Source organism: Actinomadura sp. NTSP31, from assembly GCF_041951385.1.
Classification (GTDB): domain Bacteria; phylum Actinomycetota; class Actinomycetes; order Streptosporangiales; family Streptosporangiaceae; genus Spirillospora; species Spirillospora napierensis.
In genome coordinates this window covers 1-57370 of the sequence record NZ_JBGNUT010000024.1, presented here as the reverse complement: position 1 = coordinate 57370, position 57370 = coordinate 1, and the positions used below count along the sequence as shown (strand labels likewise).

Below are 57370 nucleotides of genomic sequence, written 5' to 3'. Positions count from 1 at the left end.
CGGCCTGCAGCCGCCGTCCGCCGGCACCGCGACCGTGCTGGGCATGGACATCGCCCGCGAGGGCGTGCGGATCCGCGAGAGCGTCGGGTTCATGCCCGAGTACGAGTGCCTCCCGCCGGACGTGTCCGCGACGGAGTTCGTCGTGCACATGGCGCGGATGTGCGGCCTGCCGCCGACCGCCGCGCGCGAGCGCGCCGCCGACACCCTGCGCCACGTCGGGCTGTACGAGGAGCGCTACCGCCCCATCGGTGGCTACTCGACCGGTATGCGGCAGCGGGTGAAGCTGGCGCAGGCCCTCGTGCACGACCCGAAGCTCGTCTTCCTGGACGAGCCCACCAACGGCCTCGACCCGGCCGGGCGCGACGAGATGCTCGAGCTGATCCGGCGCATCGGCGCCGAGTTCGGCATCAGCGTGCTGGTCACCTCGCACCTGCTGGGCGAGCTGGAACGCGTCTGCGACCACGTGGTCATCATCGACGGCGGGAAGCTGCTGCGCTCCCAGGCCGTCGAGGCCTACACCGCGGAGAGCGGCGTGCTCACCGTCGAGGTGGACGACGGCCGCGACCGGCTCGGGCGGCACCTGCACGACCAGGGCGTGTCCGTGCACCCCGAGGGCCGGTTCCTGGTCGTCGACATCGCCGGCGAGACGACCTACGACCTCGTCCGGGACGGCGTCGCCGACCTCGGGCTGCGGCTGATCCGGATGGAGCAGCGCCGCCACCACATCGAAGAGGTCTTCCAGACCGCGCCCGCCCAGACCGTGCCGCCGGGCCCGCCCGGGGCCGCCGGCCCGCCCGGCCCGCCGGGGGTGCCGCCGCCCGCGCCGCCGGGCCCGGGGGTCCCGTCCGTCCCGGCGCCGCCCGGCGCTCCGCAGGGAGGCCCGCGATGAGCACCAGCACCATCCACGACATCGGCTACCGCCACTACGAGGGCCGCCGCAGCGGCCGCGCCTACGTGATGCGGTCGCTGTACGTGCACAATCTGCGCGCCGCCTTCGGCCTCGGACGGCCCGCCCGGACCAAGGTGATGCCGTTCCTGCTCGCCGCGATCATGGTGCTGCCGGCCGCCGGGTCGGTCGCGGTGGTCGCGGTCGCCGACCGGCCCGAGGCGCTGATCCGCTACTCCTCCTACGCGGTGACCCTCCAGGTCATCATCGCGATCTTCCTGGCCACGCAGGCGCCGGTGCTGGCGTCCCGGGAGATCCGCTTCCATGTCGTCCCGCTGTACTTCTCCCGGCCGGTCGGCCACCTCGACTTCGTGCTGGCCAAGCTCGGCGCGCTCGCCACCGCGCTGTTCGCGCTGATGGCGGTGCCCGTCACGGTGCTGTACATCGGCGGCCTCGTGACGAAGGTGCCGGACTCCTGGCACCACTTCCTGCACTACCTGGCGGGCCTCGCCGGCTGCGTGGTGTTCGCGCTGGTGCTCGCCGCGATCGGGATGGTCGTCGCCGCGTTCACCCCGCGCCGCGGCCTCGGCGTCGCCGCGGTCATCGCCGTCTACATGATCACCAGCACGTTCACGCTGATCATCCAGGGCATCGCCGAGCACCAGACCAACTTCACCCTGGCCGGCTGGATCGGCCTCCTCGCCCCGTTCAACCTGGTCGACATCGTCCAGGTGCGGCTGCTCGGGCAGCAGCGGTCGGCGGTGGACGTGCCGTCCGGCACGCTCAGCGGCGCGGTCGCGCTCGCGCTGTGCGCCGCCATCGTCGTCGGCTCGGTCGCGGTCCTGTACCGCCGGTTCAGGAAGGCGGGCCTCTCTTGAGCGAGATCAGGCTGGAGAAGGTCTCCCGCTGGTACGGCAACGTCGTCGCCGTCAACGGCGTGTCGATGACGATCGGCCCGGGCGTCACCGGGCTGCTCGGCCCGAACGGCGCCGGCAAGTCCACGCTCATCCACATGATGGGCGGGTTCCTCGCCCCCTCGTCCGGGACGATCACCCTGGACGGCGATCCGATCTGGCAGAACCCCGGCATCTACCGGCGGCTCGGGCTCGTCCCCGAACGCGAGTCGGCCTACGACTTCCTGACCGGCGAGCAGTTCGTGCTGGCGATGGCGAAGCTGCACAAGCTGCCGGACCCGAAGGCCGCCGCGCGCCGGGCCGTCGACCGGGTCGAGATGGCGTACGCGGCGAACCGGACGATCGGCACCTACTCCAAGGGCATGAAGCAGCGGATCAAGATGGCGTCCGCGCTCGTGCACGACCCGCCCGTCCTGCTGCTGGACGAGCCGTTCAACGGCATGGACCCGCGCCAGCGCCTCCAGCTGATGGACCTGATCATCCGGATGGCGGACGAGGGCCGCACGATCCTGTTCTCCTCGCACATCCTGGAGGAGGTCGAGCGCCTCGCCGGGCACATCGAGGTGATCGTCGCGGGCCGGCACGCCGCGTCCGGCGACTTCCGCAAGATCCGCCGGCTGATGACCGACCGGCCGCACATCTTCCTCGTCCGCTCGTCCGACGACCGCGGCCTCGCCGCCGCGGTCATCGCCGACGGGTCGGCGCGCAGCGTCCAGCTCACCGAGAAGGGCCTGCGCGTCGAGGCGGTCGACTTCCAGCGCTTCACCTGGCTGCTCCCGCAGGTCTCCCGGGACGCCGGCGTGCGGCTGTGGGAGGTCTCCCCGGCCGACGAGTCCCTCGAAAGCGTCTTCTCCTACCTGGTGGCCCGGTGATGTTCCGATGAACGGCACGATCGCGATGATCACCTTCCGGGCGATGCTCGGCCGGCGGCGCGCGCTGCTCCTGCTCGCCCTGCCGCTGCTGCTGGTGGTGCTGGCCGTGGTGCTGCGCTGGACCGGCCAGAACGACCTGGACGTCTCGGCGAACGTGCTGCAGAAGTTCGGCCTGGCGACGCTGCTGCCGCTGCTCGCGCTGATCGCCGGCACCGGGGTGATCGGCCCCGAGATCGACGACGGCCAGATCATGTACGTGCTGACCAAGCCGATCCCGCGCCAGGTGATCGTGCTGACGAAGCTGGCGGTCGCGATCGTCCTGGTCGCGGCGTTCTCGGTCGTCCCGACCCTGCTGGCCGGGCTGGTGCTGACCGGGACGACCGCGCAGCTCGCGCCCGCCTTCACCGTGGGCGTGCTGGTCGGCGGCGTCGCCTACAGCGCGGTGTTCGTCGCCCTTGCGGTGATGAGCCGCAACGCGGTGACGATCGGGCTGCTGTACGCGCTGGTCTGGGAGTCGCTGCTGGGCAGCTTCGCGCCCGGTGCCAAGTCGGCGTCCATCCAGCAGTGGGCCCTGTCGGTCACCGACGCCCTGACCCCCGCGTCGCCGGTGACCTCGTCGGTCGACCTCGGTGTCGCGATCCCGCTGCTCGTGATCGTCACGCTCGGCGCCGCGTTCCTGGCGGCCTTCCGCCTCCGCTCCCTGACGATCGCCAGTGCGGAGTAGCGCCCCTTCAGCGGAACGCGGCGGCGTTGCGCTGCGCCCATGCGGTGAACGGGGCGGCGGGACGGCCGAGCAGGGTGCGGACGTCGGGGCTGACGCGCCGTTCGTCGGGAGTGGGGTCGCCGAGGATCGCCAGGGTGCCCTCGACGATGGGCGCCGGCATGAACCGGGACATCTGGGCGTGCGCCTCCTCCCGGGTCTGCTCGACGAACCGGACGGGTTCCCCGATGGCCTCGGCGATGGCGGCCGCCCGCGCGCGCGGGGTGCTCGGCTCGGAGCCGGTGAGGACGTAGGTCCTGCCCTTGTGGGCGTCCTGCCGGAGCACGGCGGCGGCCGCGGCGGCGACGTCGTCGGGGTCCACGAAGGGGAGCCCGACGTCGCCGAACGGCGCGGCGGCGGTCCGGTGCGCGCGGATCGGCTCGGCCCAGGCGAGGGCGTTGGACGCCAGCCCGCCCGAGCGCAGGACCGTCCAGTCGAGCCCGCTGCCGGCGACCGCCTCCTCGAAGCGGGCCGGGTGCCGGTAGGCCTCCGGGCGGGTCCCGACGCCCTGGGAGGACAGCAGGACGACCTTGCGGACCCCGGCGTCGCGCGCCGCGGCCACGATCGCGTCCGGGTCCTCGCCGGCGACCAGCAGGAACAGGGCGTCCGCGGCGGACAGCGCGGGGCGCAGGGTCGCGGGGGCGGCGAGGTCGGCGGGCACCGCCCGCACGCCCGCCGGGACGTCGGCGGCGGTGATCCGGCGGGCCACCGCCGTCACCGGCTCGCCCGTCTCGGTCAGTGCGCGCACCAGGGTCCGTCCGACGTTGCCGGTGGCACCGGTCACCACGATCATGTCCGTCTCCTCAGTTAGTTAGTTGGCTGACTGACTGAGACCGTAGCACGGTCCGGGGTGGTGCCGTCTAGAGTGAGTCGGGTGACTGACTCAAAAGTGTCGCGGGCGCGCGGCGCCGACAAGCGCCGCCGGCTGACCGCCGCCGCCGCGAGGGTCCTGCACGAGCAGGGCGTGGAGCGCACCACGCTGGCCGACATCGCGGGCGCCGCCGACGTGCCCGTCGGGAACGTCTACTACTACTTCAAGACCAAGGACGAGCTGGTCCAGGCCGCCCTGGGCGAGCACGCCGCGCGGCTGGCCGACCTCACCGGCGGACTGGACCGGCTGCCCGACCCGCGCGACCGCCTCAAGGGCCTCGTCGAGGCCTGGATGAGCGGCCGCGACCTCGCCGCCCGCTACGGCTGCCCCACCGGCACCCTGGCGGTCGAAGTGGGCAAGCGCGCCGACGGCACCCTCGACGCGGAGGCCGGCCGGGTGATCCGGCTGCTGCTCGCCTGGGTCGAACGCCAGTTCCGCGAGCTGGACCTGCCCGACCCCGGCGGCCTCGCCGTCACCCTCGTCGCCGCGTACCAGGGCATGTCGCTGCTGGCCAACGCCCTGCGCGACCCCGAGATCATGACCCGCGAGGGCGCCCGCCTCGTCCGCTGGCTCGACTCCCTGGCCCCGGACGCCTCAGCATCCTGAACCCGGCGGCGCGGGACCGCGGCCACGCCCCCTCGTCAGCCCGAGGCCTCGGGCTGCTCGGCGCGACCGAAGGCGCCCGGGCCCGCGTGGAACAGGCCCATCAGCAGCACGCCGACGGCCGCGGACCCGAACGCCCACCCAGGATGCCGCCCAGGATCGGACCAGTGGACGAGCAGCACCGCCACGACGAGACCTGCCCAGCCGCCGACGAGGTTGGGCAGCGGGCCGTTGCCGGTGAGGTTCGGGTAGCGCTCACGCGTGATGCCCCGGACGAAGTGCGGGAGGGCGTTACCGCCCAGCACCCCGCCGAGGCCGCTGAGAAGGATCGTCTGCCACATCGGGTACTCCCTGGTTCTGGCCGGTCCGGTGGTCGAGGAGCGGGAGGAGCACCTCGTCGACCAGGTGGTGGACGAAGGCGTCGTCGAGCGGCTCCCCGGCGACGAAGAGACGGGAGAACAGCATCGACGAGCTGATCTCGGTGAACAGCGCGTCGTCGACTTTCGCCGGGAGATCCCCGCGGTCGGCGGCCCGCGCGATGACCGCGCCGAACATCGCGTGCTTGTCGCGCACGAACCGGGCCCGCACCGCTTCGGCCAGCGCGGGGTCGCGGTGCATGGCGATCATCAGGCCGAGGATGAGCGCGGCGTCCTGCGCGAGCAGGCCGTCGCGCATCAGCCGCAGCACTCCGAGCAGGTCGTCGCGGAAGACGCCGGTGTCCGGCGGCGTCAGCGCGGCGGATCCGGCATGGCCGCGCACCGCCGCCACCACGAGTTCCGCCTTGCCCGGCCAGCGCCGGTAGATGGTCGCCTTGCTGGCCTGGGCGCGCGCGGCGATCGCGTCCATGGTCATCCGGTCGTAGCCGATCTCCGCGACCAGTTCCAGCGTGGCGCGGAGGATCGCCTCCTCGCGCGCCGCGCCCCGTCCGTCCGGCATGAACCGCCCCTTCGGCGAAACGAAACGGTTTCGTACACTAGTCGCGGCGGGGCCGGCCGCGCAACGGGCGCGGGGTGTCATGGTTTTGTGATCTTGGTGGGCTTCCGGGGGCGGTCCCGGCCGGGGAGGATCAGGCGCCCGCTCGGGACGCCGTGGCGTCAGATCCGGCGTAGCCGGACGCGCTGGACGGCGTGGTCGCGGTCCTTGTGCAGGACGAGGGTGGCGCGGGCGCGCGTCGGGAGGATGTTGGAGACGAGGTTGATCTCGTTGACGTCCCGCCAGACGCGCTTGGCGAACGCGGCGGTCTCGTCCTCGTCCAGCTCGTGGGCGTACTTGTGGAAGTAGGAGCGCGGGTCGGTGAACGCGGTGCGGCGGAGCGCGAAGAGGCGCTCGATGTACCACTGCATGATGTCCTCGACCCGCGCGTCCACGTAGATGGAGAAGTCGAAGAAGTCGGACACCGCGAGGGTGCCGGGCGGCGGGGCCTGCAGCACGTTCAGGCCCTCGACGATCAGGATGTCGGGCCGCCGGACGGTCTGCACCGCGTCCGGGACGATGTCGTACTCCAGATGGGAGTAGACCGGGATCGCCGCCTCCGCGGCCCCCGCCTTGATCGACGAGACGAACCGGACCAGCGCGCGGCGGTCGTAGGACTCGGGGAAACCCTTCCTTTCCATGATCCCGCGCTCGTTAAGGATCGCGTTCGGATACAGGAAACTGTCGGTCGTGACGAGTTCCACGCTCGGATGGTCGGGCCAGCGGGCCAGCAGCGTGCGCAGCAGCCGGGACGTGGTGGACTTGCCGACCGCGACGCTCCCGGCGACGCCGATGATGAACGGGGTCGGAGCGACCTCGCCGCCGAGGAAGCCGCTGACGGTGTCGCGCAGCCGCCCGTCGGACTGGATGAACAGGTTGAGCAGCCGGGACAGCGGCAGGTAGACCTCCTCGACCTCGGTGATGTCGATCGGGTCGCGCAGGCCGCGCAGCGCGTCCAGCTCACCGGGGGTGAGGGGCAGCGGGGTGCTCTCGCGCAGCGCCCGCCAGGACGCGCGGGAGAGTTCCACGTAAGGGGTCGGCACGCTGTCCCATCCGCTCGTCATGGCCTGAACGGTAATCGCTGGTTCAGGCGGGTCTCCGGGTTTTCACCGGGCGTCCAACCTAGCGCCACCCCTCTACGTCCCTTGCGGGTAGGTCCGGTGGGGCGCACCGAATAGAGTTGCCGCCATGTGCGGAATCGTGGGGTACGTAGGCGGCCGTCCCGCGCTCGACGTCGTGGTCGACGGGCTGGCCAGGCTGGAGTACCGCGGCTACGACTCGGCCGGGGTGGCCGTGCTGGCCGGCGGACGGCTGGCGACGGCGAAGCGGGCGGGCAAGCTCGTGAACCTGAAGGAGGCGCTGGCGGAGGAGCCGCCGCCCGCCGGGACGCTCGGCATGGGGCACACGCGGTGGGCGACCCACGGGCCGCCGAACGACCGCAACGCGCACCCGCACACCGACTGCACCGGCTCCGTCGCGGTGATCCACAACGGCATCATCGAGAACTTCGCGGCGCTGCGGGCCGAGCTGGAGGACGGCGGGCACAAGCTGAGGTCCGACACCGACACCGAGGCCGTCGCGCACCTGCTGGAGGACGAGCTGGCGGCGGTGGACGGCAACGCCCGGGACGGCCTGGCGGACGCGATGCGCCGGGTGTGCCGCCGGCTGGAGGGCGCGTTCACGCTGGTCGCGGTGCACACCGGCGACGAGGACCTGGTGGTCGGGGCGCGCCGCAACTCGCCGCTGGTGGTCGGCGTCGGCAAGGGCGAGAACTTCCTCGCCAGCGACGTCGCGGCGTTCATCGAGCACACCCGGGACGCGATCGAGCTCGGCCAGGACCAGGTCGTCGAGCTGCGCTCCGGCGGCGTGACGGTCACCGACTTCGACGGCCGGCCCGCCGAGGTGACCGAGTACCACGTCGACTGGGACGTGTCCGCCGCCGAGAAGGGCGGCTACGACTACTTCATGCTCAAGGAGATCGCCGAGCAGCCGCGCGCGGTCGCCGACACGCTGCTCGGCCGGATCGGCGCGGACGGCCGGCTGCACCTGGACGAGATGCGCATCACCGACCGGGAGCTCCGCGAGGTCGACAAGATCATCATCGTGGCGTGCGGCACGTCCTACCACGCCGGGCTGATCGCCAAGTACGCCATCGAGCACTGGGCGGGGCTGCCCTGCGAGGTGGAGCTGGCCAGCGAGTTCCGCTACCGCGACTCGATCCTGTCGCCGACGACGCTGGTCATCGCGATCTCCCAGTCCGGGGAGACGATGGACGCGCTGATGGCCGTCCGGCACGCCCGCGAGCAGAAGGCGAAACTGCTCGGCATCTGCAACGTCAACGGCTCGACGCTGCCGCGCGAGTGCGACGGCGTGCTCTACACCCACGCGGGCCCGGAGATCGCGGTCGCCTCGACCAAGGCGTTCCTGACCCAGCTCGTCGCCGTCTACCTCATCGCGCTCTACATCGCGCAGGTGCGCGGCACCAAGTGGGGCGACGAGGTGTTCGCGATGGTGCAGCTGCTGGAGCGGATGCCGGAGAAGGTCGACAAGGTCCTGGAGACGATGGAGCCGGTCCGCGAGCTGGCCCGGTCCCTGGCCGGCGAGCGGTGCGTGCTGTTCCTCGGCCGGCACGTGGGCTTCCCGGTGGCGCTGGAGGGCGCGCTGAAGCTCAAGGAGCTGGCGTACATGCACGCCGAGGGGTTCGCGGCGGGCGAGCTGAAGCACGGCCCGATCGCGCTGATCGAGCAGGGCCTGCCGGTCGTGGTGATCGTGCCGGCGCGGGCCCGCGACGTCCTGCACGACAAGATCGTCTCCAACATCCAGGAGATCCGCGCGCGGGGCGCCCGCACCATCGTGATCGCCGAGGAGGGCGACACGTCGGTGGAGCCGTACGCGGACACGCTGATCAGTGTCCCGGCCGTCCCGACGCTGCTGCAGCCGCTGGTGACGACCGTCCCGCTGCAGGTGTTCGCCTGCGAGCTGGCGACCGCCAAGGGCCACGACGTGGACCAGCCCCGCAACCTCGCCAAGTCGGTCACCGTCGAGTAGCCGTCGTCCCGGGGCGGAGGAGGCGAACCCCTCCTCCGCCCTTTTCGTGCCCCGCCCGCCCCGGTGGGCGCGGGCGAGCGGAGTGATATTCCCGTTCGATTCTGAGAATCTCAGAAAATGCAAGTTTCAGTGCAAGTCGAAGGCCCCCCGCCGGACGGCCGCGACGAACCGGCACCATTCCCGGGGGGCGAAGTCCAGGCGCGAATCGTCGGCGGCCCCGTCCCGTACGGAGACGATTCCCTCGTCCTGCCCGGCCACTTCGACACAGGTGCCGTTCGCCCCGCACCGGGTGCTCTTCCTCCAGCGGGGGGACGGCGTGGCATGGAAACTCATCCTGGCTCCCGAATCGGAGACGCATTCTGCTCACGGCGGCGCTGCCGGTGCCAAGAACAAGGTAACAAGAGTCGCCGGAAATGCCGATGATCGGCGGATGGTCCGGTGCGGCGCGACCCGGTGCCGCACAGTGACGGCCCGCCCCGGCGTACGCCGACGCGGGCCCTCGATCTTCCTTCCCGGAACCCGGGTCAGCGGGCCAGGTCGAACTCGCCGGCCTTGGCGGCGGCCGTGAACGCCCGCCACTGCGCGGCGGAGAACGCCAGCACGGGGCCGGCGTCGCCGTCGTAGGCGTCCCGTGCGGCGACCGCGCCACCGCGCAGCGTGCCGATCTCGACGCAGGCGCCGTTGCCGGCGCAGCGCGCGCTCTTGCGCCAGCCGGTCGCGCCGGCCGCGGACGGGATGCTTTCGGACGTCATTTCGAACGAGGACACGCGTGGGCCTTCTTTCCTGGTTTATGCACCGCCGCAGTGGGCGGTGTCAACGCCAGACGGCCCGCGCTCGCGCGATGTGTTCCACGGACTCGGCGCTGCCGAGTGCGACCCGTGCCATTCCCTCGAAGGCGAGCCGATACATGTGCGTGATCTTCTCGTCGATGAACTGGCTGACCGTGAGGCTTTCCGTGTGAACGATGTCCGGAAAGACCACGTCGTGCACCGGGTCGAACTCCAGCAACTGGAAGGACGCCTCCATCAGAGGATGGGCGATCCCCAGCCGCATGATGCGCAGAGTCACGTTCGGCAATTCGGCGATCGAGCGCAGATGGTCGAGCTGCGCTCGCATGACCGCGGGATCGCCGACGAGGCGCTGCAGCACGGACTCGTCCAGCAGGACGGTGTATTCGACAGGTTCTGCTCTGTGCAGGATCCCCTGGCGGCGCATCCGCACCTCGACCCTGCGGTCGATCTCCCGCGGCGGAACGGTGTCGAAAAGATGCAGCCCGGAGATCGTCGCCCGTGCGTACGCCTCGGTTTGCAGGAGGCCGGGAACGATGTAGGTCTCCCATTGCGTGATCTTGTTCGCTTCGTCTTCCAGTGCGATCAGTGCGGAGTAGCCGCCGGGAAGCTCCCGATAACTCTCCCACCAGCCCTTCTCGGAAGCATCGTGTGCGAGGGCGATCAGCTCGGTGCGGTGGGATTCGGCGATGTCGTAAAGGTCGATGAGCGCGAGGATGTCGTCGATCTTCGCGCCGGTACGCGCGTTCTCCAGCCGGCTCACCTTGGCGGTCGACCAGGCCAGCCGCGCGGCGACATCGTCTCCGGTGAGTCCCTTCTGTTCCCTGAGCCGCCGGAGTTCGGCGGCGAGCCTGCGCTGCCGGACGGTGGGACCCCGGAACGGGCTCATGTCACCGGAGGCACCCCGCGACGCGATCACCGTTCCGACCCCCTTCCGTGCGGGGAGCGGCCCCGTCGCAGTGTGCCGCACCGGGGCCGCCCGGCGCTGCGTGTTGGCTGATCATTTTACGGGTTTTTCCGAACCCGCGCCGCACTGCAACTTCCGGGAAATCACACGCTAACTCACCTTTCGGCCAGCGCACCATGAACCGGACCCGGCGAACGCGCGCCATTGCCGGGCCGATTGCTGCGAGCCCGCCCGTTCGCGTCCGTTCGCGTCCGCCCGTTCACGTCCGCCCGGTTACGGGACGGGGCGGCGTGGCAGGGTAAGTGTGTGATCGTCGGGACGGCGCGGGTGGGGAGCAGCGGATGAGGTACGCGCACGAGGTCGGCAAGGTGCGGGCGGCGGAACGCGCGCTGATGGCGCGGCTCCCCGAAGGCGCGCTGATGCAGCGCGCCGCCGCCGGGCTGGCGGCCGTCTGCGCCCGCGTCCTGCCCACCGTCTACGGGTCCCGCGTGGTGCTGCTGGTCGGCGGCGGCGACAACGGCGGCGACGCCCTCTACGCGGGCGCGCGGCTGGCCCGGCGCGGCGCCCGCGTGGACGCCGTCCAGGCCGGCTCCAAGATCCACGAGGGCGGTCTCGCCGCGCTCCGCACCGCCGGCGGCCGCCTCCTCGGCGGCGACCCCGCGGCCGCGATCGCCGGCGCCGACCTCATCGTCGACGGCCTGACCGGCATCGGCGGCACCGGCGCCCTCCGCGACCCGCACGCCCGCCTCGCCGCGCTGGCGGCCGAGGCGACCGGCCTCGTCGTCGCCTGCGACGTCCCGAGCGGCGTCGACGCCGGCACCGGCCAGGTCGCGGGCGACGCCGTGCACGCCGACGTCACCGTCACCTTCGGCACCCACAAGCCCGGCCTGCTGATCGACCCCGGCGCCTCCTACTGCGGCGTCGTCGAACTCGTCGACATCGGCCTCGGCGACGACCTGCCCGACCCGGACGTGGTGGCCGCCCGCCCCGCCGACGTCCACCCGCCCGAGCCCGGACCCGAGTCCGACAAGTACCGGCGCGGCGTCGTCGGCATCCTCGCCGGCGGCGACGAGTACACCGGCGCCGCCGTCCTCAGCACGGGCGGCGCGGTGCGCGGCGGCGCCGGGATGGTCCGCTTCGCCTCCGTCGCGCACCCCGTCGAACTCGTCCGGCACCGCTGGCCCGAGGTCGTCACCACGGTGATCGAGCCCGGCCCGCACGACGCGAAGGTCCTCGAACGCATCGGGCGCGTCCAGGCGTGGGTCGCCGGCCCCGGCCTCGGCACCGGCGACGCCGCCGAGTCGCTGCTGGAGGCCGTCCTGTCCACCGACCTGCCGGTCCTGGTCGACGCCGACGGCCTGACCGTCCTCGCCCGCCGCCGCGACCTGCTGCTCCGCCCCGCGCCGACCGTCCTCACCCCCCACGCGGGCGAGCTGTCCCGCCTCATCGACGCCTCCCGCGAGGACATCGAGGCCGGCCGCCTGGTGCACGTCCGCCGCGCCGCCGCCGAACTGTCCGCGACCGTCCTGCTCAAGGGCTCGACGACGCTGGTCGCCGAGCAGGACCGGCCCGTCCGGGTGAACCCGACCGGCACCCCGCGGCTGGCCACCGCCGGCACCGGCGACGTCCTGTCCGGCCTGATCGGCGCCCTGCTCGCCGGCGGCATGCCCGCCCTGGACGCGGCCGCCGCCGGCGCCTACCTGCACGGCCTCGCCGCCCGCCTCGCCTCCGCCCCCCATCCCGACGCCGCCGAGTCCCCGATCAGCGCCTACGACGTCGTCACCGCCCTCCCCGACGCCTTCCGCCGTGTTTGAGCGATCCCGGCCCAGCGGGCTCGGGCGAGCGCGGCCTCGCCTCGCGAGCTGAGGCGGCGGCCCGGGATTTTCGCTCGTGGGCGGGACGCAGGGCATGGGCGTTGAACCGGGTGCGGAGAAGGTGCGTCATAAGGGACAAAGGGCGCGCGGGGGTGCGCCCCACGGGGGGCGGGGCCTGCCCGGGATGCTTCGGGCACGGCCCTGGGAACGGCACACTGGGTGACCATGAGGGTTCCTGCGGAGGCGCGCGTCGATCTGGACGCCATTGCCGGGAACATCGGGCTGCTGCGCGAGAAGGCGGGCGGCGCCGAGGTGATGGCGATGGTGAAGGCCGAGGCGTACGGGCACGGCCTGGTGGAGGCGGGGCGCGCGGCGCTCGCCGGGGGCGCGACGTGGCTGGGCGTGGCGAAGCTGGCGGAGGCGCTGGCGCTGCGGGACGCGGGGGTGGACGTCCGGACGCTGGTGTCCCTGGGCGTGCCCGGCGAGCCGTACGAGCAGGCCGTGGCGCGCGACATCGACTTGACCGTGGGCGCGTTGTGGCTGGTGGACGAGCTGGTGCGGGCGGCGGAGCGGGCGGGACGCCCGGCGCGGGTGCACCTGAAGGCCGACACGGGCATGACGCGGGGCGGCGCGCGCGGGCAGGACTGGCACGACCTGGTGGACGCGGCGCTGAAGGCGGAGGCGGCCGGCCATCTCCGGGTGGTGGGCGTGATGTCGCACTTCGCGTGCGCGGACGAGCCCGGCCATCCGTCCATCGGCACGCAGATCGGCGCGTTCACCGAGATGGTGGAGCACGCGGAGAAGGCGGGCGCGCGGCCGGAGGTCCGGCATCTGGCGAACTCGGCGGCGGCGCTGACCCTGCCGGAGGCGCGGTTCGACCTCGTGCGGCCGGGTATCGCGACGTACGGGCTGACGCCGATCCCGTCGCTCGGTACCTTCGGGCTGCGGCCGGCGATGACGCTGGTGGCGGACGCGGCGCTGGTCAAGCGGGTTCCGGCGGGCAGCGGCGTGTCCTACGGCCACACCTACTTCACCGCGCGGGAGACGAACCTCGCGGTGGTGCCCGCCGGGTACGGGGACGGCATCCCGCGGCACGGGTCGAACGTGCTGGAGGTCCTGGCGGCCGGGCGCCGCCGGACGATCGCCGGACGGGTCTGCATGGACCAGTTCGTCATCGACCTCGGGGACGACGAGCTGGCGCCGGGGGAGGAGATCGTGCTGTTCGGGCCGGGCGACCGGGGCGAGCCGACCGCGCAGGAGTGGGCGGACGCGCTCGGCACCATCTCGTATGAGATCGTCACCCGGATCGGGTCCCGGGTGCCGAGGGTCTACGGGGGACGGCGGGGGGCGTGAGCATGGACGTCAGGAACAGGCGCCGGATCGGCATCGCCGGGGCCGTCGCGGGCGTCGGCGCGGCCGGGATCGGCGCGGCGGTGGGGCTGCGGCGGCTGGCGGTGGGCCGGGTGCGGCTGCGCCCGGACCCGGATGCCGACGAGCCGTTCGGCGAGCTGCGCGGCAGGGAGCTGACCGTCCGCGCCTCCGACGGGCTGGAGCTGCACGTCGAGGTGGACGGCCCGGACGACGCCGAGCTCACGGTCGTGTTCTGCCACGGCTACTGCCTGAACCGGGACTCCTGGCACTACCAGCGCCGCGACCTGCGGGGACGGCTGCGGATGGTGTTCTGGGACCAGCGCAGCCACGGCCGGTCGGGGCGCAGCGACCCGGCGCACGCGACGATCGAGCAGACCGGCGAGGACCTGCGCGCGGTGCTGGAGGCGGCGGCCCCCACCGGGCCGGTGATCCTTGCCGGGCACTCGATGGGCGGGATGTCGATCATGGCGCTGGCGGACGCGCGTCCCGAGCTGTTCGGGCCGCGGGTGGTGGGGGTCGCGCTGGTCAACACCTCGTGCGGCGACCTGGCGGAGATGACGCTCGGGCTGCCGCTGGTGCTGGCCAAGGTCGTCCGGCCGCTGGCGCCGCGCACCCTGCGCGGCCTCGGGCGGCGCGCCGACCTGGTCGACCGGGCCCGCGGGCTGGGCGCCGACCTGGCGTTCGTCGTGACCAGGAAGATGGCGTTCGCCGACAAGCACGTGAGCCCCACGGTGGTCGACTTCCTGGAGCAGATGATCAGGGCGACGCCGATCGACGTGATCGCGGAGTTCTACCCGGCGCTGATGGTGCACGACAAGGTGGGTTCGCTGGAGGCGCTCGGCCGGGTGCCCGCGCTGGTGCTGGTCGGCGGGCAGGACCGGCTGACCCCGCCCGCGCACGGCCGCCGCGTCGCCGGGGCGCTGCCGGACGCGGAACTGGTAGAGGTGGACGAGGCCGGGCACGTGCTGCCGCTGGAGTACCCGGGCGTGGTCACCGGCGGGCTGCGCCGGCTGATCGACCGCGTCCGCCCCGGCTGCCTGGAACCGGGGCTCGAGGACGAGGAGGAGCGCACGGCATGAGCGGGATGACGGTCACCGTCGCGACCGACGGGGACATGCGGGAGCTGGGCGTCCGGCTGGCCGGGTCGCTGCGGGCCGGGGACCTGGTGGTGATGACCGGGCACCTGGGCGCGGGCAAGACGACGCTGACGCAGGGGATCGGCGAGGGCCTGAAGGTCCGCGGGCCGGTCACCTCCCCGACCTTCGTCATCGCGCGGGTGCACCCGTCGCTGGCCGGCGGGCCCCCGCTGGTGCACGTGGACGCCTACCGGCTGGGCGGTTTCGCGGAGCTGGACGATCTCGACCTGGACGCCTCGGTGGCGGAATCGGTGACGATCGTGGAATGGGGGGAAGGGCTCGCGGAGGGCCTTGCCGACGACCGGCTGGAAGTGATCATTTCGCGCGGGGACGGTCCCGGGGAGACGCGCGAAGTAAGGATCGAAGGCGTCGGTGATCGCTGGCGCGACCTGCCCGGCGACCTGGACTGAGAAGGATCGGAGATCTTCTCCGATTTTCGTAAGTGCCGCCGGACCACTTTGCTGTGAGATGTCGTACTCTTTGCCGGAACGAACCTCACCTTCACGACATATCAGAGATTTCCGCAAAGCAGGAGTGGGATCCGGTGAGTGGCAGCCATCGCAGCGGCGACGACCGCACGAGGGACGGCGAGTACGGGCCGTACCCGGGGCAGGACGGCCGCCGTGCCTCGGGCACGGGCGGCCACCCGGCGGGCGCCGGGGACCGTGAGAGCGGCTCCGGCGGTCACCCGTCCGCGCCCGGTACCGGCGGTTACCCGTCGACGCCCGGCTCGTCCGCGCCCGGCTCCGGTGGCTACCTGTCGCCCGCAAGCGGCTATCCCTCGTCGGGAACCGGGGGCTACCCGACCGCCGAGGGGCCCTCGTCCGCGAGCGGCGGCTACAGCACCGGCGGCTACCCCACCGGCCAGTACTCGACCGGCGGATACCCGGCCCAAGGCGGCGGTGGCGGACGGCCGGCCGAGAGCGGCCGCTACTCGACGAGCGGCGGCCACCCCACCGGTGGCGGCGGCTACCCCGCCGACAGCGGGCGGTACTCGACGTCCGGCGGCGGGTACCCGGCCGGAAGCGGCCAGTACCCGGCGTCCGGCGGCTACCCGGCCGAGAGCGGGAGCTACCCGATCGGCAACTACGGGACGGGCGGCGGCGGCAGCTACGAGACCGGGTCCGGCAGCGGCAACTACCCGGCCGACAGCGGCGGCTACTCCGCCCGGCGGGACGTCTACGACACGGGCAGCGGCGACTACCGGTCCGGCAGCGGCGACTACGGGACCGACAGCGGCGGATACCGCTCGGGCAGCGGCGGCTACGCCTCCGGCAGCGGCGGCCACCGGGCCGGCAGCGGCGGATACCGGACGGGCACCGGCAGCCACCGGGTCGCCCGCGAACGCCGCGGCGGCCGGCGCGGCGCGATCCTGCTGGCGGCGGGCGGCGCCGCGGCGGCGTGCGCGCTGGCGGTGTTCCTCCTCCTGAACGGCGTCGGCGGCGGCGCCGAGCACGGCACGGGCCAGGCCGTCGGCAGCGGGGCCGACAGCTCCCCGACGGCGAGCGGCGAGCGCTCGGCGGTGCCCGACTCCTGCTCCGTCCTCGGCAAGGACCTGATCGACCGGCTGGCCCCCGGCGCCGAGCAGAACCCGGCCGACAACTACCAGAACAACGACCAGCAGAACGGCTGCGTCTGGGGCGCCTACGCCGGCGACGACAAGCGCCAGCTCACCGTCGAGCTGCGCGCGATCGCCGGGACGTCCGCGCAGACCCCGACCGCCGTGGCGCAGGGCACCATCGCCGCCGAGCGCGGCGCCGACGAGTCCGGCAAGTCGCTGCTCGCGGGCCAGGAGCTGACCGAGAAGGGCGACCTCAAGGGCGTCGGCGACGAGGGCTACCAGGTCTACAGCGTCGACAAGGGGCAGGGCTCCGGCGAGGCGATCACCAACGTGCGGCTCGCGAACGTCCTGGTGACGATCCACTACTCCGGTTCCGACAACGGCGACCCGCTGTCGGCCAAGGCCGCCGGCGACGGCGCCGCCGAGGCGGCCAAGACCGTCCTGCAGGCGCTCGACAAGGCCTGATCCGCCGGGCCGGGGCCCTCGTCACGTGCCGCCGTCCCAGTTGAGGCACCGTGCAGGCCGCCGCCTGGACTAGGCTTACAACCCGTGCTGGTCTTGGCTTTCGACACCGCGACCGCCGCGATCACGGTGGCGCTTCATGAGTGGATCCCCGGCGAGGGCGCGCGGCGCCGCGCGCACGCCGAGGCCGTCGACCGGCGCAGGCACACCGAGCTGCTCACGCCGTCCATCAAGGCCGTGCTGGCGGAGGCGGGCGCCGCGCCCGACACGATCAGCGCGATCGCCGTCGGTGTGGGCCCCGGCCCGTACACCGGCCTGCGCGTCGGGCTGGTCACGGCGCGCGCGATGGGCGAGTCGCTGGGCGTCCCGGTGCACGGCGTCTGCACGCTCGACGCCATCGCCTGGGCCTCCGGGCGGGACGAGCCGTTCGCGGTCGCCACGGACGCCCGCCGCAAGGAGGTGTACTGGGCGCGGTACGCCTCGTCGCGCGTCCGCGCCACCGAACCCGCCGTCGGCCCCGCCGCCGACGTCCTGGAGGGCGCGCCCGATGGGCTGCCGGTCGTCGGCGAGGGCGCGGCCCTGTACCCGGAGGTCCTCGGAGAATCCGGGCACGAGCCGCTGCTGCCCACCGCGTCCGCCGTCGCGGAGCTGGCCGTCGCGCGGCTGGCCGGCGAGAAGGGCCCCGACCTGCTGCCGCCCGAGCCGCTGTACCTGCGCAGGCCCGACGCCAAGGAGCCGGGCCCGCGCAAGAAGGTGACCCGGCGGTGACCGACGTCACGCTGCGCGCCATGACCCGCGCGGACCTTCCCGCCGTCCACCTGCTGGAGCAGGTCCTGTTCCCCGACGACGCGTGGAGCGAGCAGATGCTCGCCGAGGAGCTGGCCGGCCAGCCCGCCACCCGCCACTACGTCATCGCCGAGGAGCCCGGCGGCGAGATCGTCGGCTACGCGGGCCTCGCCGCCGCGGGCGCGCAGGCCGACGTGCAGACGATCGGGGTGCGCGCCGACCGGCGCGGCGCCGGCATCGGCGCGGCCCTGCTCACCGAGTTGATGGACGAGGCGTCCCGCCGCAACGCCGAGGCGGTGTTCCTGGAGGTCCGCGCCGACAACCCGGCCGCGCGCCGGCTCTACGAGCGGTTCGGGTTCTTCGAGGTCGGGATCCGCAAGCGCTACTACCAGCCCGCCGACGTGGACGCGGTGGTGATGTGCCGCCGCCTGGAGCGCCGCCCGGTGGGGTTCACCAGGGGGAACACATGATCCGCGAAGAGCCGCTGGTGCTCGGCATCGAGACCTCGTGCGACGAGACCGGCGTCGGCATCGTCCGCGGCCGCACGCTGCTGGCCGACGCGATCGCCTCCAGCGTCGAGCAGCACGCCCGGTTCGGCGGCGTGGTGCCCGAGGTCGCGTCCCGCGCGCACCTGGAGGCGATGGGCCCGACCGTGGAGCGCGCGCTGAACGAGGCGGGCGTGGCGTTCACCGACGTCGACGCGTTCGCCGTCACCGCCGGTCCCGGCCTGCCCGGCGCCCTGATGGTCGGCGTCGCCGCCGCGAAGGCGTACGCGCTGTCGCTCGGCAAGCCGCTGTACGGCGTCAACCACCTCGCCGCGCACGTCTGCGTCGACCAGCTGGAGCACGGGCCGCTGCCGAAGCCGTGCGTGGCGATGCTGGTGTCCGGCGGGCACTCCTCGCTGCTGCTGGTGCCGGACGTGGCGGGCGACGTCCGCTCGCTCGGCAGCACCGTCGACGACGCGGCGGGCGAGGCGTTCGACAAGGTCGCGCGGGTCCTCGGCCTCGGCTTCCCCGGCGGCCCGGTGATCGACCGGATGGCCCGCGAGGGCGACCCCGCCGCGATCGCGTTCCCGCGCGGCAAGTACAACGACGGCACCTACGACTTCTCGTTCTCCGGCCTGAAGACGGCCGTGGCCCGCTGGGTGGAGGCGAAGGAGCGCGCGGGCGAGGCCGTCCCCGTCCCGGACGTCGCCGCGTCCTTCCAGGAGGCCGTCGTGGACGTCCTCACCCAGAAGGCGCTCAAGGTCTGCAAGGACAACGGCGTCCACGACCTGCTGATCGGCGGCGGCGTCGCGGCGAACTCGCGGCTGCGGGCCCTGGCCGCCGAGCGCTGCGAGGCCGCCGGCGTCCGGCTGCGCGTGCCGCGCCCGAAGCTGTGCACCGACAACGGCGCGATGGTCGCCGCCCTCGGCTCCGAGCTCGTCGCCTCCGGCCTCGACCCGTCCGACCTGGACCTGCCCGCCGACTCCAGCCTGCCGGTCGAATCGGTCAGGCTGTAGCGGCGACGAGGGACCCCAGGTAGTCCTCGAAGAGGGGGACCTCGGCCTCGTCGACGAGGCGGCCGTCGTCCTCGGGCAGCAGGTCGAGCAGGCAGCGGACGTCCCAGTACGGGTCGTGCTCGTGGCCGCCGGAGACCTGGTCGAACGCGGCCAGGAAGCGGTCGGCGACGGGCACGCCGTAGCGGAGCGCGAGACCGCGGCGCATGCGGGCGACGTCGACCGCGACGGGGCCGCACGACGCGTCGGACCAGTCGACGACGCCGGTCAGCTTGCCGTAGGACCACAGCGTGTTGTCGGGGTGGTAGTCGCGGTGCAGGAAGCGGGCGGGCGCGTCCGGCGCGGGGCCGGCGGCGATCTCGAACGCGCGCTCCCACAGCTGCGGCCGCAGCGCGTGCTTGGGCGGGTTGCGCTGGTCGAGCCGGTTGTAGGGGACGTACGGCGGCATCGTGGACGCGCCGTGCAGCGCGTGCACCGGCAGCAGCGCGGCGGCGAGCTGGATGAGGTACTCGGGCAGGTCGTCGGGGGACGGCCGGGGCGGATGGCCGACCAGCCGGCTGATCAGCAGCGCGGGGACGTCGCAGTGCGCGCCGGACGGGTCGGCGGCGACGAGCTCGGGGGTCGGGATCTCGCAGCCCGCCAGCAGCGCCAGCGCGGCGATCTCGCGTTCGGGGGAGAACTCGGTGTCGCCGTAGGAGCGCCGGCCGGGGCCCGCGTCGAGGCCGGTGTCCCGGCCGGTCCAGCGGCGCAGCACCAGCCGGTGCGCGCTGCCGGACGGCGTCTCCACCACGAGCGCGTGGTTGGCGTGCGCGCTGCCGCCCGGGAGCGGCCGCACCATCCGCACCTCGGCGCCCTTGCCGAGACAGCCCTCGACCCAGCGCAGGGTGGCGTGGCCGGGTGGGGCGCCGGTCGGCAGGCAAGGAGCCGGTGTGGGAGTCACGAGATCCATGAAAACGGATTCCGATGGGTATTGGGAGTGATTTTGCGAAGACGGAACGTAACAAAATGCACGTCATCGCGGGGGCTTGGCGGAGGGTCTCCGGTCGTCTCGCCGGATTGCCGGACAAACCTCGCAGATTCCGTGCGGGATCCGGACACCCCGACGGGGACGTCCGGCAACCCGGAGGAGGGGCCGGGCGGGGCCGGGCGGGGCCGGACCCCGCGACGCGGGAGCGGCCCCACCCGGACCGGCTAGTCCTTGCCGTCGCGGCGCGGGCGCAGCAGCGCCTCGGCCAGCGCGAGCATCGTCTCCTCCAGCGTGGACAGCCGCTTCAGCACGTCCTCGTGCACCGCGTTGACCTGCTTGGACACATCGTCGTGGACGCCGTCGACCTTGCGGCCGACCTCGTCCTGCACGTGCGAGAAGCGCTTGGCGAACTCCGCCTGCACCGACTCGGCCCGCCGCGTCACCTCGTCCTGCACGCCGTCCACCCGCCGGCCGAACTCCTCCTGCGCCCCGCCGACCTGCCGGGCCACGTCCTCCTGCATGCCGGCGACCTGCTTGGCGACGGAGTCGTGGATGCTGCCGACCTGCCGGGTGACGTCCTCGTGGATGTCGCCGATCCGCTTGCCGAAGTCGTCGTGCACCCCGCTGACCTGCCTCGCCACCTCGTGATGCACGGACTCGACCTGCTTGGTGACGTCGATGTGCACCGACTCCACCCGGCGGGACACGATGTCGACCTGCGTGGTGAACTCCTCCAGGGCCACGTCGACCCGCTTGGCGACCTCCTCGTGAATGCCCTCGATCCGCTTGCGCACGTCGTCGTGCACGTCCTCGAACCGGCGGGAGAACTCGTCCATGCGCTTGGCGACGTCGCTGTAGGCCGTCTCGGCGATCTGCGACATCGTGGCCTTGACCTCGTCGCGGTCGGGCCGGGCGCGCAGCTCCTCGATCAGCGGGTCGACCGCGTCGGCCAGGTGCTTCTCCAGCGCGTCGAACCGGTCGCTGTGGTCCATCATCGGACGGCGGGCCAGCTCGCCCACCACGCGGTGCAGCTCCGCGATCTCCAGCGTGGCCGGCAGCCGGCCGATCCGCTCGCCCACGCCGTCGATCCGGCCCTCGATGCTCTCGAACCGGCCGTCCACGCCCTCCAGCTTGCCCGACAGGCCCTCGAGGCGCCCGTCGACCCCGTCCAGCCGCCCGTCCAGCCCGTCCAGCCGGCCGCCGACGCCCTCGACCCGGCCGTTGACCGCCTCCAGCCCCTGCTCCATCCGCTCGGCCATCTCGCCGAGGGCCTGGTCGACCCGCGCCGTGACGCCGTTGATCGAGTGCTCCAGCCGCTCGGACCGGTGCCCGAGCTCGGCCAGCGACTTGTCCAGCCGGTTGAAGCGGACGGACGCGGCCTCCATGCTGCCCTGGAGCTTGTCCAGCCGCTTGGTCATCTCCTCCATGCGCTGCGACGCCTGCTGGGTGGCGTCGGTGATGTGCTGCGCGGAGTCCAGGACGGCCTGGATGCGGGTCAGGCCCTCGTCGACGTTCTCGGCGACGACGCCGACGTCGGCCCACAGCGCGGGCAGCTCGGCGACCGGCTTGACCCGCTCGCCGAGGCCGTCGATGTGCTCGGCCAGCCCCTCGGCCCACTCCGGGGGCTTGCCGACCAGCTCGTCGACCTGCCCGCGCACGGTGTCGAGCTGCCCGGTCAGCCCGCTGATCTCGCGCTCGCGGACCTCGCGGAGCAGCCACTCCATACCCTCCAGCCGCTGGCGGATCTCGTCCAGGACCTGACCCTGTGAGCGCTGTTCATAGACGTGGTCCTGCGCCGCACGGGCGAGCAACTCCCGCATCCGATCCGAGACCGGTTGACCCCCCGTCTGCAGGAAGTTGTGATTCGTTTCCACCCGATGCTCCTTCGTGTGCCGGACGCGTCGAAATGGCGCACGGCAATGAATCGTGAAGTCGCCACTGTAGTGCGTGTGAAGCGCCGCTATAACGGGTAGCAGGGAACGTCGCGGGTTCTGCGGAATGCGCCTGTTATCCCACTGGCGGGGATTGACGGTGATCACCGGCCATACGGTGATATCCGTGATTCGAGGGCTTCTGGGCAATTGTGGGGATCGGTTCCGCTGCCCGGCCGTTGCGCCGCCCGCCGCCGGACGGCTCGCGGCGGGCAGTCTGTCCGTACATCTCGTCCAACATCGGCAGTTCCCGCGCCGCCTTCCCGGTGCCGCCCGCCGGCGCGCACCGGCCGGACGCGGCGCCGCCCGCCGGGCCGGGCGCCATTCCGGCCCGGCATTCGTGGGAGCCCGGAACCCGATCGCTGAACCTGCCTTGGTGTTTCCCCGCCCGTTGATCTCGGAACGCCGTTTGGTCGCCCGCCGCAACCGCCTTGCCGGGCACCCGTAATCCCTGGTGAACGCAATGCCGGAAAGGGCTAATGATTTGCGCGGGCATGGTGCGTCGCGCGGGCGCCCTTGGCGTTGCGGTGCCGCGCGGAAGATCTTTGGACCGTTTAGCGGGCGCGGCCCTCCCTGGGCGGGTCGGCCGCGCGGACGGGACGGGCGAGCAGCGCGACCGGGTCGCGGCCGACCCGCGTCACCACCACCGTCGCCTCGGCGGCGCCGTACCCGCCCCGCCGCCCGCCGAAGCCGAGGTCGCGGCGGAGCCGGTCGACGTCGACCGCCGACCCGCGCTTCTTGACCGTCAGCACGCCGGCCTCCCGGCGCCGCAGCTCGGCCTTGATGCGCTTCACCGAGAACGGCAGCACGTCCTCGACCTCGTACGCGGACGCGAACGGCGTCGGGCGCAGCTCGTCGGAGGTGACGTAGGCGATGCGCGGGTCGGCGAGCCCGCCGCCGACCAGGTCCGCGACCTCCGCCACGAGATGGGCCCGGATGACGGCCCCGTCCGGTTCGTAGAGGTAGCGGCCCCACGGGCGGACGTCCGGATCGCCCAGCCCGGCCGCCGGGACCAGCGTGCACGCGTCCCCATCGGGCGGCAGGAGCGTGGCGCGGCGTCCGACCTCTCCGGCGAGGCCGCCCAGCCACAGGGCGGCCTCCTTGACGTCGCCGCCGACCGACACCCACTCCGCCTCCGCGCCCTCGGGCACCGCCTCGTGCGGGATGCCGGGCGCGACCTTGACGCAGGCGGCGGGCGCCCGCCCCGCGAGATCCAGGACGGTGTCCAGCGGCGGTTCGTAGGAGCGGGGGTCGAAGACGCGGCCCCGGGCCGTCCGGCGTCCGGGGTCGGCGAACACGGCGGCGTACCCGTCCGGGTCCTCTTCCACGGCATCGCTTACGCGCACGCGCGCGAGGCCGTCCAACTCGAGAGCCGTCACGTTGGCCTTCGCCACTTCGGCCGTCAGCGGATCGCGCTCGACGCCGTCTCCGGTAAGACCCACCCTGGAACGCGCCGTAAGGTCGGCACCGATGCCGCACCCCAGTTCCAGGACGCGCGCGCCGGAGGGCAGCACGGTGGCGAACCGCCGCGCGCGATGCGCCGCGACGTTCGCGCGCGTCGACTGCTCCAGCCCCGCCTGCGTGAAGTACATGCGGCCCGCGTCGGGGCCGAACTTGGCCTCCGCGCGCCGCCGGAGCCGCACCTGGGTCAGCGCCGCCGCCACGAGGTCCGCCCCGTACCGCTCGCGCAGCCGGGACGCGGTGCCCAGCAGCCCCGCCTCCGAGACGTCCGCTTCGCCCGCCTCCGCGAGAAGTGCCTGGCCGGCGGGGCCGAGCAGCTCCCGGAACGACGCGATGTCCATGCCTGGACGGTATCGGCCGCGGCGCGCGGATGATCGGCGGGTGAACGGCCCGGAACGCCGGGGGGCGTGCGTCCGTGTCCGTGTTGACGGGCAAACGGGCACGGCATAGTCTCACGACTGGCACTCTCAGCTCGAGAGTGCCAACACAGCGACAAAGGTTCGGTCTGGCACCCGCGACGACAGGCCGGTCCAGGGTCGCCTCTTCTGTCACATGTGCCGGTCGGCCAGCCATGGCCGGCCGAGGACCAATCGAAGGGGAGGTCAGATCGTGACGACCGCCACCAAGGTTGCTCTCAAGCCGCTCGAGGACCGCATCGTCGTCCAGCCGCTTGAGGCCGAGACCACCACCGCCTCCGGCCTGGTGATCCCGGACACCGCCAAGGAGAAGCCCCAGGAGGGCACCGTCCTCGCCGTCGGCCCGGGCCGCGTCGACGACAAGGGCGAGCGCGTCCCCGTCGACGTCAAGGTCGGCGAGATCGTGCTGTACAGCAAGTACGGCGGCACCGAGGTCAAGTACAACAACGAGGAGTACCTCGTCCTCTCGGCCCGCGACGTGCTCGCGGTCATCGAGAAGTAATCACCGAGACGTGATGCGCCCGCCCCGGCCCGCGCCGCCCACCGGCGGGGCGGCCGGGGCGGATCGCGTGACATAGGAGTATCCCCATGGCGAAGATCCTGGAGTTCGAGGAGGACGCTCGCCGGGCTCTTGAGCGCGGCGTCAACGCTCTCGCGGACGCCGTCAAGGTGACGATCGGCCCGCGCGGCCGCAACGTCGTCATCGACAAGAAGTTCGGCGCGCCGACCATCACCAACGACGGCGTCACCATCGCCCGCGAGGTGGAGCTGGAGGACCCCTACGAGAACCTCGGGGCCCAGCTCGCCAAGGAAGTGGCGACCAAGACCAACGACATCGCGGGCGACGGCACCACCACGGCGACCGTCCTCGCGCAGGCCCTGGTCCGCGAGGGCGTCCGCAACGTGGCCGCCGGCGCCTCGCCGCTCAGCCTCAAGCGCGGCATCGACGCGGCCGCCCAGTACGTGTCCGACCAGCTCCTGAAGTCGGCCCGCGAGGTCGACGAGAAGGGCGAGATCGCGCACGTCGCCACCATCTCCGCGCAGGACGCGCAGATCGGCGAGCTGATCGCCGAGGCGTTCGACAAGGTCGGCAAGGACGGCGTCATCACCGTCGAGGAGGCCCACACCATGGGCCTCGAGCTGGAGTTCACCGAAGGCCTCCAGTTCGACAAGGGCTACCTGTCCCCGCACATGGTCACCGACCCCGAGCGCATGGAGGCCGTCCTGGAGGACGCCTACGTGCTCATCGTGGACGGCAAGATCTCCAACGTGCAGGAGTTCCTGCCGCTGGCGGAGAAGGTCGCCCAGACCAAGAAGCCGCTGCTGGTCGTGGCCGAGGACGTCGAGGGCGAGGCCCTGGCGCTGCTCGTCGCCAACAAGATCCGCGGCACCTTCACCTCCGTCGCCGTCAAGGCGCCGGGCTTCGGCGACCGCCGCAAGGCGATGCTGGGCGACATGGCCACCCTCACCGGCGGCCAGGTCGTCAGCGAGGCCATCGGCCTCAAGCTCGACTCGATCGGCCTGGAGGACCTCGGCCGCGCCCGCCGCATCACCGTCACCAAGGACGCCACCACCATCGTCGACGGTGAGGGCTCCGCGGACGAGATCAACGCGCGCGTCAACCAGATCAAGGTCGAGATCGAGAACTCCGACTCCGACTGGGACCGCGAGAAGCTGCAGGAGCGGCTGGCCAAGCTGGCCGGCGGGGTCTGCGTGCTGCGCGTCGGCGCCGCCACCGAGGTGGAGCTGAAGGAGAAGAAGCACCGCCTCGAGGACGCCATCTCGGCGACCCGCGCGGCGATCGAGGAGGGCATCGTGTCCGGCGGCGGCAGCGCGCTGGTGCACGTGGCCAAGGAGGGCTTCGACGCCCTCGGCCTGTCCGGCGACGAGGCCACCGGCGCCGCCGCGGTCCGCAGCGCGCTGGTCGAGCCGCTGCGCTGGATCTCCGAGAACGCCGGCCAGGAGGGCTACGTCGTCGTCTCCAAGGTGCAGGAGCTGCAGCCGGGCCACGGCTACAACGCCGCCACCGGCGAGTACGGCGACCTGATCGCCCAGGGCGTCATCGACCCGGTGAAGGTGACCCGTTCGGCCGTCACCAACGCCGCGTCGATCGCGGGCATGCTGCTCACCACCGAGGCGCTCGTCGTGGAGAAGCCCGAGGACGAGGAGCCGGCGGCCGGCGGCCACGGGCACGGCCACGGTCACGGCCACTGATCTTCCCCTGGGGCGGGCGTGCGGCTCGCCCGCCCCAGAAGATCGTGTCGGCCCCCGCCCCTCACCGGGCGGGGGCCTTCGCCGTCCCGCCGGATCTTCGGCGCCGGAGGGACGATTTCGGCACTCTGGGCGGTCGGCTGACCGCAATGCGTGGTATTTTCGTCCTCGTCCCCGCACTGTGACCATTCCGTTGCCGACGACAGTGGCGACACGCCCGGCGGTGCTGGGCATCATGCTTGACGTGACCGAGGGAAGCTACGCCGGGACCATGACCGCGCGCGCTGCCGAGCCCTCGGGAGGACCGGCCCCTCCGCCGCGCCACGACACCGGCCGCCGGATGCGCGTGCTGCGGGCGGCGAACGAGGGCGGCGGCGACCTCAGGGAACTGGCCAACCTCGCCGTGCAGGGCGACCCGGGCGCCATCGAGGTGCTCATCGCCGAGGTCCGCCCGATGATCGTGCGGTACTGCCGCGCCCGGCTCGGCCGGGTCTCCGGGCAGTACCACATCGCCGACGACGTGGCCCAGGAGGTCTGCATCGCGGTGCTGTCGGCGCTGCCCCGCTACCGCGACATGGGCCGGCCGTTCGCGTCCTTCGTCTTCGGCATCGCCGCGCACAAGATCGCGGACGCGCTGCGCAGCGCGGTCCGCGCGGCCGTGCCCACCGAGGACCTGCCGGACGGCCCCGACGACCGTCCCGGTCCCGAGGAGACGGTGGTCCGCTACATCGAGGCGCAGCGCGCCCGCGACCTGCTCACGCGGCTCCCCGAACACCAGCGCGAGCTGGTCCTGCTGCGCGTGGTGGCGGGCCTGTCGGCGGAGGAGACCGGTAATGTGCTGGGCATGTCCGCGGGGGCGGTACGGGTCGCGCAGCACCGGGCCCTGGCCCGGCTCCGCGCGATGGCCAGAGAGGAGTCGATCGCTTGACGGAGCGGAGCCCTGGCGCCCCGGATCCGGTCGGGCCTTCGCACCGCGGCGGGACCCGCGAGCCGGCCGGCCGGCCGCCGGCCCCGGCGGTGACCCTGCTCGCCGACCTCGGCGCGGTGCGCCGTACCGACGCGATCATCGACGCGCTGGCGGCGCGGCGCGCTGCCGGCTCCGCCGCCCGTTCTCCGGCTGACCGTCCCGCCGCCGAGCACGCCCGCCCCGACGAGGAGGGCGCGGCCGACCCGGCCGTCCGGCTGCTGCGCGCGCTGATCGCCGACGTCGACGAACCCGGCTCCGGACGCGACGCCGCCGCCCCGCCCGACCCGGGCCCCGGCGCGCCGCCGTCCACCCCCGGCCCCGGGCCGCGCCGCCGCGGGCCCCGCACCATCGTCGCGCTCGGCGTCGCCGGCGCGGTGCTGGCCAGCACCGGCGTCGCCGCCGCCGGCGGCGGCGTCACCGACCGCGCCGCGGCGTCCCCGCCCGCCGGCGCCGGCGTGACCGGCCGCGCCGAACCCGGCGCCAGGGACATCGACGCGGGCACCCACGCCCCGCTCCGCACGCCGCAGACCTCCGGCGCCAAGGCGCCCGCGCCTTCGTCCGCGCCCGCTCCGGCCGGCCCCGCCACCGGAACTCCCGCCGCCGAGGACGCGGGCCACCAGGACTACGACCGCATCAAACGGAACCTGGAGCACCTCCTCCGTGCCCCCGGCCGCCCGCACCGCGCCGCGCCGCACCGCACGCGGGCGCCGCGCGTCACCCCGACGGTCCGCCCGTCCGCCCCGTCCGACGACGACACGCGCCGCACCATCGAGGACATCCGCAGACGCGCCGAAAAGCGCATGCACCACTACGAAGCCCCCGACCAGGGCTGAGTCACTTTCTTGGGGGGCGCCCCCTAAGACTCCCGGCAAGGGCGACCGACCGTCGGCTTCCGCTTCGTTCCGGACGCCGGTCAGTTCTCGTCGCGGCCCTCTTCGCTGTCGATCACGCCGTCGACGTAGCCGCGGGCGTACTCCCAGCTCACGTAGTCGACGGGGTCGGGGGACAGGGCGGGTTCGTGCACCCGGGGCAGCCCCTGGTCGAGCAGGTGGCGCAGGTTGCCGTGCAGCAGGTCCCAGTCGATGTAGTGCAGCTTGCCGCAGTCGGCGCAGTCGACGGTGAGGCCGCGGACCCCGAGCGGCTCCAGCAGCGCCCGGAAGACCTCCAGGTCGGCGAGGTCGGCCAGCACGTCCTCGCGCTCGGCCACGCTCAGCGGGGCGGCCTCCTCGCGGGGGTCGCCGAGCGACGCCGCCGGATCCTCCGGGTCTCCGGCGAACGGGTCGAGCGGGGCATCGTCGTGCACGAGTCCACGCTACTGCGCACCGCCCCGCCAGGTGCACCCCCCGGTCTCCTCCGTGCGCGAACAACTACCCTGCGTGCCCGGCGCCGCGGCGCATCCGGGGCGGGGAGGTCCCGTCCGGCGGGGAATGCGGGCGGGCGCGGCGCGCGTTACGGGGTGTCATCAAGGACACGTGCCCGGTGTCCGCAACAGCCGGTCCCGGCGCGGGACGACGGCCTACCATGGGGACAGGGTCGCCGTGACCTGGCCGGATACCGCCGCCACTCGATGCCACCACAAGGGAAGGCAACCATGAACCCCGCCGCCGAGCCCGCCAAGTTCCTCCCGCAGGGCCTGACCTTCGACGACGTGCTGCTGCTGCCGGGCTACTCCGACCTGCAGCCGGGGGAGGCCGACACCACGACGCGGCTGACCCGGGAGATCTCGCTGCGGATCCCGCTGGTGTCGGCGGCGATGGACACGGTGACCGAGGCCCGCACGGCGGTGGCGATGGCGCGGCAGGGCGGCATCGGCGTGCTGCACCGCAACATGTCGATCGAGGAGCAGGCGGGCAAGGCCGACCGGGTCAAGCGGTCCGAGGCCGGGATGATCACCAACCCGGTGACCTGCCTGCCGGACGCGACCCTCGCCGACGTCGAGGCGCTCTGCGCCCGCTACCGGATCTCCGGCGTGCCGGTGACGGACGTGCGGGGCGTCCTGGTCGGCATCGTGACGAACCGCGACATGCGCTTCGAGTCCGACCTGTCCCGTTCGGTGCGCGAGGTCATGACCCCGATGCCGCTGATCACCGCGCCGGTGGACGTGTCGCGCGACGAGGCGTTCCGGCTGCTGGCGGGCAACAAGGTGGAGAAGCTCCCGCTCGTGGACGCCGACGGCCGGCTCAAGGGCCTGATCACCACCAAGGACTTCACCAAGAGCGAGCAGTACCCCGACTCCACCAAGGACGCCGACGGCCGGCTGCTCGTCGCCGCCGCGGTCGGCGTCGGCGAGGACGCGATCAAGCGCGCGCAGGCGCTCATCGAGGCCGGCACCGACGTGGTCGTCGTGGACACCGCGCACGGCCACTCCAAGGGCGTCGCCGACACCATCGCCACGATCAAGGCGAACGCGTCCGTCCAGGTCGTCGGCGGGAACGTCGCCACCTACGCGGGCGCGAAGCTGCTGATCGACGCGGGCGCGGACGCGGTCAAGGTCGGCGTCGGGCCCGGCTCGATCTGCACCACCCGGATCGTCGCCGGCGTCGGCGTCCCGCAGCTCACCGCGATCTTCGAGGCGTCCCGCGCCGCCAAGGAGGCCGGCGTGCCGGTGATCGGCGACGGCGGCCTGCAGTACTCCGGCGACATCGCCAAGGCCCTGGTCGCGGGCGCCGACACGGTGATGCTCGGCAGCCTGCTCGCCGGCGTCGAGGAGTCCCCGGGCGAGCTGATCTTCGTGCACGGCAAGCAGTACAAGTCGTACCGGGGGATGGGCTCGCTCGGCGCGATGCGCAACCGCGAGCGCGGCGCCTCCTACTCCAAGGACCGCTACGCGCAGGCCGACGTCAGCGCCGAGGAGAAGCTGATCCCCGAGGGCGTCGAGGGGCAGGTGCCCTACCGCGGCCCGCTCGCCAACGTCGCCCACCAGCTCGTCGGCGGCCTCCACCAGTCGATGTGGTACGCGGGGACCCGCACGATCCCCGAGCTGCAGGAGCGCGGCCAGCTCATGCGCATCAGCCCCGCCGGCCTGCGCGAGAGCCACCCGCACGACATCCAGATGACCGTCGAGGCCCCCAACTACCAGGGCCGCTGACCCCGGCCCGCCCGGCCCCCGCGGCCGGGCCCTCCCGCGGCCGTGGACCGGGCCCTCCCGCCGCCGCGGCCGGTGCCGGATCCGTCCTGGTCGCGGGGTGCGCCGCGACCTGCCGTAAGCTCTTGCGGGGCTTGTTCCCGCCGCCGGCGGGAACACTGGCTTGTCCGCGAGGTGGAGGAAGGGCGCAGTGGCTGCTGAGGTGGAGATCGGCCGGGGCAAGAGCGGCCGGCGGGCGTACGCCTTCGACGACATCGGCATCGTCCCGTCGCGCCGCACGCGCGATCCGGAGGAGGTCAGCGTCGCCTGGCAGATCGACGCCTACCGGTTCGAGATGCCGCTGGTCGTCGCGCCGATGGACAGCGTGGTCAGCCCCGCCGTCGCGATCGCGATGGGCCGGATGGACGGCCTCGCCGTGCTCGATCTCGAAGGCCTGTGGACCCGCTACGAGGACCCCGAGCCGCTGCTCGCCGAGATCACCGGGCTGGACGACGCCGCCGCCACCCGCCGGCTCCAGGAGATCTACACCGCGCCGATCAAGGAGGAGCTGATCGGCCGCCGGATCCAGGAGATCCGCGACGCCGGCGTCACCGTCGCGGCGCGGCTGTCCCCGCAGCGCACCGCCCAGTTCCACAAGGCCGTCATCGACGCGGGCGTCGACCTGTTCGTCATCCGCGGCACCACCGTGTCCGCCGAGCACGTGTCCGGACGCGCCGAGCCGCTCAACCTCAAGCAGTTCATCTACGACCTCGACGTCCCCGTCATCGTCGGCGGCTGCTCCACCTACACCGCCGCGCTGCACCTGATGCGCACCGGCGCCGCCGGCGTGCTCGTCGGGTTCGGCGGCGGCTCCGGGCACACCACCCGGACCGTCCTCGGCGTCGCCGTCCCGATGGCCACCGCCGTCGCCGACGTCGCCGCCGCCCGCCGCGACTACATGGACGAGTCCGGCGGACGGTACGTGCACGTCATCGCCGACGGCGGCATGACCAACAGCGGCGACATCGCCAAGGCGTTCGCCTGCGGCTCCGACGCCGTCATGGTCGGCTCGCCGTTCGCCCGCTCCAGCGAGGCGCCCGGCCGCGGCTACCACTGGGGCAGCGAGGCCCACCACGGCGACGTCCCGCGCGGCGCCCGCCTGAACCTCGGCACCATCGGCTCGCTGGAGCAGATCCTGCACGGCCCCTCGCACGTCGCGGACGGCTCGATGAACCTGATCGGCGCGCTGCGCCGCGCGATGGCGACCTCCGGCTACACGGAGTTGAAGGAGTTCCAGCGGGTACAGGTGGTGGTGGCGCCGCGCCGGTCCACCGACTGAGAGCGACCCCACGCCGAATCGGGCGTCGTGCGGGTGGACCTGTCCCTACTGTTGGGTAGGTACTGCTCGTAGAACGAACCGATCTGGGGGGAATCGCGATGACGGGATCACCTGTGACCGGGCTCGGCAGCTCACGGCTCGGCCCTGCCGAACGTGCCGCCGCGCTCGACCGGATGGCGCGCGAGGAGTTCGACGTCGTGGTCGTCGGCGGCGGGATCGTCGGGGCCGGAGCCGCGCTCGACGCGGCCACCCGCGGCCTCACGGTCGCGGTGGTCGAGGCCCGCGACTACGCGTCCGGGACGTCCTCGCGGTCGTCCAAGCTGATCCACGGCGGGCTGCGCTACCTGGAGCAGTACAACTTCGACCTGGTCCGCGAGGCGCTCACCGAGCGCAGCCTGCTGCTCCAGCAGATCGCGCCGCACCTGGTGCGTCCCGTCCCGTTCCTGCTGCCGACCACCCACCACGTGTGGGAACGCGCGTACTTCGGCGCCGGCGTCGCCCTCTACGACCTGCTGTCGCTGCAGATGGGCATGTCGCGGGGCGTCCCGCACCACAAGCACCTGACCCGCCGCGGCGCGCTGCGGCTCGCGCCGTCCCTTCGCAAGGACGCCTTCACCGGCGCCATCCAGTACTGGGACGCGCAGGTCGACGATGCCCGCTTCGTCATGACGCTGCTGCGCACCGCCGCCGAGTACGGCGCCCAGATCGCGTCCCGCACCCAGGTCGTCGGCTTCCTGCGCGAGGGCGAGCGCGTCACCGGCCTGCGCATCCGCGACCTCGAAGGCAACACGACCAGCGAGGTCCGCGCCAAGCAGGTCGTCAACGCCACCGGCGTCTGGACCGACGACATCCAGGAGCTCGTCGGCGGGCGCGGCCAGATCCACGTCAAGGCGTCCAAGGGCATCCACCTCGTCGTCCCGAAGGACCGCATCCACTCCTCGACCGGGATCATCCTGCGCACCGAGAAGTCCGTGCTGTTCGTCATCCCGTGGGGACGGCACTGGATCATCGGCACCACCGACACCGCCTGGGACCTCGACCGGGCCCACCCCGCCGCGTCCAGGGCCGACATCGAGTACGTCCTCGACCACGTCAACACCGTCCTGACGACGCCGCTCACCCATGACGACGTCGAAGGCGTGTACGCGGGGCTGCGGCCCCTGCTCACCGGCGAGACCGACGAGACGTCCAAGCTGTCCCGCGAGCACGTCGTCGCGCACCCCGTCCCCGGCCTCGTCCTGGTCGCGGGCGGCAAGTACACCACCTACCGCGTCATGGCCAAGGACGCCATCGACGCCGTCGCCCACGGTCTCGACGGCAAGATCCCCGAGTCCTGCACCGACCGGATCCCGCTCGTCGGCGGCGACGGGTTCCAGGCCATGTGGAACGCCCGCCACCGCCTCGGCGCCCGCTCCGGCGTGCACGTCGCCCGCGTCGAGCACCTGCTGCGCCGCTACGGCACCCTCACCGACGACCTGCTCGAGCTGATCTCCGACAAGCCCGACCTCGGCAAGCCGCTGAGCGGCGCCGACGACTACCTGCGCGCCGAGGTCGTCTACGCCGCCTCGCACGAGGGCGCCCGGCACCTCAACGACGTCCTCGCCCGCCGCACCCGCATCTCCATCGAGACGTGGGACCGCGGCGTCGGCGTCGCCCAGGAGGCCGCCGACCTCCTCGCGCCCGTCCTCGGCTGGTCCAAGAAGCAGCGCGACCGCGAGATCGAGTACTACCGCAAGCGCGTCGAGGCCGAACGCGCCTCCCAGGCCAAGGACGACGACCAGGAAGCCGACGCCAGCCGCCGAGGCGCCCCCGACATCGTCCCCACAGCAACCCCATAACCCGCCAACCATCAGTCCCGGCGACCGACGTCCCCCGCCTAACGCAAGGTCCCGGCCACTGGCGTCCCCGGCCCAACGCAGGGCCCCGGTCCGGCGACCTCCGCCTATCGCAGGGGCCCCGGCTACTGGTGGCCTCCCATCGCAGGGGTCTGGCTACTGGCGTCCCCAGCCAAACGCAGGGATCAGCTCGGCGACCTTCGCCTAACGCCTGCGTCGGGGGCCTGTACCGGGCCGTGTCGCCGTGCGCACCGCAAGGCTTCTGTCTTCCGGTGGTTCCACCGCGTAGCCCTGCTGCGAAGCCAGGCCCCGCAGAAACCTGGCTTCGCAGCCGAGTGCAGATTGCCCACCGACGGCCCCTCACCGTCTGCTTGATGGGCCCAAGCACGAGACGCATCCCGGTCGTCCCCGAAGACCACCCACACCAGCTTGGAGATCCCCCGCTGGGCTAGTGAGGCCCGCCCGTCAGGTGGCCTCACCCCGCCGGGTGCGCTGCTGGGTTGGTGGGGTGTGGCTGGGGTGGTGATCAGGAGGCGGCGCGGCCGAGCATGAGGTCGATGCCGGTCGAGTACAGGTCCGCAGGCACGCGGTCGGGGTCGAGCAGGTGCTGGAAGGCGAGCCCGAAGTCCAGCGCCATGGCGAGGGCCGCGCGCTCGGACGGGGCGATGCCGTCCACATCCCGCAGTTCGCTGGCCATGTGGGCACGGCGCTCGGCGTACCAGTCGGCGATCCGCCAGCCCGCCGCGTAGTCGCGCATGCCGTAGAGCCAGAACTCCACCAGCAGGAGTGCGAGCCTGCGCGCGCGGTCGTCGGAACCGTCGCGCGCGGCGCCGCGGCCGGTGCGCTCGTCCTCATCGCGCGACTGGTCGGCCGACCGCAGCTCGTCGCAGACGTCCGTGCCGAGCCGGTCGCTGGTGAACCGTTCGAGCAGGGCCAGCAGCAGATCCGTCTTCCCGGCGAAGTTGGAGTACACCGCCCCCTTGGTCAGCCCGGCCGCCGCGGCGATGTCGTCGAGCGAGGCACCGTGGATGCCGCGCTCCGCCCACAGGCGTTCGGCCGCCGACAGCAGCGCGGTCCGCGTCTGCTCCCGGCGCTCCTGCCGCGCGCTGACCTGCCCCCCTGGTGCCGTTCCGCGGGCGGGCTGCCGGCCGTCCTGGCCGGTGTCCCGCTGGAACGTCCGCGGCTCCCTGGTCAACGGCCCGCCGCCGAAGCCCGGGGGCCGGGGCCCACCGGGAGACAGGTTTCCGCCCTCGGGTTCGCCCACTCGAGCGGGAGGGACGGAGGGGCGCGGGGACGGCTCGCCCGGGTCCTCGGCGAGAGTTTCCACCTCGCCTGGACGGGTCGTGGTGGCGATCGCTCCGCCGGCGCCGCGATCGGGTGAGGTTCCGGCGAGCGGGGTCCCGCGGCCCGCGGTCTCGGCTTGGACGCCGCGAGAGCCGGACGGGACGGTCGTCGTGCCTCCGGCCGGGGCGGGGCGGTCGGAGCCGCCGGCGGGGCCGCCCGGCAGCGTGGCCGTGCCGGCGGGCGCGGTGGTCTCGGTGGGGGGTGCGGACGGGATGGGGCTGCCGCCGCCGGGCGGGCGCGGGGAGCGGATGTCGCTCGCGTCCGTCGGGTCACCCTCGGGCCGTAGGTCGCCGTGGGCGTCGTTCATGTGCTGTTCCCTCCGCTGCCATGGCGCGCGTCCACGGCGCCCCCGGAAGCGCGGCAGCGGACGTCCGGGGGCGGCGGGATGGGCGCCGGATTCTCCTCCTGTTCTCGGAATACACCGGTCGGGCGCGGTCAGTCCCGGAGTTGCGCAACTCTGCCCGGGTTGGAACGGTCCGTTCGGTGGGCGGTTGTCACTGCCGGCAGAAGAAACCCCACGAAGGTGGGGCATTTCACGGCAAGTGGCCTGTTACCTGCGGGTAGCCAAAAATGGCCAGGGGGTCATACGCTGCCTGCATGGCATCCCCGACGGTCCCTGCCAAAGGCGAGGCAGAGCACGCGCTCCCGCAGTCCCTGATCGATCGGCTGGCCTCCCATGTCGCAGCGAGCGGCGCCGAGACGGTCACGATCCCCACCCCGTTCACGGGCGAGCCGCTCGCGACGGTCCCGCTGTCCGGCGCGGACGACGTCCGGGCCGCCTACGAGCGGGCCCGCGAGGCGCAGCGCGCGTGGGCCGCGCTCCCGGTGAGCGAGCGCGTCAAGCCCTTCCTGAGGCTCTCGGACGCGCTGGTCGAGCGGCGCGAGGAGATCCTCGACGTCATCCAGCTGGAGACCGGCAAGGCCCGCCGCCACGCGATGGAGGAGTTCCTCGACGTGGCGCTGTGCTCGCTCTACTACGCGCGGCGGGCGGGGAAGCTGCTGAAGCCGCACCGCAGGCAGGGCATGATGCCGGGCCTCACCCGCGTGCGGGAGCTGCGGCACCCCAAGGGCGTCGTGGCGCTGATCGCGCCGTGGAACTACCCGTTCGCGCTCGGCGCCAGTGACATCGCGCCGGCGCTGATGGCGGGCAACGCGGTGATCCACAAGCCCGACACCCAGACGTGCCTGTCCAGCCTGTGGGTGCTGGACCTGCTGGTCTCCCTGGGGCTGCCGCGCGACCTGTGGCAGATCGTCGTCGGCGACCCGGGGGAGATCGGCGACCCGCTGCTCGACGACGCCGACTACGTGTCGTTCACCGGTTCCACCCGCGGCGGCAAGGCGATCGCCGAGCGGGTCGCGCCCCGGCTGGTCTCGTACTCGCTGGAGCTCGGCGGCAAGAACCCGATGATCGTGATGGCGGACGCCGACGTCGAGCGGACCGCGCGCGGCGCCGTCCGGGCGTGCTTCACCAACGCGGGGCAGCTGTGCATCTCGATCGAGCGGATGTACGTCCACGAGGACATCTACGACCGGTTCGTCCCGCGCCTGGTCGAGCTGGTGAAGGGGATGAAGCTCGGCACCGGGCTCGACTTCGAGGCCGAGATGGGCTCGCTGACCTACCAGCGCCAGCTGGACGCGGTGACGCGGCACGTCGACCAGGCCGTCAAGGAGGGCGCGACCGTCCTCGCCGGCGGCAAGGTCCGCCCGGACATCGGCCCGCTGTTCTACGAGCCGACCCTCCTCGCCGACGTCACCGGCGACATGGACCTGTGCGCCAACGAGACGTTCGGCCCGGTCGTCGCGGTCTACAAGTACCGGGACGAGGACGAGGTCATCGCGCGCGCCAACGACACCCCCTACGGCCTGAACGCCTCGGTGTGGACCAAGAACCCCTCGCGGGCCCGCGGTGTCGCCGCGCGGCTGCAGGCCGGCACCGTCAACATCAACGACGGGTACGGTGCCGCGTACGCGTCCTACGACTCGCCGATGGGCGGGATGAAGCAGTCCGGCGTGGGCCGCCGGCACGGCTCTGAGGGCATGCTGAAGTTCACCGAGGTGCAGACCATCGCGAGCCAGCACATCATGGACCTCGAGCCCCCCGGCTCCATCGGCTATGACAGGTTCGCCGACGTCATGGCCACCGGGATCAAGCTGATGAAGAAGCTGCGGATCAAGTAGGGATGACCGTGAAGCACGACTACGACGTGCTCGTCGTCGGGTCGGGGTTCGGCGGCAGCGTCTCGGCGCTGCGGCTGACCGAGAAGGGGTACAAGGTCGGCGTGATCGAGGCGGGCCGCCGGTTCGACACCGCCCCGTCCGCCGCCCCCGGCTCCCGCTACCCGGCGCTGCCGAAGACGAACTGGCGCGTCTCCCGCTACCTGTGGGCGCCCGCGCTGGGCCTCACCGGGATGCAGCGGCTGCACCTCATCCGCGGGGCGAAGTCCAGCCGGGTCATGGTGATGGCCGGCGCGGGCGTCGGCGGAGGGTCGCTCAACTACGCCAACACCCTGTACGTGCCGCCCGCGCCGTTCTTCCAGGACGGGCAGTGGGCGCACATCACCGACTGGCAGGACGAGCTCGCCCCCTACTACGACCAGGCCAAACGGATGCTCGGCGTCGTGGAGAACCCGACCACGACCGAGGCCGACAAGGTCATGAGGAAGGTCGCCGACCGGATGGGCGCGGCCGGCACCTTCGTCAAGACCCCGGTGGGCGTCTACTTCGGCCGGGGCGCGGGCGTCGAGAGCGCCGACCCCTTCTTCGGCGGCGCGGGCCCGCGCCGCCGCGGCTGCCTGGAGTGCGGCGAGTGCATGGTGGGCTGCCGCCACGGCGCGAAGAACATGCTCACCGAGAACTACCTGTACCTCGCCGAGAAGGCCGGTGCCCGGGTGATGCCGCTCAGCCGCGTGACCTCGGTGAAGCCGCTGGCGGGCGGCGGCTACGCCGTCGAGATCGTGCGGACCGGCTCGTTTCGGGCGCAACCGCAGGACGCTCACCGCCGAGCAGGTGGTGTTCGCCGCGGGCACCTACGGCACCCAGAAGCTGCTGCACAAGCTGAAGAGCACCGGTCTGCTCCCGCGCCTGTCCGATCGGCTGGGCGCGCTGACCCGCACGAACTCCGAGGCCATCCTGGGCGGCGGCCGCCGCAACGGCACGCCGGGCCCGGACTTCTCCAAGGGCGTCGCGATCACCTCCTCCTTCCATCCGACTCCCGAGACCCACATCGAACCCGTCCGCTACGGCCGCGGGTCGAACCTCCTCGCCGGACTGCAGACCCTCCTGATCGACGGGGACCGGCCCGGCGAGCGGCACACCCCCCGCCTCCTGAAGTTCGCGCGCGAGGCGGTGCGCCGCCCCCGTGACCTCCTCCAGCTGTTCGACGTGCGGCACTGGTCCGAGCGCACGGTGATCGCGCTGGTCATGCAGACCCGGGACAACTCGATCACCCTGAGCCCGAAGAAGGGGCCGTTCGGCTGGGACGTCCGCGCGTCGGCGGGGCACGGGGAGCCGAACCCCACCTGGATCCCCGAGGGGCACCGGGCGACCCGCCTGATCGGCGAGGAGATCGGCGGGATCGCCGGCGGCACCTGGGGCGACCTGTTCGACGTCCCGATGACCGCGCACTTCCTCGGTGGCTGCGCCATCGGCGACTCCGCCGCGTCCGGCGTCATCGACGCCTACCACCGGGCGTACGGTCATCCGGGCCTGCACATCGTGGACGGCTCGGCGGTCTCCGCCAACCTCGGCGTCAACCCGTCCCTCACGATCACCGCGCAGGCCGAGCGCGCGATGTCCTTCTGGCCCAACCGGGGCGAGGCCGACTCTCGCCCCGAGCTGGGCGGCACCTATCGAAGAATCACCCCCGTCCTTCCGAAGAATCCCGTCGTTCCCCCGGATGCTCCAGCGGCACTCCACCTTCCGATCGTCGAGATCACCTGACCGGTCCGCGACCCGGTTCGTCCCCGCCTCCGAACCGGAGGGCGGCCGGTCCTTCCTGGCAGGCCCACCGCGTCCCATGCTCACCGTCCGGCCGGACCCGGGGAAGTGGAACGCCATTCTGTGGATAACTCCGGCCGACCCGGCCGGCGGACTTGCGGCCGTCCAGGCCGCTGGACCGTCGGCGGTGCGCGGGCGATCGTGGAGGAATGCACAACGACGACACTGTGAGCTGGGTCGGCACGTGGCGCAATCAGTACGGGTCGACGCTGGTCGTCACCGATGACGCCGGCGGCCGGCTGCAAGGGACGTTCCGCACCGCGCTCGGCGACAGCGCGTTCGCCGGCGAGGACGTCGAGATCACGGGGTTGCACGTCGGCGCGTGCGCGCACTTCGCGTTCGGCCGGTCGGGACCGCAGGGCGACTCCGTCGCGTCCTTCACCGGGCTCCTGCGGGACGGGCGGCTGGAGACGGTGTGGCATGTCGTGTCCGACTCGGCCGTGAAGCCGCCGGCGCCGGGGAGGCCGCCCGAGCTGATCAAACTGCCGTGGGCGCACGCCGCGCTGACCAATGCCGACACTTTCACGCGCGTCTGACGATGCGGCAGGAGAGTGCCCGGCGCCGGAGGGGGCGGGGCTCCGGCGCCGGGACCGGGCCGGTCAGGCGCGGTAGGCGGCCCACTGGTCGCGCATGCGCTGGGTCTGGCCCGGGGTGAACTCGTACATGCAGGAGTCGTAGCTGTAGTCCATGAAGTTATGGATGGGGTCCAGCCCGGACGAGGAGCAGGTGTCGCGGCCGGTGGGGCAGCCCGAGGCGGGGCTCTGTTCGGCGGGGGTGTCGGAGACGCGGTCGCCTTGGCCGCTGCAGCCGCCCTGGAACGTGTGGTAGAGGCCCATCCAGTGGCCGACCTCGTGGGTGGCGGTGTCGCCCTCGTTGTAGTTGGTCAGCGGACCGCCGGGGACGCTCTGGTAGTGGATGACGACACCGTCCATCGTGGGATGGGAACGGTAGTCGCTGGGGAAGGTGGCCCAGCCGAGGAGGCTGTCGCCCAGGTCGGCGGTGTAGAGGTTGAGGTCCTGGGCGCCGCCGGTGTGGAGGGCGCTCTTCATCGCGGTCTCGTTGCCCTCGGGGTCGGAGAACCATGCGGGGTTGTTCGTCCGCTTGACGGAGGCGAGGGTGAAGGAGACTCCGCTGGGCGCGTAGGCGTCGTTGAGGACCTTCAGCTGCTTGTTGAGAGTGGCGTCGGTCAGGCTGCCCGTACTGCCGCTGGTGATGACCTGGAAGTGCACCTGGACGGTCATCGAGGCGGCGGCCTTGACGCGGCCGGACGTGGCGAGCTGCCCGAGGCGGTTACGGAAGTCCTTCTCCATCGCCGCCACCTTCGCGGCGCCGGGTTCATGGCGCTCGGTGACGTGGGAGCCCGCGCGGACGCGGGCCTGCGCGGCGGCGGACGCGGAGCTGCACTTCGCGCCCGGGACGGGGGCCGAGAGGGCGGGGGCGGCTGCCGGCGCGTAGGCGGTGAACGCGGCGAGCATGCCGATGGCGGTGGCGATTCCAGCGCGTTTCATGGAACTCCTTGGGGGCGGCGCGCCCGGGGGACGGCGCGCGGGGGAGCGGAGTCATCGCTGGAACAAGGGTGATTGCCGACAAGAGCCGCGTCTTTGGCAAACCTGAACAAATAGGGGAAGAAAAGGGGGAATCGGGTGCCCTAGCGCGAGCGCCGGATTGTCGGACCGGCGATGTAGCGTGAGCGCCGCATTGTCGGAGGGACCGCGTAGCGTCGCCGGCATGGACGTCGAGGGCGAGGCCGCCCGGATCCTGGACGAGCTGCGCGCCCAGTCCGACCCGATGCGCGCCGGCAGCGAGAAGCGCTACCTGAAGAGCGATCTCGTGCACATCGGGGTGCCCGTCCCGGCGCTGCGGAAGGTGGCGCTGCGGGCGGTCAGGGCCAGGCCGGCCCGGGACGAGCTGCTCGGGCTCGTGGACGCGCTGTGGACGACGACAGATGGGGGCCGTCCCGTCCACGAGGCTCGCATGGCGGCGGTGGAGGTGCTGGCCAGGCGGGTCGAGCTGCTGGAGCCGGGGGACCTGGCCGTGGCGGAGCGGCTCATCCGCGACTCGGCGACCTGGGCGTTGGTGGACCACCTCGCCGAGAAGGTGGTCGGCAAGCTCGTCCTCCGCTTCCCTGATCTGGGGAAGGCCCTGGACGCGTGGGTGAGCGACCCCTGCCTGTGGATCCGGCGCACGTCGCTGCTGGCACTGCTACCGGGCGTCCGGGCCGGAACACCGGATCTGGACCGGCTCACCGGATACGGGGACGCCCTCATAGGGGAGAGCGAGTTCTTCATCCGCAAGGCATTGGGGTGGGTGTTACGAGAGCTGTCGAAGAAGGACCCCGGCTGGGTGGCGGCATGGGTGCAGGACCACATCGCCGACGTCTCCGGCGTCACGATCCGCGAGGCCGTGCGCCGGTTGCCGGCCGACGATGCCGACCGCCTCCTCGCCGCCTACAAGGCACGCTGACGCGCCACGCAGCATGCCCGCCGACGACGTCGGTGGCTTGAGTGGATGGCGCGGTCGCGGCGAGGGGCGTCAGCACGTCGAGGAAGTACCCGACTGGGCGGTCTGCCCTAGGGAGGCGCGGTTGCGGCGGGGGCGTCAGCACGCCGAGGAATTGTCCGACCGGCCGGCCGGTCCTGTGGCGTGGCCGCGGTGGGAGATCGTCAGCGGCGGTAGGCGGCCCAGGCCTTGTGCATGCGCGCGCCCTGTCCGGCGGTGAACGACGTCATGCACGTGTCGTAGCTGTAGTCCATGAAGTTGTGGATCGGGTCATTACCGCGTGCGGGGCAGGTGTCCTTGCCGGACGGGCAGCCGTTGGTGGGGTCGCGCTCGGCCGGGGTGTCGGACACCCGGTCGCCCTGGCCGCCGCAGCCGTCCTGGAACGTGTGGTACAGCCCGAGCCAGTGGCCGACCTCGTGGGTCGCGCTGAAGCCGCGGTTGAAGTGGTCGATCGGGCCGCCCGGCATGCTGCCGTAGTGGATGGTGACGCCGTCCATCTTCGGCTCGGCCTTGTACTTCCACGGGAAGGTCGACCATCCGAGCAGGTCGCCGCCGATGCGGGCGCTGTAGAGGTTCAGCGTTCCCTTGCCGCCCTTGCGGAGCTTCGGCTTGTAGGTGCCCTCGTAGCGCTCCGGCTCGTCGAACCAGGACGCCTTGTCGGTGCGGTCGATCTTCTTCAGGTGGAAGGCCACGCGCGTGTTCGCACCCCCGTACCGTCCGCCGTACGACGCGTTCAGCACGCTGATCTGCCGCTTCACGACCGACGGGGGGACGTTGCCCGCGGAGCCGTCGTGCAGGACGTGGAAGTACACCGGCACGCTGATGTTGCCGGCGGCGCGCAGGTCGGACGGGGTGGACTGGTCGTCCGGGCGGTTCAGCGAGCCGAGGCCGAGGCCGTCCAGGGCCCGGCCGAGACGCTGCTCGACGCTCGCGGACTCCGCCGGTGTGAGGGTGTTGCGCTCCCGCACGTGCGCGTCGGGACGGCGCAACCGGTCCAGCGGCGCGGCGCAGGCCTCCGGGGCGACGCGGCGGGCCTGCGCGGCGCGCGCGCCGGCGGAGCGTGCGTCGGGGCGCGCAGCGGGAGCCGCGGCGGGACCCGAGGCGGAGCCCGCGGCGGTGCGGTCGGCGGGGCCGGCGTCGGGGCGTGCTCGCCCGGCCGCGGCGCCCGAGCCGGCCGGACCGGTCGGCACGGCGGGGACGAGGGCGGCGATCAGGGCGGCGGCGGCGAGCAGCTTCACGACACTCCTAGGGGAGGACGCTGAATGCGTACGGACAGCGACTGGACACAGGGCGTTATCAAGACGTATCAGAGAGAACTCCTGCTGCGCGTGTGATCAAGGTAAACGGATGCCGACCGTTTTCGGCCAGTCGCCCAATGTGACCGGCGTGACCCGGGCGCGCGCATCGGCCCTGGATGGGGCCCCGTAGACTGGAGGTCTTTCCGGGCCCGTGCGAAAGGCGTGTTGGTGGCCGTAGACCAGTCCTTTGACACCGTTCTCGTCGTCGACTTCGGCGCGCAGTACGCGCAGCTGATCGCGCGGCGGGTCCGTGAGTGCCATGTGTTCAGCGAGATCGTGCCGTCCACCATGCCGGCGGCGGAGATGCTCGCCAAGCGGCCGAAGGCGATCATCCTGTCCGGCGGGCCGGCGTCGGTGTACGAGCAGGGGGCTCCGGCGGCGCCGGACGGCCTGTTCGACCTGGGCGTGCCGACGCTCGGGATCTGCTACGGCCACCAGGTGATGGCCCAGGCGCTCGGCGGGACGGTGGAGAACTCCGACGTCGCCGAGTACGGCGGCGCGACCGTCGCGGTGACCTCGCCCGGGATGCTGTTCGCGGGGCTGCCGAACGAGCAGGCGGTGTGGATGTCGCACCGCGACTTCGTCCGCGAGGCGCCCACCGGGTTCACGGTGACGGCGAGCACGGACGTGACGCCGGTCGCCGGGATGGAGGACCGGGAGCGCGGCTTCTTCGGCGTGCAGTTCCATCCCGAGGTGCTGCACACCGAGAACGGCATGGAGATCCTGCGGCGGTTCCTCTACGAGGGTGCGGGCTGCCGGCCGAACTGGACGATGGTGAACATCGCGGACGAGTCGATCGAGGCCGTCCGGAAGCAGGTCGGCGGGAAGCGGGCGATCTGCGCGCTGTCGGGCGGCGTCGACTCGGCGGTCGCCGGCGCGCTCGTCCAGCACGCCATCGGCGACCAGCTGACCTGCGTGTTCGTCGACCACGGGCTGCTGCGCAAAGGCGAGCCCGAGCAGGTCGAGAAGGACTTCGTCGCGGCGACCGGGGTGAACCTGCACGTCGTGGACGCGCAGGACCGCTTCCTCGCCGCGCTGGACGGGGTGAGCGACCCGGAGGAGAAGCGGAAGATCATCGGCCGCGAGTTCATCCGGGTGTTCGAGGAGGCGGCCCGCGAGATCGTCGGCGAGAACGCGGCGGAGCCGGTCGAGTTCCTCGTCCAGGGCACGCTGTACCCCGACGTCGTGGAGTCGGGCGGCGGCACCGGCGCGGCCAACATCAAGTCGCACCACAATGTCGGCGGCCTGCCGGAGGACCTGCAGTTCAAGCTGGTCGAGCCGCTGCGGAGCCTGTTCAAGGACGAGGTCCGCGCGCTGGGCGAGCAGCTCGGCCTGCCGTCGGAGATCGTCTGGCGGCAGCCGTTCCCCGGCCCGGGCCTCGGCATCCGGATCATCGGCGCGGTCACCCGCGACCGGCTGGACATCCTGCGCGACGCGGACGCGATCGCCCGCGAGGAGCTGACCCGCGCCGGGCTCGACCGCGACATCTGGCAGTTCCCGGTCGTGCTGCTGGCCGACGTCCGGTCGGTGGGCGTGCAGGGCGACAGCCGGACCTACGGCCACCCGATCGTGCTGCGCCCGGTGACCAGCGAGGACGCCATGACGGCCGACTGGGCGAAGCTCCCGTACGACCTGCTGCAGAGGATCTCGACGCGGATCACCAACGAGGTCCGCGAGGTCAACCGGGTCGCCGTCGACATCACGTCCAAGCCGCCGGGCACCATCGAGTGGGAGTGATCCCCGCCGTCGGGGACGTGTGAGGGCCCGGGTGCGAAGGACGGCACCCGGGCCTCTCCACGCCGCCGGCAGTCGGGTGCGTGCGGCGGGATCGCGGACGCGTGAGGCCCGGGTGCGGAATCGCACCCGGGCCTCATACGTCGCGTGGATCATCCGCGCCGGTGTCGGACGCCCGCAGGTGTCGGACGGTCGCGGATGCCGGACGGTCGTCGGTCAGACGGTCGCGGGAGCCAGGGCGGCCTCGGCGTCGAGGGTCGCGGCGGCCGCGTTCACGACGGCGGCGATGCGCAGGGCCTCCTGGACGAGCTCGCGCGACAGGCCGGCCTCGCGGACGACCTTCTCGTGCGACTCCAGGCACCGGCCGCAGCCGTTGATCGCCGACACGGCGAGGCACCAGAGCTCGAAGTCGACCTTGTCCACGCCCGGCTTGCCGATGATCGACATCCGCAGCTTGGCGGGCAGCGTCGCGTACGTCTCGTCGCCGATCAGGTGCGTGGCGCGGTAGTACACGTTGTTCATCGCCATGATCGACGCGGCGCCCTTGGCCGCCTCGAAGGCCTCGGCGGACAGGTAGTCGCCGGCCTCCTCGGCCAGCTCGCGGATGACGGTCGCGCTCCGGGTGGCGAGCGCGCAGGCCAGCACCGTCCCCCACAGCTGCTGGTCGGTGAGCTGCGAGGTGGAGGTCAGCGAGCCGAGGTTGAGCTTGGTGTCCTTGGCGTAGCCCGGGAGGGCGCCCTTCAGCGCGTCAACGCTCATGATGGTGAGTCCTTTCGTGCGGACGGCCGGCCGCGCGACGCGGACCGGCCGCCTGGGCCGGGCCGGCCGCGGCGGGCGCGCAGGCGCCGCGCGGGCCGGCCGGCGGGGTGGACCGGGACGATCAGGCCCCGGCCAGCAGCTTGGTGGCGTCGAGGGTGTCCTCGCCCTTGTTCCAGTTGCAGGGGCACAGCTCGTCGCTCTGCAGGGCGTCGAGGACCCGCAGGACCTCCTTGACGTTGCGGCCGACGGAGCCCGCGGTCACCATGGCGAACTGGATCTCGTTGTTCGGGTCGACGATGAAGGTCGCCCGCTGCGCGACGCCGTCCTCGGTGAGGATGCCGAGGGCCTCGCACAGCTCGCGCTTGAGGTCCGACAGCATCGGGAACGGGATCTCGCGCAGGTCGGGGTGGTCCTTGCGCCAGGCGAAGTGGACGAACTCGTTGTCGACGGACGCGCCGAGGACCTGGGCGTCGCGGTCGGCGAAGTCCTCGTTGAGGCGGCCGAACTCGGCGATCTCGGTCGGACAGACGAAGGTGAAGTCCTTGGGCCAGAAGAACACGACGCGCCACTTGCCCTCGTAGGACTTGTGGTTGATCGTCTCGAAGGCGCTGTCCGGGTCCAGCGAGACGCAGGCGGTCAGCTCGTACTCGGGGAACTGGTCACCGACGGTAAGCACGCATGCTCCTTTGTCACGGAAAGGGGTCGCCTCTCGTCCGGAGAGGCGTGGGAGGGCCGCCGCGACGACGGTGGCGTCCGGGCGGCCGATGTCACTCAGCGTGCCGCAGGAGCAGGGAAAAGAGAAATCGATCTATCGCAACGGATTGATAGGAGGTTCTTATCGGATCCTCGCATATATGGATCGACCTGCACAAAGACAGGCAGATCGACTGTGAGACGGTGTCGGCCGATGATGGAGATCACATCGGAGCCTCCAATGGCGAACACTCTCCGTAGCGGCAGAGCCTGGAGGTCGCCTAGGTGCTCGGCTGGTCCTCGCTCGCGCCCTCCAGGTGCGCCTTGAGCCGGCCGAGCGTGGTGGCGATGTTACGGGCGTTGTGAGCGGGACGGTCGGCGGTGCCGGTCAGCGCGATGGCGAGCGGGATGAACCACGGCGGGACGCGCAGCCAGTTCGTCTCGGTGACGGTGCAGCCCGCGCCGTCCTCCGCGGGTGCGATGTCGTACTGCCAGCGGGAGATCGGCAGCCCGAACGGGGCGTCGACGTCGTAGGCGAACCGCTCGTTCTCGCGGACGTCGGTGACGGTGCAGTTGGTGAACCAGCGGCGGCGGCCCTTCCGGTTGTAGCCGCGGAACCGGGCGCCGACGGCGGCCCGGACGGTGCGGCCGAGCCAGCGCGCGCGGTACGCCTCCTCCGCGAACGTGACCATGACCGGTGGGTCGCTGACGATCCGGTAGACCGCGGCGGGGGAGGCGTGCACGGTGATCCGGCCCGTGGCGATGGGCTGCTCGAACGGCATGGGGACCCCTGTCATCCGGCGAATGTAATCGCCGATTACATCAGGGCCGTGCGCCGCCGTCAATGCCTCGCGGCGAGGTCGGCATCAGCCCCGCGGCGGTGCCTGTCTCAGGCCTGCGCGGTGCCCGGCCCGATGCCCTTCCCGAACGTGTCGAGGACCTGTTCGGCCAGCTCCCCGGCGTGCTCGGCGGGCAGGAACCCGTCGACGACCATCTGGGAGAGCCCGTAGACCAGCGCGTGCGCCGCCAGGATCACCAGCTGCGGATCGCCCGCCCGCAGCATGCCGGCGTTCTGCCCCGCCGCTATGAGATCGGTCACCTGCCGCTCGACCGCCCGCATGCCCTCGCGGACCTCCGGCGCCGGGTCCGAGGTGTAGACGGTGGTGCGCAGCAGTTCGAACCGGTGCGGGTGCCGGGCGGCGTACCGGACGAAGGCGTGCCCGAACGTCCACATGGCCGGACGGTCGGGACGGGCCTGCGCGAGCGCCGCCCGCTGCCACTCGCCGAAGTCCTCCAGGACGCGCGCGGCGACGGCGGTGAGCAGCGCCTCCTTGCCGGCGAAGTGCCGGAACGGGGCGCCGGGCGACACCCCCGCGCGCCGCGCCGCCTCCCGCACCGAGACGTTGGGCAGGCCGCCCTCGTCCAGCAGGTCGAGGGCCGTCGCCGTCAGCGCGGCGCGCAGTGAGCCGTGGTGGTAGCCCGGGCGCCGGGCGGGATCGTCGGACACCCGGGCTTGATACCACACGGACACGCCGCAGCCGGCGCGCCGGGCGGGGCGGCGCCCCCGGCAGCCGCCCCGCCGGTGGGTCACCAGGCCAGGTCGTCGTAGTCGGCGGAGCCGCTCAGCCAGGTGAACGCGGCGCCGTCGACGCGTCCGGGTCGGCCGTCGATGAGCTGCAGGACGTGCTCGCCGGAGCCGTCGGCCTTGACGAAGAAGGAGTCGCCGGGCAGTTGGACGCCCCGCCCCGTCGGCTGCCAGGTCCCCGTCGAGAGCGTGGCCAGGACGAAGGCGGCGTCGTCCTTCCGGCCGTGCTTGGTGCCCTGGATCTGGGCCGTCGCGGTCCGCCCGTCGGGGTTGAGGACGAACACGTTGATGAGCCCTTCCACCTGGGTTCCGGTGACCTCGGCCGAGCGGGCCACGCGGGAGGCCAGCAGGTCGGAGCCGGGGCGGCCGGTGTCGAGCAGCCGCAGCACCGCCCGGTCGGGGACGGCGCCGGGCGCCTGGAGGAAGCCGAGGGTGCGGTTGTCGGGCGCCCACGTCGCGCTGGTGACGGTCCCCTCGCCGGGGGTGCTCCAGGTCCGGTGGCTCCCGGTGCGGACGTCGATGACGACGGCCTCGGAGCGGCCGCCGGCGGTGCCGACGACGGCGAGCCGGGAGCCGTCGGGGCTGGCGGCGAGGTTCTCCGGCTTGCCGAACCCCGAGTCGAGCCGGACATTCCCGCCGGAGAGCCGCTTCGGTGCCGACGGCGTCCCGTCGTTGGCGAGGGTGACCCGGTAGAAGGCATAGGAGTCGCCGCCCTCGTCGGCGGCCAGGAAGAACGTCCGCCGGTCGCCCGCCGCGGCGACCGCCGCGTAGCGGCCTCCGAGGGCGGCCACCTTCGTGAGGCTCCCGGCGGCGGCGTCCTCGACGGCCGCGTGCCCGCCGCGGATCGCGACGACGTGCCGGGGCCCGCCGGGGCCCGCGGCGGGGCCGCTGTGGGAGGCGTGCGGGAGCGAGCCGCCCAGCGCTGTGCCGCCGACGACGACGGCGGCCAGCGTGCCCGCGACCGCCACGGGCACCGTCCACGGGCGGCGGCGCCGCCGCGGCGACGGAACGGTGACGGGGGCGAGGGTGCCGTCCGGGATGCTTTCGGCGGCGGCGCCGAACGCGTCGCGGAGCCGCTCTTCGGTCCTGGTCATGAGTCCTCCTTGAGCAGGTCGGCGAGCGACGCGAGCGCCCGCGAGACGGTGGACCGGACCGTGCCGACGCCGATCCCCATGACGTCGGCGATCTCCCGTTCGTCCAGGTCCAGGTAGTAGCGCAGCACCAGGGCCTCGCGACGGCGGTGCGGCAGGCGGCGCAGCGCGAGGAAGACCTCGCGCCGCTCCTCGCCGAGCATGGCCGCCGCCTCGGCGGACCACACCGGCGGCTCGTGCGTGCGTCCCGCCCGGAACGCCAGCTTGCGCCGGCGCAGGACCGTGCGGCACTTGTTGACCACGGCGGCGCGCGCGTACGGCAGCATCCGGTCGTGGTCGGTGAGCCGGTCGATCCGGCGGTAGAGGTCGATGAAGGCGTCCTGCACGACGTCCTCGGCGGTGGCCCGGTCCCCGACGATCATCAGGGCGGTGCGGGCCAGCGCGAGCTGGTGCTCGCGGAACAGGGCCACCAGGGCGGCCGTGGCCGCGGCGCGGTCGTCCGCCTCGGAGGCGTCTGCCTCCAGGGCGGCGTCGGCCGCGCGGCGGGGGTGGCGCATGTTCGCCACTATGTCGGTTTCCACACCTCTTACACTCGCGAGCCCGCCGTCTGTTGCTCGCCCGACGGAAGTGATGTTCGGGGCCCTGCGCGGCCGCCGGGTATCGTGACGTCGCGGTTATCCATCGGTGTCGTAGTGATAGGAGACGGTTATCAGCAGGCCGACGGTGTCGCAGTTGCGGGCGTTCCTGGCGCTGGCGGAGCATCTGCACTTCCGGGACGCCGCCGCCGCGCTGCGGATGAGCCAGCCGGCGCTGTCGGGCTCGGTCGCCGCGCTGGAGGAGAGCCTCGACACCCGGCTCGTCGAGCGGACGACCCGCAGGGTGCTGCTGACGCCGGCGGGCGAGCGGGTCGCGCGGCGGGCCGAGAACGTGCTGGCGGAGCTGGACCGGCTGGTCGAGGAGGTCAGGGCGGTCCGGGGCCCGCTCGTGGGGCCGCTGCGCGTCGGGGTGATCCCGACCGTCGCGCCCTACCTGCTGCCGGTCGTGCTGCCGCGGCTCGCCGGGGAGTTCCCCGGCCTCGAACTGTCGGTGCACGAGGAGCAGACCGACCACATCGTCGCCGAGCTGATGGCCGGCCGCCTCGACGTGGTGCTGCTCGCACTGCCCGCGCCGGCGCAGGGCGTCACCGAGCTGCCCCTCTACGACGAGGACTTCGTGCTGGTCACGCCCGCGTCGTCCCGGCTGGGGGCCGAGGACGTGCCGCGCGACGCGCTGAACGAGCTGGACGTGATCCTGCTCAACGAGGGCCACTGCCTGCGCGACCAGGCGCTGGACGTCTGCCGCGAGGTCGGCGCGCGGGCGCCGTCGGCGACGTACGCGACGAGCCTGGCGACGCTCGTCCAGCTGGTGTCGGGAGGGCTCGGCGTGACGCTGGTCCCGGAGACGGCGCTGCCGGTGGAGACGCGGCGGGCGCCGAACCTGGCGCTGCACCGGTTCGCCGACCCGGCGCCGTTCCGGCGGATCGGACTGGGGTTCCGGTCGACGTCGCCGCGTGCGGAGGAGTTCGAGGCGCTGGCGGCCGGCGTCCGCGCGGCGATCGCGGAGCTCGGCACCGGCACGCCGGGGATCCGCCCGGCCTGACGTCCCGCGGCCGCCCCATGGACCGGGTCGTAGCCCGGGTCGTGCCCCGGGCGCCGGGTCAGGTCCCGGTAAAGCGATGCCAGGGCGGGTCAAGTCTGCGCAAGGGGACGTCCTGGCAATGGCGATCCGTGTTCGTGTGATCACTTCACGTCACCATGCTCGGTGTGGCGGGGTTTCCGCTCTGGCTCGGCGGTGCCCTCGTCCAACCGACCTGGAGGCCGCATGTCCCCGAAGCTCAGCGTCGTCGTCCCGTTCCACAACACCGAGGAGTACCTGCGCGCGTGCCTGGAGTCGATCGCCGGGCAGTCGCTGCGCGACCTCGAAGTGATCATGGTGGACGACGGGTCGGACGACAACGGGGCGGTGATCGCCAAGGAGATGTGCGACCGCGACCCCCGGTTCCGGCTGCTGGCGCGCGACAACGAGGGGCCGGGCCCGTCCCGCAACGCCGGGGTGCGGCTGGCCAAGGGGGAGTACCTGGCGTTCGCCGACGCCGACGACGTGGTGGAGCGCGACGCCTACAGCAGGATGGTCGGCTCCCTTGAGCGCACCGGGTCGGACATGGCGAGCGGCAACGTCGAGCGTATGGACGCCGACCGGACGTGGCAGTCCGTGCTGCACAGCGGGGTGTTCACCGAGACGCGCCTGAAGACGCATGTGTCGTCCCACGGGCTGCTCATCCGCGACCGTACGCCGTGGAACAAGGTGTACCGGCGCGCGTTCTGGGACCGTACCGGCCTGGAGTTCCCCGCCGGCTTCTACGAGGACCCTCCGGTGACGGCGCGCGCGCACGCGCTGGCGGAGTCCGTGGACGTGCTGAGCGACACCGTCTACTACTGGCGCAAGCGGCCGGGATCCATCACCGAGGACCGCTACGACTGGGACAACCTCTGCCAGCGCATGCGTTCCGCGCGCGTGGTGCGAGAGGGCCTTGCCTCCTACGCGCCGCAGCTCGTCGCGACCTACGACGAGCACGTGCTGGTGGACATCGAGCTGCGGGTCGTCCTCGACGCCCTCCCCAGGACGGACGACGAGAACCGTGAGGAACTCGTCGAGATGGGCGCGGCCCTCGCAGAGGGCGTCAACCCGCGCGTCATCAAGCGGCTCTCGTCTATGACGCGGCTGCAACTGCACCTGCTGTGCCACAGGAAACTGCCCGAGCTGATGGACGTGCTCCGGTTCGTCCAGCTGGGCAGGCACCACGACACCGCGCGGGTACGGCGCGGGCTGCGGCACCGCTGGTACGCCGAGTACCCGTTCTTCGAGGACGCCGAATGCGGCGTCCCCCTGCACGTGTACGACGTGACCGACGAGCTGAAGCCGGCGGCGGCGATCGACCGGGCGACCTGGGTGGGCGGGCGGCTGCGGCTCGAAGGGCACGCCTACATCCGGCACCTCGACTCTTCCAGCGAGGACGGCTCCCGCATCCGGCTGTGGCTGCTGGCGTCCAACCGGCGCGGGCTGATGCGGGTGCCGGTCCAGCGGGTGCGGCGGCCGGACGTGACGGCGCGGACCCGGCAGTCCGTGGTGTCCTACGACTGGTCGGGGTTCGTCGCGGAGATCGACCCGTCCGCGCTGAAGATGTTCGGCCGCTGGCGGGACGTCGACTGGATCCCGTGCGTGGAGATCGTCAACAAGGGCCTGCGGCGCCGCCGGACGTTCGCGAACCCGCGGCTGACCGCCCGGCAGTGGCCGGACGACCGGGAGTGCGCGCCGGGCGTGCTGGTGCAGGGCGTGGCGGCCAAGCGCCGGTTCGTCCTGCAGGTCCGCCGGACCGCCGCGACCGTCGTCGGGTCGCACGTGGAGGGCGACGAGCTGTGGCTGGACGGCTGGAGCCGCACGCCGCCGGAGGCCGGCGCGCGGGTCACCGCGGTGCCGAAGGCGGGCCGGGCCACGGTGGCGGGCGTGATCGAGCCGGCCGAGAACGGCGCCGACGGCTGGTACGGCTTCCGCGCGAAGCTGCCGATCGGCGGCCTCGCCCGGCACCTCGGCGACTGGGAGATCAGCCTGCCCGGCGGCGTCCGCCCGTACCTGGAGGAGGACGCGGCGGGCGCGGTGTACCCGGCCCCCTGCGGGGAGCTGGAGGTCGCGCGGACCCGGCGCAACCAGGTGCGCGTGGTCGCGCGGGAGAGCGCGCCGGCCGTCGACCGGGTGTCGTGGTCGCCCGACGGGCTGCTGCGGCTGTCGGGCACGTGCGCGGACCCGGCGGGCCGCCCGGAGGCCCTGGTCCTGCGGCGGCGGCGGTCCTGCGAGGAGCACACCGTCCCGCTGCGCTGGGAGAGCGACCGGTTCACCGCGAAGTTCTCGCCCGAGCGGATGCCGGTGCTGGGGCTGTCGCGCCCGCTGGTGTCCGGCCGCTGGGACGTGTTCGCGCCGCTCGGCGGGACGGAGCGTCCGGTCGTGGTCCGCCGGCACGCCCTGCGGCACATGCCGGAGCCGACCGAGACGGGCCTGCACCGGATCGACGTGCGCGTCTACAAGACCGACCAGCTCCAACTGCACATCCAGACCGCCCTCAACGACGACGAGCGCGGCCCCTATGCGCAGGCCCGGATCCGGTCCGGGCACTACCGGCGTCACCTGAACCTTCCCGTACGGGACCTGGCTGTTTTCGACTCGTACAAGGGACGCCAGTACTCCTGCAACCCGCGCGGCATCTACGACGAGCTGCGGCGCAGGGAACTGGACGTCGACTGCGTGTGGGTCACCGAGAACGGCCAGTTCGGTAAGCCGGCCGGTGCACGCACTGTCCTCGCCGGTTCCCGGGAGCACTACGAGGCGCTCGCACGGGCGCGCTATGTGTTCGGCAACTGGTCGCAGCAGGAATGGTTCGTCAAGCGCGAGGACCAGACCTATGTGCAGTGCTGGCATGGGACGCCGCTGAAGAAGCTCGGCTACGACGTCAAGCAGATGCCCTACAAGCGAACCGAGGGCATGGACTGGATGCAGCACGACGTCCCCCAGTGGGACGTGCTGCTGTCGCAGAACGCGTTCTCGGTGCCGCTGTTCCGGCGCGCCTTCGGCTACCAGGGCGAGATCCTGGAGAGCGGCTATCCGCGCAACGACATCCTGAACAGCCCGCACCGCGACGAGATCGCGACGGCGGTACGGCGGCGCCTCGGCATCCCTGACGGCAAGCGGATCGTGCTGTACGCGCCGACGTGGCGGGACGACTTCCACTTCGCCATCGGCAAGCGCGCGTTCCGCCTCGAACTGGACATCGAGCGGTTCCGCAAGGCGCTCGGCCACGACCACGTCCTGCTGCTGCGCACCCACTACCTGGTGACCGACCGGCCGAAGTGGCGGCCCGGCGACTGCGTCCTCGACGTGTCGGTCTACCCCGACATCTCCGAGCTGTTCCTGATCAGCGACGTGCTCGTCACCGACTACTCCTCGGCCATGTTCGACTTCGCCGTCACCGGCCGGCCGATGCTGTTCTACACCTACGACCTGGAGCGCTACCGCGACCACGTGCGCGGCTTCTACTTCGACTTCGACGCCGAGGCGCCCGGCCCGCTGCTGCGGACCTCGCGGCAGGTCATCGACGCGCTCGCCGAGCCGGCCGCGATCGAGTCCGGGTACCGCACCGCGCGCGCCGCGTTCGCCGCCCGCTACTGCCCGCACGACGACGGCCGGGCCGCCGCCCGCGTCCTCGACCGCGTGCTCTGACGTCCGCGCGGCGCCGTCCCGAGCGGCGCCGCGCGGCCGGCCGTCCCGCGCGCGCACCACCACCCCGCAACCCCTGGAGAACCCGTGGCACCGAAGATCAGCGTCGTCGTACCGTTCCGCACCGCCGAGGACCACCTCGAAGGATGCCTGGAGTCGCTGGCGGGGCAGACGCTGCGCGACCTGGAGGTGATCATGGTGGACGACGGGGCCGGGGACGCGACCGCCGCCGTCGCCCGGCGGTTCGCGGACCGCGACGCCCGGTTCAGGCTCGTCCGGCACGGGGACGCGGGGGCCGGCCCGGCGCGCAACACCGGCCTCCGGCACGCCGAAGCCCGCTACCTCGCGTTCGTGGACGGTGAGGACGCCGTCCCGCCGTACGCGTACGAGCTGCTCGTCGGGACGATGGAGTCGACCGGGTCCGACATCGCCGGCGGCAACGTCATGTGCCTCGACGACGAGGGCGTATGGCAGTCCTGGCTGCACGCGGAACCGTATGCGGCGACGGTCCGGTCCACGCATATCGCCCACCACCCGGTGCTCCTGCAAGACCGGACCGTCTGGAACAAGGTTTTCCGCCGGTCGTTCTGGGACGCCCACCAGTTCGAGTTCCCCGCCATGCAGTACGAGGACGTGACCGTGGCGATGGAGACCCACGTCCTCGCCTCCTCCGTCGACGTCCTCGACACCACCGTCTACTACTGGCGGCACCACCCCGCCGCGTACGGGCGGGAACGGCAGGAGCTCGGCGACATCATCGACCGGATGGCCGCGCTCGGAATGGTGCGCCGCGTCCTGCGCGACCGCGCGCCCGAACTGCTGCCCGCCTACGACATGTACGCGCTGGATCTGGACGTCCGCGCGCTCGTGCACGCGCTGCCCGCCGCGTCCGAGCAGGAACGCCGCCGGCTCGTCGAGCTCGGCGGCGAGATCGTCGCGGCGGCGGACCCGTCGGCGGCGTCCGGGCTGGAGGCGATCAAGCGGCTGGAGCTGCACCTGCTCGGCGAGCGGATGCTGCCCGAGCTGCTGGAGGTGCTGCGGTTCGAGGAGGGCGGGCTGGACGAGGTGCCGCTCGTCCAGAAGGGCCGGCTGCGGCAGCGCTGGTACGCCCGCTACCCGTTCTTCGGCGACGAGCGCCGCGCGGTCCCCGACGAGGTGTACGACGTCACCGACGAGTTCGAGCTGTGGACGCAGGTGGAGCGGGCCGGCTGGGACGGGGACGTCCTCACGCTGGAGGGGCACGCGCACTTCGCCCGCCTCGACGTGTCGTCGGTGCACGACTCCCGGATCCGGATGTGGCTGCGCGACGCCAGGACCGGCCAGGAGGTGCGGCTGGAGGTCGAGCGGACCCGCTGCCCCGACGCCACCGCACGGTCCGGGCAGGCGCTGGTCTCCTACGAGTGGTCCGGGTTCGCGGTCCGCGTCGACCCGGAGGCGCTGCGCGACGGCGAGGAGTGGCGGACCGCCGCCTGGGAGCTGTTCGCCGAGGTGACGACGGCCGGGCACAAGGCCGTCCGGCGGATCGCGGCGGCCGCGCCGCGGGTGCGGTGGACGGCCGCGCGGCAGCCCGCCGAGCACGTCGCGGTACAGCCGGCGGACGGCGACGGCGGGTTCGCCGTGCACGTGAAGAACTCCAGGGCGGTGCTCACCGGGTTCCGGCGGATGGGCGGCACGCTGGAGCTGACCGGGTGGACGAACCGCGCCCTCGGCGCCGGTGCCGCGATCATGGCGGCGCGGCGGCACGGCGGGGCCGAGGTGTTCGGCGACGTCACGGTCCGCCCGGCGGCGGTGACGCCGGCGGCCGAGGGCACCGGCTTCTGCTTCACCGCCACGCTGCCGCTGGACGGCCTGCTGTCGGCACCCGCCGCCGGAACCCCGGCCCGGCCGCACCTGCTGGACGCCATCGACTGGGACATCCGGCTGAACGGCGAGGGCGGCCCGCTCAAGCTCACCATGGCCGGGCACCTCGGCGAGGCCAGATACGCCTGGCGGGGCCGCGAGTTCGTGCTGACCCGCACCGCGTACGGGAACCTGCGCGGCGTGGAGCGCAGCTTCCGGCCCGTGGTCACGCGCGCGGACTGGGACGCCGAGGGCCGCCTCACGCTGACCGGCGGCTTCGCGGACCCCGAGGACCGCCCCGACCACCTCGTGCTGCGCTGCAGCCGGTCGGGCGCGGCGCACGAGGTGCCCCTGACGTGGGAGGCCGACCGGTTCACCGCCGCGTTCACGCCCGCCCGCCTGCCGGTGTTCGGCACGGACCTGCCCCTCGCCGAGGGCACCTGGGACCTGGTCGCGCCCACCCGGTCCGGCAACGTCGCCGTCGTGGTCGAGCGCGCCGCGATCCCCGCGTTGCCCGAATGGCGGCGCGTCAGCACGCACGAGTTCGAGGTGGGCGTGCACCAGACCGACGCGGTGCAGCTCCACAGCCGTCCCGCCCTGTCGGAGGACGAGCGCGGACGGCACGCGCAGCGGCTCCTCCAGCAGAACGACTACCCGGTCTACCTGCGCAGCGGCCTGTCGGACGTCGTGGTGTTCGACAGCTACAACGCGTCCCAGTACAGCTGCAACCCGCGCGCTCTCTACGAGGAGCTCGCCAAGCGCAGGCCCGACCTCGAATGCGTGTGGGTCTCCCAGGACGGACAGTTCGCCCTGGAGGGCGAGGCCCGGACCGTCCTGGCCGGAACACGCGAGCACTACCGGACGCTCGCGCGCGCACGGTACATCGTCACGAACTACGGGGCGCCGCACTGGTTCGTCAAGCGGGAGGGGCAGATCTACCTGCAGACCTGGCACGGCACCCCGCTCAAGCGACTCGGGTACGACCTGAAGGACATGCCCTACCGGCGCACCGAGAAGCTCGACTGGATCCAGCGGGAGGTGCCCCGATGGAGCTGCCTGCTGTCGCCGAGCCCGTACGCCACGGAAGTGATGCGGCACGCGTTCCACTACAGCGGCGAGATCCTGGAGACGGGATATCCCCGCAACGACGTCATGAGCACCCCCGAATGGCAGCGCCTGGGCACCGACATCCGTAAGCGCCTCGGCATCCCCGAAGGCAAGAAGGTGGTGCTGTACGCGCCGACCTGGCGGGACGACGAGCACCACACCACCGACCGCCGCGGCTTCCACCTCGAACTGGACCTGGAGACCATGCGGCGCGTCCTGGGGGACGACCACGTCCTGCTCCTGCGCGCCCACTACCTCATCACCGACCGCGCCCACGTCGCGTCCGACGACTTCGTCATCGACGTCACCCGCTACCCCGATGTCGCCGACCTCTACATGGCGGCCGACGTCCTGGTGACGGACTACTCGTCCGCCATGTTCGACTACGCCGTCCTGGGCCGTCCGATGGTCTTCTACACCTACGACCTGGAGCGCTACCGCGACCACGTCCGCGGCTTCTACCTCGACCTGGAGGCGGAGGCGCCGGGGCCGCTCGTCGCGACGTCCGAGGAGGTCGCCGAGGCCGTCCGCGCGGCCCCCGATATGGAGGACGACTACAGCGGCAAGTACGACGACTTCTTCGTCAAGTACTGCCCCCATGACGACGGCGAGGCCTCGGCCCGCGTCATCGACCGGGTCTTCTCCCGTTGACCCTGCGGCGAGTCGTCGCCATGGCGGACC

At 72.7% G+C, this 57370-nt stretch carries 48 protein-coding genes and 1 pseudogene (1 of these 49 cut by a window edge); 29 read left to right on the top strand and 20 right to left on the bottom strand.

Annotation, left to right across the window (positions count from 1 at the left end):
- The 4 genes in view from ACA514_RS33250 to ACA514_RS33235 are tightly spaced (at most 7 nt apart) and all read left to right on the top strand, a layout consistent with a single transcriptional unit that may run on beyond the window.
- A protein-coding gene (locus ACA514_RS33250) for an ABC transporter ATP-binding protein (protein ID WP_375045236.1) crosses the window boundary here: on the top strand, nt 1–889 show its 3' portion. The gene continues 146 nt to the left of window position 1, outside the view; the window shows 889 of its 1035 coding nt (coding positions 147–1035); its start codon lies off the left edge, out of view; the stop codon is at nt 887–889.
- Nucleotides 886–1764, top strand: coding sequence for an ABC transporter permease (locus tag ACA514_RS33245; protein WP_375045235.1), 879 nt, complete (start codon nt 886–888; stop codon nt 1762–1764). Before ACA514_RS33250 ends, ACA514_RS33245 begins: the two co-directional genes overlap by 4 nt.
- On the top strand, nt 1761–2672 hold the full coding sequence (locus ACA514_RS33240) for an ABC transporter ATP-binding protein (RefSeq protein ID WP_375045234.1): 912 nt from the start codon (nt 1761–1763) through the stop codon (nt 2670–2672). Before ACA514_RS33245 ends, ACA514_RS33240 begins: the two co-directional genes overlap by 4 nt.
- Nucleotides 2673–2679: 7 nt before the next feature.
- Nucleotides 2680–3396: an ABC transporter permease gene (locus ACA514_RS33235; protein ID WP_375045233.1), complete on the top strand. Its 717-nt coding sequence runs from the start codon at nt 2680–2682 to the stop codon at nt 3394–3396.
- Nucleotides 3397–3403: 7 nt separating this feature from the next.
- On the opposite strand, the gene ACA514_RS33230 is transcribed toward ACA514_RS33235, so the two are convergent.
- The gene (locus ACA514_RS33230; protein WP_375045232.1) at nt 3404–4225 is read right to left on the bottom strand and encodes an SDR family oxidoreductase; all 822 of its coding nucleotides are present in this window, start codon (nt 4223–4225) and stop codon (nt 3404–3406) included.
- 81 nt (nt 4226–4306) lie between these two features.
- On the opposite strand from ACA514_RS33230, the gene ACA514_RS33225 reads away from it, so the two are divergent.
- Nucleotides 4307–4909: a TetR/AcrR family transcriptional regulator gene (locus ACA514_RS33225; RefSeq protein ID WP_375045231.1), complete on the top strand. Its 603-nt coding sequence runs from the start codon at nt 4307–4309 to the stop codon at nt 4907–4909.
- Nucleotides 4910–4944: 35 nt separating this feature from the next.
- Here the strand turns inward: ACA514_RS33225 and ACA514_RS33220 are convergent, their stop codons facing one another.
- From ACA514_RS33220 to coaA, 3 genes are all read right to left on the bottom strand, one after another.
- The gene (locus ACA514_RS33220; RefSeq protein WP_375045230.1) at nt 4945–5247 is read right to left on the bottom strand and encodes a hypothetical protein; all 303 of its coding nucleotides are present in this window, start codon (nt 5245–5247) and stop codon (nt 4945–4947) included.
- On the bottom strand, nt 5198–5842 hold the full coding sequence (locus ACA514_RS33215; RefSeq protein ID WP_375045229.1) for a TetR/AcrR family transcriptional regulator: 645 nt from the start codon (nt 5840–5842) through the stop codon (nt 5198–5200). The genes ACA514_RS33220 and ACA514_RS33215 overlap by 50 nt, the downstream gene beginning before the upstream one ends.
- Nucleotides 5843–6000: 158 nt before the next feature.
- Nucleotides 6001–6942 (bottom strand): type I pantothenate kinase, encoded by a 942-nt coding sequence (coaA, locus tag ACA514_RS33210; RefSeq protein WP_375045228.1) that lies wholly within the window; start codon nt 6940–6942, stop codon nt 6001–6003.
- Between the two features lie 124 nt (nt 6943–7066).
- Between coaA and glmS the strand changes: the two genes are divergently transcribed.
- The gene (gene glmS / locus ACA514_RS33205; protein WP_375045227.1) at nt 7067–8926 is read left to right on the top strand and encodes a glutamine--fructose-6-phosphate transaminase (isomerizing); all 1860 of its coding nucleotides are present in this window, start codon (nt 7067–7069) and stop codon (nt 8924–8926) included.
- 126 nt (nt 8927–9052) lie between these two features.
- On the opposite strand, the gene ACA514_RS33200 is transcribed toward glmS, so the two are convergent.
- The 3 genes from ACA514_RS33200 to ACA514_RS33190 all read right to left on the bottom strand — a co-directional run bounded on the left by ACA514_RS33200 (nt 9053) and on the right by ACA514_RS33190 (nt 10633).
- On the bottom strand, nt 9053–9259 hold the full coding sequence (locus ACA514_RS33200) for a DUF397 domain-containing protein (RefSeq protein WP_375045226.1): 207 nt from the start codon (nt 9257–9259) through the stop codon (nt 9053–9055).
- Between the two features lie 191 nt (nt 9260–9450).
- Nucleotides 9451–9693, bottom strand: coding sequence for a DUF397 domain-containing protein (locus ACA514_RS33195; RefSeq protein WP_375045225.1), 243 nt, complete (start codon nt 9691–9693; stop codon nt 9451–9453).
- A 46-nt stretch (nt 9694–9739) separates the two neighbouring features.
- Nucleotides 9740–10633 carry a helix-turn-helix domain-containing protein gene (locus ACA514_RS33190; protein ID WP_375045224.1) on the bottom strand — a complete coding sequence of 298 codons (894 nt, stop codon included), beginning with the start codon at nt 10631–10633 and terminating at the stop codon, nt 9740–9742.
- 329 nt (nt 10634–10962) lie between these two features.
- On the opposite strand from ACA514_RS33190, the gene ACA514_RS33185 reads away from it, so the two are divergent.
- From ACA514_RS33185 to tsaD, 8 genes are all read left to right on the top strand, one after another.
- Nucleotides 10963–12435, top strand: coding sequence for an NAD(P)H-hydrate dehydratase (locus ACA514_RS33185; protein ID WP_375045223.1), 1473 nt, complete (start codon nt 10963–10965; stop codon nt 12433–12435).
- 225 nt (nt 12436–12660) lie between these two features.
- Complete coding sequence (alr, locus tag ACA514_RS33180; protein ID WP_375045222.1) at nt 12661–13788, top strand: alanine racemase; 1128 nt, start codon at nt 12661–12663, stop codon at nt 13786–13788.
- Nucleotides 13789–13790: 2 nt separating this feature from the next.
- Nucleotides 13791–14885: an alpha/beta fold hydrolase gene (locus ACA514_RS33175; RefSeq protein WP_375045221.1), complete on the top strand. Its 1095-nt coding sequence runs from the start codon at nt 13791–13793 to the stop codon at nt 14883–14885.
- A gap of 5 nt (nt 14886–14890) precedes the next feature.
- Nucleotides 14891–15352 carry a tRNA (adenosine(37)-N6)-threonylcarbamoyltransferase complex ATPase subunit type 1 TsaE gene (tsaE, locus tag ACA514_RS33170; protein ID WP_375045327.1) on the top strand — a complete coding sequence of 154 codons (462 nt, stop codon included), beginning with the start codon at nt 14891–14893 and terminating at the stop codon, nt 15350–15352.
- A gap of 134 nt (nt 15353–15486) precedes the next feature.
- Nucleotides 15487–16968: a hypothetical protein gene (locus ACA514_RS33165; protein WP_375045220.1), complete on the top strand. Its 1482-nt coding sequence runs from the start codon at nt 15487–15489 to the stop codon at nt 16966–16968.
- An 84-nt stretch (nt 16969–17052) separates the two neighbouring features.
- A complete protein-coding gene (gene tsaB / locus ACA514_RS33160) occupies nt 17053–17733 on the top strand; it encodes a tRNA (adenosine(37)-N6)-threonylcarbamoyltransferase complex dimerization subunit type 1 TsaB (protein WP_375045219.1) in 681 nt (226 codons plus the stop codon).
- Nucleotides 17730–18221 carry a ribosomal protein S18-alanine N-acetyltransferase gene (gene rimI / locus ACA514_RS33155; RefSeq protein WP_375045218.1) on the top strand — a complete coding sequence of 164 codons (492 nt, stop codon included), beginning with the start codon at nt 17730–17732 and terminating at the stop codon, nt 18219–18221. Before tsaB ends, rimI begins: the two co-directional genes overlap by 4 nt.
- Complete coding sequence (gene tsaD / locus ACA514_RS33150) at nt 18218–19252, top strand: tRNA (adenosine(37)-N6)-threonylcarbamoyltransferase complex transferase subunit TsaD (RefSeq protein WP_375045217.1); 1035 nt, start codon at nt 18218–18220, stop codon at nt 19250–19252. The genes rimI and tsaD overlap by 4 nt, the downstream gene beginning before the upstream one ends.
- On the opposite strand, the gene ACA514_RS33145 is transcribed toward tsaD, so the two are convergent.
- The 3 genes from ACA514_RS33145 to ACA514_RS33135 form a co-directional block, all read right to left on the bottom strand.
- Nucleotides 19242–20198 (bottom strand): phosphotransferase family protein, encoded by a 957-nt coding sequence (locus ACA514_RS33145; RefSeq protein ID WP_375045216.1) that lies wholly within the window; start codon nt 20196–20198, stop codon nt 19242–19244. The two genes, tsaD and ACA514_RS33145, sit on opposite strands and share 11 nt — an antisense overlap.
- Before the next feature lie 242 nt (nt 20199–20440).
- Complete coding sequence (locus ACA514_RS33140) at nt 20441–22090, bottom strand: hypothetical protein (protein WP_375045215.1); 1650 nt, start codon at nt 22088–22090, stop codon at nt 20441–20443.
- A 611-nt stretch (nt 22091–22701) separates the two neighbouring features.
- Complete coding sequence (locus tag ACA514_RS33135) at nt 22702–23949, bottom strand: SAM-dependent methyltransferase (protein WP_375045214.1); 1248 nt, start codon at nt 23947–23949, stop codon at nt 22702–22704.
- Nucleotides 23950–24214: 265 nt separating this feature from the next.
- Here ACA514_RS33135 and groES point away from each other — a divergent pair, with 265 nt between their 5' ends.
- From groES to ACA514_RS33115, 4 genes are all read left to right on the top strand, one after another.
- Complete coding sequence (groES, locus tag ACA514_RS33130; RefSeq protein WP_344279559.1) at nt 24215–24526, top strand: co-chaperone GroES; 312 nt, start codon at nt 24215–24217, stop codon at nt 24524–24526.
- An 86-nt stretch (nt 24527–24612) separates the two neighbouring features.
- The gene (groL, locus tag ACA514_RS33125; RefSeq protein WP_375045213.1) at nt 24613–26238 is read left to right on the top strand and encodes a chaperonin GroEL; all 1626 of its coding nucleotides are present in this window, start codon (nt 24613–24615) and stop codon (nt 26236–26238) included.
- Between the two features lie 337 nt (nt 26239–26575).
- Nucleotides 26576–27163, top strand: coding sequence for a sigma-70 family RNA polymerase sigma factor (locus tag ACA514_RS33120; protein WP_344279562.1), 588 nt, complete (start codon nt 26576–26578; stop codon nt 27161–27163).
- On the top strand, nt 27160–28035 hold the full coding sequence (locus tag ACA514_RS33115; protein WP_375045212.1) for a hypothetical protein: 876 nt from the start codon (nt 27160–27162) through the stop codon (nt 28033–28035). The genes ACA514_RS33120 and ACA514_RS33115 overlap by 4 nt, the downstream gene beginning before the upstream one ends.
- Before the next feature lie 80 nt (nt 28036–28115).
- On the opposite strand, the gene ACA514_RS33110 is transcribed toward ACA514_RS33115, so the two are convergent.
- The gene (locus ACA514_RS33110) at nt 28116–28505 is read right to left on the bottom strand and encodes a DUF5319 domain-containing protein (RefSeq protein ID WP_344283112.1); all 390 of its coding nucleotides are present in this window, start codon (nt 28503–28505) and stop codon (nt 28116–28118) included.
- Between the two features lie 288 nt (nt 28506–28793).
- Between ACA514_RS33110 and guaB the strand changes: the two genes are divergently transcribed.
- The 3 genes from guaB (at nt 28794) to glpD (ending at nt 33443) form a co-directional block, all read left to right on the top strand.
- The gene (guaB, locus tag ACA514_RS33105) at nt 28794–30290 is read left to right on the top strand and encodes an IMP dehydrogenase (RefSeq protein ID WP_375045211.1); all 1497 of its coding nucleotides are present in this window, start codon (nt 28794–28796) and stop codon (nt 30288–30290) included.
- A gap of 199 nt (nt 30291–30489) precedes the next feature.
- Entirely contained in the window at nt 30490–31605 is a 1116-nt protein-coding gene (locus ACA514_RS33100; protein WP_375045326.1) for a GuaB3 family IMP dehydrogenase-related protein, read from the top strand.
- Between the two features lie 98 nt (nt 31606–31703).
- Complete coding sequence (glpD, locus tag ACA514_RS33095) at nt 31704–33443, top strand: glycerol-3-phosphate dehydrogenase (RefSeq protein ID WP_375045210.1); 1740 nt, start codon at nt 31704–31706, stop codon at nt 33441–33443.
- 523 nt (nt 33444–33966) lie between these two features.
- Here glpD and ACA514_RS33090 read toward each other — a convergent pair.
- A complete protein-coding gene (locus ACA514_RS33090) occupies nt 33967–35091 on the bottom strand; it encodes a TetR family transcriptional regulator (protein WP_375045209.1) in 1125 nt (374 codons plus the stop codon).
- 290 nt (nt 35092–35381) lie between these two features.
- Here ACA514_RS33090 and ACA514_RS33085 point away from each other — a divergent pair, with 290 nt between their 5' ends.
- The 3 genes and pseudogenes from ACA514_RS33085 (at nt 35382) to ACA514_RS33075 (ending at nt 39316) form a co-directional block, all read left to right on the top strand.
- Nucleotides 35382–36962, top strand: a complete 1581-nt coding sequence (locus ACA514_RS33085) for a succinic semialdehyde dehydrogenase (protein WP_375045208.1) — start codon at nt 35382–35384, stop codon at nt 36960–36962.
- Between the two features lie 2 nt (nt 36963–36964).
- Nucleotides 36965–38723, top strand: a pseudogene (locus ACA514_RS33080) (FAD-dependent oxidoreductase).
- Between the two features lie 206 nt (nt 38724–38929).
- Nucleotides 38930–39316 (top strand): avidin/streptavidin family protein, encoded by a 387-nt coding sequence (locus ACA514_RS33075; protein WP_375045207.1) that lies wholly within the window; start codon nt 38930–38932, stop codon nt 39314–39316.
- A gap of 63 nt (nt 39317–39379) precedes the next feature.
- On the opposite strand, the gene ACA514_RS33070 is transcribed toward ACA514_RS33075, so the two are convergent.
- Nucleotides 39380–40288, bottom strand: a complete 909-nt coding sequence (locus ACA514_RS33070) for a zinc metalloprotease (RefSeq protein ID WP_375045206.1) — start codon at nt 40286–40288, stop codon at nt 39380–39382.
- A 220-nt stretch (nt 40289–40508) separates the two neighbouring features.
- Here ACA514_RS33070 and ACA514_RS33065 point away from each other — a divergent pair, with 220 nt between their 5' ends.
- Entirely contained in the window at nt 40509–41243 is a 735-nt protein-coding gene (locus ACA514_RS33065) for a DNA alkylation repair protein (RefSeq protein ID WP_375045205.1), read from the top strand.
- A gap of 200 nt (nt 41244–41443) precedes the next feature.
- Here ACA514_RS33065 and ACA514_RS33060 read toward each other — a convergent pair whose 3' ends face one another.
- Entirely contained in the window at nt 41444–42517 is a 1074-nt protein-coding gene (locus ACA514_RS33060) for a zinc metalloprotease (protein WP_375045204.1), read from the bottom strand.
- A 222-nt stretch (nt 42518–42739) separates the two neighbouring features.
- Here ACA514_RS33060 and guaA point away from each other — a divergent pair, with 222 nt between their 5' ends.
- Nucleotides 42740–44314, top strand: a complete 1575-nt coding sequence (gene guaA, locus ACA514_RS33055) for a glutamine-hydrolyzing GMP synthase (protein ID WP_375045203.1) — start codon at nt 42740–42742, stop codon at nt 44312–44314.
- 213 nt (nt 44315–44527) lie between these two features.
- Here guaA and ACA514_RS33050 read toward each other — a convergent pair whose 3' ends face one another.
- The 6 genes from ACA514_RS33050 to ACA514_RS33025 form a co-directional block, all read right to left on the bottom strand.
- On the bottom strand, nt 44528–45070 hold the full coding sequence (locus ACA514_RS33050; protein ID WP_375045202.1) for a carboxymuconolactone decarboxylase family protein: 543 nt from the start codon (nt 45068–45070) through the stop codon (nt 44528–44530).
- A gap of 121 nt (nt 45071–45191) precedes the next feature.
- The gene (locus ACA514_RS33045) at nt 45192–45746 is read right to left on the bottom strand and encodes a peroxiredoxin (RefSeq protein ID WP_344271900.1); all 555 of its coding nucleotides are present in this window, start codon (nt 45744–45746) and stop codon (nt 45192–45194) included.
- 298 nt (nt 45747–46044) lie between these two features.
- Nucleotides 46045–46560, bottom strand: coding sequence for an SRPBCC family protein (locus ACA514_RS33040; RefSeq protein ID WP_375045201.1), 516 nt, complete (start codon nt 46558–46560; stop codon nt 46045–46047).
- A 92-nt stretch (nt 46561–46652) separates the two neighbouring features.
- Complete coding sequence (locus tag ACA514_RS33035) at nt 46653–47270, bottom strand: TetR/AcrR family transcriptional regulator (protein ID WP_375045200.1); 618 nt, start codon at nt 47268–47270, stop codon at nt 46653–46655.
- Nucleotides 47271–47350: 80 nt separating this feature from the next.
- A complete protein-coding gene (locus ACA514_RS33030) occupies nt 47351–48442 on the bottom strand; it encodes a hypothetical protein (RefSeq protein ID WP_375045199.1) in 1092 nt (363 codons plus the stop codon).
- Entirely contained in the window at nt 48439–48996 is a 558-nt protein-coding gene (locus ACA514_RS33025; protein ID WP_375045198.1) for a SigE family RNA polymerase sigma factor, read from the bottom strand. Before ACA514_RS33025 ends, ACA514_RS33030 begins: the two co-directional genes overlap by 4 nt.
- A gap of 166 nt (nt 48997–49162) precedes the next feature.
- Here ACA514_RS33025 and ACA514_RS33020 point away from each other — a divergent pair, with 166 nt between their 5' ends.
- The 3 genes from ACA514_RS33020 (at nt 49163) to ACA514_RS33010 (ending at nt 57340) form a co-directional block, all read left to right on the top strand.
- A complete protein-coding gene (locus ACA514_RS33020; RefSeq protein WP_375045197.1) occupies nt 49163–50077 on the top strand; it encodes a LysR substrate-binding domain-containing protein in 915 nt (304 codons plus the stop codon).
- 222 nt (nt 50078–50299) lie between these two features.
- On the top strand, nt 50300–53746 hold the full coding sequence (locus ACA514_RS33015) for a CDP-glycerol glycerophosphotransferase family protein (protein WP_375045196.1): 3447 nt from the start codon (nt 50300–50302) through the stop codon (nt 53744–53746).
- Nucleotides 53747–53830: 84 nt separating this feature from the next.
- The gene (locus tag ACA514_RS33010; protein ID WP_375045195.1) at nt 53831–57340 is read left to right on the top strand and encodes a CDP-glycerol glycerophosphotransferase family protein; all 3510 of its coding nucleotides are present in this window, start codon (nt 53831–53833) and stop codon (nt 57338–57340) included.
- Nucleotides 57341–57370: the final 30 nt, after the last annotated feature.

Coding starts and splice junctions, on each gene's coding strand:
- ACA514_RS33135 (WP_375045214.1), bottom strand. CDS start 23,949: ATGGACATCGCGTCGTTCCGGGAGCTGCTCGGCCCCGCCGGCCAGGCA.
- guaB (WP_375045211.1), top strand. CDS start 28,794: ATGAACCCCGCCGCCGAGCCCGCCAAGTTCCTCCCGCAGGGCCTGACC.
- ACA514_RS33065 (WP_375045205.1), top strand. CDS start 40,509: ATGGACGTCGAGGGCGAGGCCGCCCGGATCCTGGACGAGCTGCGCGCC.
- groL (WP_375045213.1), top strand. CDS start 24,613: ATGGCGAAGATCCTGGAGTTCGAGGAGGACGCTCGCCGGGCTCTTGAG.
- ACA514_RS33215 (WP_375045229.1), bottom strand. CDS start 5,842: ATGCCGGACGGACGGGGCGCGGCGCGCGAGGAGGCGATCCTCCGCGCC.
- coaA (WP_375045228.1), bottom strand. CDS start 6,942: ATGACGAGCGGATGGGACAGCGTGCCGACCCCTTACGTGGAACTCTCC.
- ACA514_RS33245 (WP_375045235.1), top strand. CDS start 886: ATGAGCACCAGCACCATCCACGACATCGGCTACCGCCACTACGAGGGC.
- ACA514_RS33015 (WP_375045196.1), top strand. CDS start 50,300: ATGTCCCCGAAGCTCAGCGTCGTCGTCCCGTTCCACAACACCGAGGAG.
- ACA514_RS33090 (WP_375045209.1), bottom strand. CDS start 35,091: ATGAACGACGCCCACGGCGACCTACGGCCCGAGGGTGACCCGACGGAC.
- ACA514_RS33175 (WP_375045221.1), top strand. CDS start 13,791: ATGGACGTCAGGAACAGGCGCCGGATCGGCATCGCCGGGGCCGTCGCG.
- ACA514_RS33075 (WP_375045207.1), top strand. CDS start 38,930: ATGCACAACGACGACACTGTGAGCTGGGTCGGCACGTGGCGCAATCAG.
- tsaD (WP_375045217.1), top strand. CDS start 18,218: ATGATCCGCGAAGAGCCGCTGGTGCTCGGCATCGAGACCTCGTGCGAC.
- ACA514_RS33050 (WP_375045202.1), bottom strand. CDS start 45,070: ATGAGCGTTGACGCGCTGAAGGGCGCCCTCCCGGGCTACGCCAAGGAC.
- ACA514_RS33070 (WP_375045206.1), bottom strand. CDS start 40,288: ATGAAACGCGCTGGAATCGCCACCGCCATCGGCATGCTCGCCGCGTTC.
- ACA514_RS33200 (WP_375045226.1), bottom strand. CDS start 9,259: ATGAGTTTCCATGCCACGCCGTCCCCCCGCTGGAGGAAGAGCACCCGG.
- ACA514_RS33030 (WP_375045199.1), bottom strand. CDS start 48,442: ATGACCAGGACCGAAGAGCGGCTCCGCGACGCGTTCGGCGCCGCCGCC.
- ACA514_RS33220 (WP_375045230.1), bottom strand. CDS start 5,247: ATGTGGCAGACGATCCTTCTCAGCGGCCTCGGCGGGGTGCTGGGCGGT.
- tsaE (WP_375045327.1), top strand. CDS start 14,891: ATGACGGTCACCGTCGCGACCGACGGGGACATGCGGGAGCTGGGCGTC.
- ACA514_RS33230 (WP_375045232.1), bottom strand. CDS start 4,225: ATGATCGTGGTGACCGGTGCCACCGGCAACGTCGGACGGACCCTGGTG.
- ACA514_RS33185 (WP_375045223.1), top strand. CDS start 10,963: ATGAGGTACGCGCACGAGGTCGGCAAGGTGCGGGCGGCGGAACGCGCG.
- ACA514_RS33235 (WP_375045233.1), top strand. CDS start 2,680: ATGAACGGCACGATCGCGATGATCACCTTCCGGGCGATGCTCGGCCGG.
- ACA514_RS33085 (WP_375045208.1), top strand. CDS start 35,382: ATGGCATCCCCGACGGTCCCTGCCAAAGGCGAGGCAGAGCACGCGCTC.
- ACA514_RS33145 (WP_375045216.1), bottom strand. CDS start 20,198: ATGGATCTCGTGACTCCCACACCGGCTCCTTGCCTGCCGACCGGCGCC.
- glpD (WP_375045210.1), top strand. CDS start 31,704: ATGACGGGATCACCTGTGACCGGGCTCGGCAGCTCACGGCTCGGCCCT.
- ACA514_RS33120 (WP_344279562.1), top strand. CDS start 26,576: ATGCGCGTGCTGCGGGCGGCGAACGAGGGCGGCGGCGACCTCAGGGAA.
- ACA514_RS33025 (WP_375045198.1), bottom strand. CDS start 48,996: ATGCGCCACCCCCGCCGCGCGGCCGACGCCGCCCTGGAGGCAGACGCC.
- glmS (WP_375045227.1), top strand. CDS start 7,067: ATGTGCGGAATCGTGGGGTACGTAGGCGGCCGTCCCGCGCTCGACGTC.
- alr (WP_375045222.1), top strand. CDS start 12,661: ATGAGGGTTCCTGCGGAGGCGCGCGTCGATCTGGACGCCATTGCCGGG.
- ACA514_RS33040 (WP_375045201.1), bottom strand. CDS start 46,560: ATGACAGGGGTCCCCATGCCGTTCGAGCAGCCCATCGCCACGGGCCGG.